This window comes from Actinophytocola gossypii (assembly GCF_025165815.1).
GTDB classification, from domain to species: Bacteria; Actinomycetota; Actinomycetes; order Mycobacteriales; family Pseudonocardiaceae; genus Actinophytocola; species Actinophytocola gossypii.
Genome location: NZ_JAFFZE010000019.1, coordinates 56047 through 113717 on the forward strand (window position 1 = coordinate 56047; position 57671 = coordinate 113717).

The 57671-nt window shown below is 71.9% G+C and carries 46 protein-coding genes and 1 pseudogene (2 of these 47 only partly in view); 32 read left to right on the forward strand and 15 right to left on the reverse strand.

Annotated elements, in window-relative coordinates:
* The 4 genes in view from JT362_RS25605 to JT362_RS25620 are tightly spaced (at most 59 nt apart) and all read left to right on the forward strand, a layout consistent with a single transcriptional unit that may run on beyond the window.
* On the forward strand, positions 1–206 hold the end of the coding sequence (locus JT362_RS25605) for a PH domain-containing protein (RefSeq protein ID WP_260194299.1). It extends 283 nt beyond the left edge of the window; the window shows 206 of its 489 coding nt (coding positions 284–489); its start codon lies off the left edge, out of view; it ends in the stop codon at positions 204–206.
* Complete coding sequence (locus JT362_RS25610) at positions 203–1963, forward strand: PH domain-containing protein (RefSeq protein ID WP_260194300.1); 1761 nt, start codon at positions 203–205, stop codon at positions 1961–1963. The genes JT362_RS25605 and JT362_RS25610 overlap by 4 nt, the downstream gene beginning before the upstream one ends.
* A 59-nt stretch (positions 1964–2022) precedes the next feature.
* Positions 2023–3069: a nitric oxide synthase oxygenase gene (locus tag JT362_RS25615; protein WP_260194301.1), complete on the forward strand. Its 1047-nt coding sequence runs from the start codon at positions 2023–2025 to the stop codon at positions 3067–3069.
* Positions 3070–3091: 22 nt separating this feature from the next.
* Positions 3092–4399 (forward strand): amidohydrolase family protein, encoded by a 1308-nt coding sequence (locus JT362_RS25620; RefSeq protein WP_260194302.1) that lies wholly within the window; start codon positions 3092–3094, stop codon positions 4397–4399.
* Between the two features lie 38 nt (positions 4400–4437).
* Here JT362_RS25620 and JT362_RS25625 read toward each other — a convergent pair whose 3' ends face one another.
* The 5 genes from JT362_RS25625 to JT362_RS25645 form a co-directional block, all read right to left on the reverse strand.
* Positions 4438–5112 (reverse strand): SDR family oxidoreductase, encoded by a 675-nt coding sequence (locus JT362_RS25625; protein ID WP_260194303.1) that lies wholly within the window; start codon positions 5110–5112, stop codon positions 4438–4440.
* 19 nt (positions 5113–5131) lie between these two features.
* On the reverse strand, positions 5132–7159 hold the full coding sequence (locus JT362_RS25630; protein ID WP_260194304.1) for a PhoX family protein: 2028 nt from the start codon (positions 7157–7159) through the stop codon (positions 5132–5134).
* 112 nt (positions 7160–7271) lie between these two features.
* Complete coding sequence (locus tag JT362_RS25635; RefSeq protein ID WP_260194305.1) at positions 7272–9350, reverse strand: PhoX family protein; 2079 nt, start codon at positions 9348–9350, stop codon at positions 7272–7274.
* 88 nt (positions 9351–9438) lie between these two features.
* Positions 9439–9666, reverse strand: a complete 228-nt coding sequence (locus tag JT362_RS25640; protein WP_260194306.1) for a hypothetical protein — start codon at positions 9664–9666, stop codon at positions 9439–9441.
* A 98-nt stretch (positions 9667–9764) separates the two neighbouring features.
* Positions 9765–10388: an LUD domain-containing protein gene (locus tag JT362_RS25645; RefSeq protein WP_260194307.1), complete on the reverse strand. Its 624-nt coding sequence runs from the start codon at positions 10386–10388 to the stop codon at positions 9765–9767.
* 109 nt (positions 10389–10497) lie between these two features.
* On the opposite strand from JT362_RS25645, the gene JT362_RS25650 reads away from it, so the two are divergent.
* The gene (locus tag JT362_RS25650) at positions 10498–10869 is read left to right on the forward strand and encodes a winged helix-turn-helix transcriptional regulator (RefSeq protein WP_375546555.1); all 372 of its coding nucleotides are present in this window, start codon (positions 10498–10500) and stop codon (positions 10867–10869) included.
* 1 nt (position 10870) lies between these two features.
* Here JT362_RS25650 and JT362_RS25655 read toward each other — a convergent pair whose 3' ends face one another.
* Both JT362_RS25655 and JT362_RS25660 read right to left on the reverse strand, forming a co-directional pair.
* Complete coding sequence (locus tag JT362_RS25655; protein WP_260194308.1) at positions 10871–11965, reverse strand: inositol-3-phosphate synthase; 1095 nt, start codon at positions 11963–11965, stop codon at positions 10871–10873.
* Between the two features lie 89 nt (positions 11966–12054).
* Complete coding sequence (locus JT362_RS25660) at positions 12055–12606, reverse strand: PadR family transcriptional regulator (RefSeq protein ID WP_260194309.1); 552 nt, start codon at positions 12604–12606, stop codon at positions 12055–12057.
* 243 nt (positions 12607–12849) lie between these two features.
* Here JT362_RS25660 and JT362_RS25665 point away from each other — a divergent pair, with 243 nt between their 5' ends.
* From JT362_RS25665 to JT362_RS25675, 3 genes are all read left to right on the forward strand, one after another.
* On the forward strand, positions 12850–13254 hold the full coding sequence (locus JT362_RS25665; RefSeq protein WP_260194310.1) for a DUF5318 domain-containing protein: 405 nt from the start codon (positions 12850–12852) through the stop codon (positions 13252–13254).
* Between the two features lie 70 nt (positions 13255–13324).
* The gene (locus tag JT362_RS25670) at positions 13325–16183 is read left to right on the forward strand and encodes a transglycosylase domain-containing protein (protein WP_260194311.1); all 2859 of its coding nucleotides are present in this window, start codon (positions 13325–13327) and stop codon (positions 16181–16183) included.
* Positions 16184–16251: 68 nt separating this feature from the next.
* A complete protein-coding gene (locus JT362_RS25675; protein WP_260194455.1) occupies positions 16252–17862 on the forward strand; it encodes a glycosyltransferase family 87 protein in 1611 nt (536 codons plus the stop codon).
* On the opposite strand, the gene JT362_RS25680 is transcribed toward JT362_RS25675, so the two are convergent.
* The gene (locus JT362_RS25680; protein WP_260194312.1) at positions 17766–19235 is read right to left on the reverse strand and encodes a glycosyltransferase family 87 protein; all 1470 of its coding nucleotides are present in this window, start codon (positions 19233–19235) and stop codon (positions 17766–17768) included. The genes JT362_RS25675 and JT362_RS25680 overlap by 97 nt on opposite strands.
* A complete protein-coding gene (locus JT362_RS25685) occupies positions 19232–20002 on the reverse strand; it encodes a deoxyribonuclease IV (RefSeq protein WP_260194313.1) in 771 nt (256 codons plus the stop codon). Before JT362_RS25685 ends, JT362_RS25680 begins: the two co-directional genes overlap by 4 nt.
* A 178-nt stretch (positions 20003–20180) precedes the next feature.
* Between JT362_RS25685 and JT362_RS25690 the strand changes: the two genes are divergently transcribed.
* The 6 genes from JT362_RS25690 to JT362_RS25715 all read left to right on the forward strand — a co-directional run bounded on the left by JT362_RS25690 (position 20181) and on the right by JT362_RS25715 (position 26981).
* Entirely contained in the window at positions 20181–21176 is a 996-nt protein-coding gene (locus tag JT362_RS25690) for a hypothetical protein (RefSeq protein WP_260194314.1), read from the forward strand.
* Positions 21177–21249: 73 nt separating this feature from the next.
* Entirely contained in the window at positions 21250–21546 is a 297-nt protein-coding gene (gene rpsF, locus JT362_RS25695; RefSeq protein ID WP_260194315.1) for a 30S ribosomal protein S6, read from the forward strand.
* 13 nt (positions 21547–21559) lie between these two features.
* Complete coding sequence (locus JT362_RS25700) at positions 21560–22060, forward strand: single-stranded DNA-binding protein (protein WP_260194316.1); 501 nt, start codon at positions 21560–21562, stop codon at positions 22058–22060.
* Positions 22061–22098: 38 nt separating this feature from the next.
* A complete protein-coding gene (gene rpsR, locus JT362_RS25705; RefSeq protein WP_260194317.1) occupies positions 22099–22353 on the forward strand; it encodes a 30S ribosomal protein S18 in 255 nt (84 codons plus the stop codon).
* Positions 22354–22372: 19 nt separating this feature from the next.
* Positions 22373–22828 carry a 50S ribosomal protein L9 gene (gene rplI, locus JT362_RS25710; protein WP_260194318.1) on the forward strand — a complete coding sequence of 152 codons (456 nt, stop codon included), beginning with the start codon at positions 22373–22375 and terminating at the stop codon, positions 22826–22828.
* A gap of 544 nt (positions 22829–23372) precedes the next feature.
* Positions 23373–26981, forward strand: a complete 3609-nt coding sequence (locus JT362_RS25715; protein ID WP_375546563.1) for a replicative DNA helicase — start codon at positions 23373–23375, stop codon at positions 26979–26981.
* Here JT362_RS25715 and JT362_RS25720 read toward each other — a convergent pair.
* Entirely contained in the window at positions 26948–27847 is a 900-nt protein-coding gene (locus tag JT362_RS25720; RefSeq protein ID WP_446014136.1) for an AraC family transcriptional regulator, read from the reverse strand. The genes JT362_RS25715 and JT362_RS25720 overlap by 34 nt on opposite strands.
* A 73-nt stretch (positions 27848–27920) precedes the next feature.
* On the opposite strand from JT362_RS25720, the gene JT362_RS25725 reads away from it, so the two are divergent.
* Entirely contained in the window at positions 27921–28829 is a 909-nt protein-coding gene (locus JT362_RS25725; RefSeq protein ID WP_260194320.1) for an MBL fold metallo-hydrolase, read from the forward strand.
* A 64-nt stretch (positions 28830–28893) separates the two neighbouring features.
* On the opposite strand, the gene JT362_RS25730 is transcribed toward JT362_RS25725, so the two are convergent.
* A complete protein-coding gene (locus JT362_RS25730; protein WP_260194321.1) occupies positions 28894–33243 on the reverse strand; it encodes a hypothetical protein in 4350 nt (1449 codons plus the stop codon).
* 181 nt (positions 33244–33424) lie between these two features.
* A complete protein-coding gene (locus JT362_RS25735; protein WP_260194322.1) occupies positions 33425–34213 on the reverse strand; it encodes a hypothetical protein in 789 nt (262 codons plus the stop codon).
* 302 nt (positions 34214–34515) lie between these two features.
* Between JT362_RS25735 and JT362_RS25740 the strand changes: the two genes are divergently transcribed.
* The 7 genes from JT362_RS25740 to JT362_RS25770 are packed head-to-tail and all read left to right on the forward strand — an operon-like array spanning position 34516 to position 41642.
* Positions 34516–35658: an AI-2E family transporter gene (locus JT362_RS25740; RefSeq protein WP_260194323.1), complete on the forward strand. Its 1143-nt coding sequence runs from the start codon at positions 34516–34518 to the stop codon at positions 35656–35658.
* On the forward strand, positions 35655–36800 hold the full coding sequence (gene macS, locus JT362_RS25745) for a MacS family sensor histidine kinase (RefSeq protein WP_260194324.1): 1146 nt from the start codon (positions 35655–35657) through the stop codon (positions 36798–36800). The genes JT362_RS25740 and macS overlap by 4 nt, the downstream gene beginning before the upstream one ends.
* Positions 36767–37453, forward strand: coding sequence for a response regulator (locus tag JT362_RS25750; RefSeq protein WP_260194325.1), 687 nt, complete (start codon positions 36767–36769; stop codon positions 37451–37453). Before macS ends, JT362_RS25750 begins: the two co-directional genes overlap by 34 nt.
* A gap of 33 nt (positions 37454–37486) precedes the next feature.
* Entirely contained in the window at positions 37487–38776 is a 1290-nt protein-coding gene (gene serS, locus JT362_RS25755; RefSeq protein ID WP_260194326.1) for a serine--tRNA ligase, read from the forward strand.
* 16 nt (positions 38777–38792) lie between these two features.
* On the forward strand, positions 38793–39416 hold the full coding sequence (locus tag JT362_RS25760; protein WP_260194327.1) for a DUF1707 SHOCT-like domain-containing protein: 624 nt from the start codon (positions 38793–38795) through the stop codon (positions 39414–39416).
* A 13-nt stretch (positions 39417–39429) separates the two neighbouring features.
* Positions 39430–40461 (forward strand): L-threonine 3-dehydrogenase, encoded by a 1032-nt coding sequence (gene tdh / locus JT362_RS25765; RefSeq protein WP_260194328.1) that lies wholly within the window; start codon positions 39430–39432, stop codon positions 40459–40461.
* Positions 40461–41642, forward strand: coding sequence for a glycine C-acetyltransferase (locus JT362_RS25770; RefSeq protein WP_260194329.1), 1182 nt, complete (start codon positions 40461–40463; stop codon positions 41640–41642). The genes tdh and JT362_RS25770 overlap by 1 nt, the downstream gene beginning before the upstream one ends.
* 496 nt (positions 41643–42138) lie before the next feature.
* Here the strand turns inward: JT362_RS25770 and leuS are convergent, their stop codons facing one another.
* Positions 42139–44958, reverse strand: a complete 2820-nt coding sequence (gene leuS / locus JT362_RS25775) for a leucine--tRNA ligase (protein ID WP_260194330.1) — start codon at positions 44956–44958, stop codon at positions 42139–42141.
* A gap of 277 nt (positions 44959–45235) precedes the next feature.
* Here leuS and JT362_RS25780 point away from each other — a divergent pair.
* Positions 45236–45694 (forward strand): annotated as a pseudogene (locus JT362_RS25780) (serine hydrolase domain-containing protein); the annotation flags it as partial.
* A 25-nt stretch (positions 45695–45719) separates the two neighbouring features.
* Complete coding sequence (locus JT362_RS25785) at positions 45720–46139, forward strand: SdpI family protein (RefSeq protein WP_260194332.1); 420 nt, start codon at positions 45720–45722, stop codon at positions 46137–46139.
* Here the strand turns inward: JT362_RS25785 and JT362_RS25790 are convergent.
* Positions 46131–46724: a YqgE/AlgH family protein gene (locus JT362_RS25790; protein ID WP_260194333.1), complete on the reverse strand. Its 594-nt coding sequence runs from the start codon at positions 46722–46724 to the stop codon at positions 46131–46133. The two genes, JT362_RS25785 and JT362_RS25790, sit on opposite strands and share 9 nt — an antisense overlap.
* A 287-nt stretch (positions 46725–47011) precedes the next feature.
* Between JT362_RS25790 and JT362_RS25795 the strand changes: the two genes are divergently transcribed.
* The gene (locus JT362_RS25795; protein ID WP_260194334.1) at positions 47012–48319 is read left to right on the forward strand and encodes an MFS transporter; all 1308 of its coding nucleotides are present in this window, start codon (positions 47012–47014) and stop codon (positions 48317–48319) included.
* Here JT362_RS25795 and JT362_RS25800 read toward each other — a convergent pair.
* Positions 48291–49733 (reverse strand): CCA tRNA nucleotidyltransferase, encoded by a 1443-nt coding sequence (locus tag JT362_RS25800; RefSeq protein ID WP_260194335.1) that lies wholly within the window; start codon positions 49731–49733, stop codon positions 48291–48293. The genes JT362_RS25795 and JT362_RS25800 overlap by 29 nt on opposite strands.
* Positions 49734–49813: 80 nt before the next feature.
* Between JT362_RS25800 and JT362_RS25805 the strand changes: the two genes are divergently transcribed.
* The 7 genes from JT362_RS25805 to trxB form a co-directional block, all read left to right on the forward strand.
* Entirely contained in the window at positions 49814–50392 is a 579-nt protein-coding gene (locus tag JT362_RS25805) for an NUDIX hydrolase (protein WP_260194336.1), read from the forward strand.
* 6 nt (positions 50393–50398) lie between these two features.
* The gene (locus JT362_RS25810) at positions 50399–52603 is read left to right on the forward strand and encodes a DUF6049 family protein (protein WP_260194337.1); all 2205 of its coding nucleotides are present in this window, start codon (positions 50399–50401) and stop codon (positions 52601–52603) included.
* Entirely contained in the window at positions 52593–54221 is a 1629-nt protein-coding gene (murJ, locus tag JT362_RS25815) for a murein biosynthesis integral membrane protein MurJ (protein ID WP_375546556.1), read from the forward strand. Before JT362_RS25810 ends, murJ begins: the two co-directional genes overlap by 11 nt.
* 75 nt (positions 54222–54296) lie before the next feature.
* Positions 54297–55865 (forward strand): protein kinase family protein, encoded by a 1569-nt coding sequence (locus JT362_RS25820; protein ID WP_311202755.1) that lies wholly within the window; start codon positions 54297–54299, stop codon positions 55863–55865.
* Positions 55866–55923: 58 nt separating this feature from the next.
* Complete coding sequence (gene sigM / locus JT362_RS25825; RefSeq protein WP_260194338.1) at positions 55924–56550, forward strand: RNA polymerase sigma factor SigM; 627 nt, start codon at positions 55924–55926, stop codon at positions 56548–56550.
* Complete coding sequence (locus JT362_RS25830; protein ID WP_260194339.1) at positions 56547–57347, forward strand: RsmA family anti-sigma factor; 801 nt, start codon at positions 56547–56549, stop codon at positions 57345–57347. The genes sigM and JT362_RS25830 overlap by 4 nt, the downstream gene beginning before the upstream one ends.
* A 154-nt stretch (positions 57348–57501) precedes the next feature.
* Positions 57502–57671 carry the beginning of a thioredoxin-disulfide reductase gene (trxB, locus tag JT362_RS25835; protein ID WP_260194340.1) on the forward strand. The gene runs 841 nt beyond the window's last position, so the window shows 170 of its 1011 coding nt (coding positions 1–170); its start codon is at positions 57502–57504; its stop codon lies off the right edge, out of view.

Sequence of the window (57671 nt, forward strand, 5' to 3'; positions counted from 1 at the left end):
GGCGGATCGCGCCGATCTCCCGGGTGCAGACGGTGGACACGGTGCGCGGCCCGGTGCAGCAGGCACTCGGCCTCGCCACGGTCACGGTGACCACGGCGTCGGCGGCCGGCCCGATCACCCTGGTCGGCCTCGACCACCGCACGGCGGACACGGTCGCCCGCGAGCTGGCGGAGATCACCCAGGCGACCCCGGGAGACGCGACGTGAGCGCCGGGACCGACGAGCACCGCGGGCGCGGCGGCGACGAGCCGGCCACCCCGCCACCCACCTTCCCGAACGGCGACGAAGCCGCCACCGGTCGGAGCGAACAGTCGGCACGGTGGGAGCGGCTCGATGCTCGGGTGATCTGGGTCGATCTGGTGCGGGTGTTGCTGTCGCTGGTGCCGATGGTGGTGACGCCGGTCGTGTTCGGGGGCGTGGTGGACGGGTCGGTGCTGTGGCCGGTCGCCGTCGTCGGGGCGGTGGGGGTGGTCGGGGCGGTCGCGGACGTGCTGCGGTGGCTCAAGACGCGGTACCGGATCACCGGGGAGCGGGTGGAGGTGCGGTCGGGGCTGCTGGTGCGGTCGCACCGGTCGGTTCGGCGGGACCGGATCCGCAGCGTCGACACCACCGCGCGGCTGCGGCACCGACTGGCGGGGTTGCGGGTGGTGGCGGTCCGGGCCGGTGACCGTACCGGCGGGTCGGCCTCGCTGCGGCTGGACGCGGTGTCGGCGGCGACGGCGGCACGGCTGCAGGACGAGTTGCCGACCGGCGCGGGGACCGCGACAGGAACCACGGCGGAGCCGACCGGCGCGGAGGCAGGGGGTGCGGCGAAGCCGGAGCCGGCCGGCGCGGGGACCGCGACAGGAACCACGTCGGGGGCGGGCGGCGCGGAGGCAGGGCTCAGGGCGAAGCCGGAGCCGACCGGCGTGGGGACCACGACAAGGACCGTTCCGGGGGCGGGCGGCGACGGGGTGCTCGCGACGTTCCGGTGGGCGTGGGTGCCGTACAACGCGTTCACCGTGTGGGCGTTCCTGACCGCGGCGGGGCTGGGGTGGGGTGCGTACTGGTTCGGCTCGACGGTGGGGGTCGACCTGGCCGGCGTGGTGGCCGGGCTGGCCGACTGGGGGGCGCTGGGTACCGGGTGGACGGTCGTGGTCGCGGTGCTGGCCGCGGGGGTGGTCGGCGTGATCGGGGTGGGGACGGCGTTCGTGGTGGAGCACTGGGGGTTCCGCCTGGTGCGGGCGGACGGGCCGCGCGGGACCGTGCTGCGCACCAGCCACGGGCTGTTCCGCACCCGCCGGGTGGACCGGGACGACGCGCGGCTGCGCGGGGTGGAGCTGCGGGAGCCGCTGCCCTGGCGGTGGAGCACGGCGACCGAGACCTCGGTGGTGTCGACCGGGCTGACCGCCAACTCGTGGACCACGGGGGCCAGCACGATCCTGCCCAAGGCGCCGATGGCGGACGCTCGACGCGTGGCCGGCGCGGTGCTGCGCGACGACCGGCCGCTCGCCACCCCCTTACGCGCGCACCCGCCGGCCGCGCTGCGCCGGCGGCTCGGGTGGGCGGTGCTGGTCAGCGGCCTGCTCACCGGCGGGCTGTGGTGGTTCGCGCCTGGCTCGTGGTGGCTCGCCGGGGTCGGGGTGGTGCCGGTCGCGCTGGGGCTCGCGGTGCTGGCGTACCGGTCGCTCGGGCACGCGCTGGTCGGCCAGCACCTGGTGACCAGCCACGGGCTGAACCGGACGACGGTGGTGCTGCGGCGCGGAGCGGTGATCGGGGTGGCGTTCCGGCAGTCGGTACTGCAGCGGCGGCTCGGACTGGTCACCCTGCGGACGACCACGGCGGCCGGGGCGGGCGTCTACCCGGCGCCGGACCTGCTCGTGGCGGACGGGGTGGCGCTCGCGGACGCCACCGTGCCGGGCCTGCTCACCCCGTACCGGGGCGAAATGCCGGTTTCGTCGTCGACTGTGGGTAGTGCCGCCTGAGTCGACGCCACACGATGAGGTAATTGAGTCGCACCCCAGCGGGACCGATATCCACAGATGTGACCGCACTGCGCGACGAGGCCACGACGTCCTCCCCACCGCTCGTCACCCCGCCCCCGCATCGTGCGGGCCGGTCGCCGTACGCGGAGGCCGAGGAGTTCCTGCGGGCGTTCCACCGGGCGCGACCCAAGGCCGGCCAGGTGGAGGAGCGGCTGGCCAAGGTCCGGTCGGAGATCGCCGCGACCGGGACCTACCGACACAAGCCGGCCGAGCTGGCGTTCGGCGCGCGGCTGGCGCTGCGGAACAGCGGGTGGTGTCCGGCCGACGTGCCGTGGCGCGGGCTGCTGGTGCGCGACCTGCGCGAGGTCCGGGACAGTGCCGAGGTCGCCGCGCAGTGCGTGCAGCACCTGCGGATGTCCACCAACGACGGCAAGGTCCGGCCGATGGTGAGCGTGTTCGCGCCGGACACGCCGTGGCGGCCCGGTCCGCGCCTGCGCAACGACCAGCTGGTCCGCTACGCCGGGTACGCCGAGCCGAACCGGGTGCTCGGCGACCGGCGCTACGTCGACTTCACCACCGCGGTGTGCCGGCTGGGGTGGCGGCCGCCGACCGGGCGGAGCGCGTTCGACAAGCTGCCGCTGGTGGTGGAGACCGCACACGAGGGCATGTCGCTGCACCCGCTGCCGAGGGACGTGGTGCGCGAGGTGCCGCTGGAGCACCCCGAGCTGCCGTGGTTCGTCGACCTCGGCCTGCGCTGGCACGCGGTGCCGGTGATCAGCAACATGCGCCTGCACATCGGCGGCATCACCTACCCGGCGGCCCCGTACAACGGCGTCTACATCTGCCAGGCGATCGGCGAGGACGTGCTGGCCGACGACGCCGCGTACGGGTTGGGCCGGCACATCGCCGAGCGGCTCGGCCTGGACACGCGCACCGAACGCACACTGTGGCGGGATCGCGCGATCGTGGAACTCAACCGGGCGGTCGTTCACTCGTTCGATGCGGCGGGCGTGACCATCGAGCACTCGGTGGACGGCTTCCTGCCCGCGACCGGCGGTGTCCGGCGCCCCGCGTTCGTGCCGTGGGACGACGAGCCGCTGCGGTAACGCGTTTGGCAGGATCGCCGGCATGCCTTCTCCCGTGCGCTTTCATGCCCCGATCGTGTTGCCCTGTGACCCCGCGTGTTCGGTCCTGCGGGACGCCGTCGTCGACGTGGACGCCGACGGCCGGATCACGCACTGCGGGCCGCGCACGGACGCGCCGGCGAACGCGCTGCCGGTCCGGTCACTGCCCGGGATCCTGCTGCCTGGGCTGGTGAACGCGCACGCGCACAGTCCGATGACGGTGCTGCGCGGGATGGGCGGGGACCTGCCGCTGCTGCGCTGGCTCCAGGAGATCATCTGGCCGGCGGAGGCGCGGCTGACCCCGGCGGACATCGAGGCCGGCATGGTGCTCGGCTCGGTGGAGATGCTGCGCGGCGGGATCACCACGAGCGTGGAGCAGTACTTCCAGGCCGAGCACCTGGTCCGCGCGCTGACCGCGACCGGGCAGCGGGCGGTGGTCGGGCCGGCGGTGGTGGAGCTGCCCGGGCTCAGCTGGCGCGCGCAGCTCGACGAGATCAGCGCCCGGATCGACGTCGACGGCCGGTTCTACGCGGACGGCCGGATCGAGATCGCCTACGCGCCGCACTCGGCGTACATGCTGCCGCCGGAGGCGCTGACGATGGTCGGCGAGGCGGCCCGCGCCCGGGACGCGATGGTGCTGCTCCACGTGGCGGAGTCGGCGAAGGAGGACGCGACCCAGCGGCAGCGGTACGGGTCGGTGCCCCGGCTGCTCGCCGAGGTCGGGCTGTACGGGGGCCGGGTGCTGGCGGCGCACGCGGTGCACCTGTCGGACGAGGACATCGCGGTGTTCGCCGAGCACGGGGTCGGGGTGGCGCACTGCCCGGGGTCGAACGCGAAGCTGGCGTCGGGGATCGCCCGCCTGGCGGACCTGCGGGCGGCGGGGGTGCCGGTCGGCCTCGGCACGGACGGGCCGGCGAGCAACGACGACCTGGACCTGTGGGAGGAGATGCGGCTGGCGGCGATGTTCGCCAGGGTGTCGGCGATGGACTCGGCGGCCTTGGTGGCGTCGGACGTGCTGCTGCTGGCGACCCGGGGCGGGGCCGAGGCGTTGGGCCGGGAGGACATCGGCGCGCTGGAGGTGGGACGGTGGGCTGATGTGGTGCATGTCGAGGTGGACGACCCGGCGTTCGCGGCGGGGTTGGACGTGGCGGACGAGCACCTCCTGGCGAACCTGGTCTGGGCGGCGGGGGCGCGGCTGGTCCGGGATGTTTGGGTGGCGGGCGAGCAGGTCGTCGCCGACCGGGAGCCGACGCGGGTGGAGCGGGCGCGTGCGCAGGCGGCGGCCGGGGCGGTGACCCGGCGGCTGCGCTGAACGTACGACTCGCGCGACGGGAACGTACGACTCGCGGGTCAGGGGCGTTGGCGGATGACGATCTCGTGGACGTGGGCGTCGGGTGGGGTGGTGATGGCGGTGTGGATGACCTTGGCGACCGAGGACGGGGCCATGTACTGGTCGGGTTCGAAGTCGGCCTGTTCGAAGGTGCGGACGGCGCGTTGCATGTCGGTCGCCGTGCGGCCGGGGTGGACCGAGGTGACGCGGAGGCCGGGTTCCTCGGCGCGGAGGACGTCGGCGTAGGCGCGGAGGGCGAACTTGCTCGCCGCGTACGGGCCCCAGCGGGGGTTCGCGCGCAGGCCGGAGCCGGAGTTGACCAGCACCACGTGACCGGACGCGGCGCGGAGCGCGGGCAGGAGCAGGCGGGTCAGCTCCACCACCGCGGTCACGTTGACCTCGAAGGAGTCGCGCCAGTCGGCCGCATCGACGTCCGGCAGCGCGCCGATGCGCAGCACGCCCGCGCTGTGCACCAGGACGTCCAGTTCGGTGATCGACTCGACGGCGGCCGCGACCGCCGCGTGGTCGGTCAGCTCGACCGGCCACGGGCGGGCCGCGGGCAGCCGGGACGCCGCGGCGGTCAGCGCCGCCTCGTCCCGGCCGCCCAGCAGCAGCTCGTGGCTGTCGGCCAGGGACTCGGCCACGGCGGCGCCGATGCCTCGGGACGCTCCGGTGATCAACGCCAAGGGGCTCATGCACTCACCTTACGAGTGCTCACCGCCGCTTCTCGTACACCGCCACCACCGACGGCCTTGGCTGGCTGTCGCCGCCGTCCGGCCAGTGCGACAGCGGGTTGTCCGCACTCGCGCCGTCCAGTTCGCCGGGGTGCTGCACCGACACCAGGACGAAGTCGTCCCGGATGATCGGGCCGCAGGTCTCCGCGCCGGCGGGCACGGTGAGGAACTGCTTGACATGCCCGCGCTCGCGGCCCTCGACCGGCACGGCGAACAGGCCGTCGTTCGAGCCGAGGGCGTTGCCGTCGGTGGACAGCCACAGGTTGCCCCGGTCGTCGAAGGCGATGTTGTCCGGGCACGAGATCGGGCTGACCTGGGACTTGTCGTACCCGCCGAAGTACGTGTCCGGTGACTCCGGGTCCCCGCACACCAGCAGCAGCTGCCAGGAGAACCGCTCCGCCGTGTTGTCCCGGCGGTGCTCCTCGAGCTCCAGCACGTGCCCGTGCCGGTTGTTCACCCTCGGGTTGACCTCCGTCGGGCCCTCCTTGCCGCCGGGGCCTCGGTCGGTGTTGTTGGTCAGCGCCGCGTACATCCGACCGGTCCGCAGGCTCGGCTCGACGTCCTCGGGGCGGTCCATCTTCGTGGCACCGACGGCGTCCGCGGCCTGGCGGGTGAAGACGTACACCTCCTCGGCGGTGAAGCCGTCGACGAACGACCGGTCGCCGCCGGCCAGCGGGATCCACTCGCCGCTGCCGTCGAACTCGCCGTCGGCGGGCAGCTCGCCGGAGCCGTCGATCTCCGAGGTCGGGCTGTCGCCGGTGAACCTGGCGACGTACAGCGTCCCGGAGTCCAGCAGGCGCTTGTTGTGCTCCCGCGCGTACCGGCTGTCGCCGCGCTTGTAGCGGCCGTCGGAGACGAACTTGTACAGGTACTCGAACCGCTCGTCGTCGCCCATGTACGCCACGACCCGGCCGTCGCGGGCGACGATCACGTTCGCGCCCTCGTGCTTGAACCGGCCGAGGTTGGTGTGCTTGACCGGGTTGGACTCCGGCTCCAGCGGGTCGATCTCCACGATCCAGCCGAACCGGTTGGCCTCGTTCGGGTCGCGCGCCAGGTCGAAGCGGCGGTCGAACCGCTCCCACTTGCGGGTGGTCTCCCCGCCGGGGAAGCCGTAGCGGGCCAGCCGCTCGCGCGCCACCGGATCCGTCACGGCGTCGGCGTTGGCGAAGTACTGGTTGACGTTCTCCTCGCCGGACAGGATCGTGCCCCACGGCGTCACCCCGCCGGCGCAGTTGTTCATCGTGCCGAGCACGACCGTGCCGCTCGGGTCGGCCGAGGTCCGCAGGTAATCCGAGCCGGCCGCGGGCCCACGCACGTCGAACGGCGTGGTCATGGTGATCCGCCGGTTGTAGTGCCGGTCCAGCCGCACCTCGAGGCGCCCGCGCCGGTCCTGCTCCAGCAGCACCACCGACAGCCCGTGCGCGGCGAGCGCGATCTCGAACTGCTCGCGGGTCGGGTCGTCGTCGTTCCAGCCGAGGAACATGAACGACTCGCTGGTGTACTCGTGGTTGTTCACCATCAGCCAGCGGTCCCGGTGCCCACGCCGGGGCACCCGGACCAGCCCGCAGTAGTCGTTGTTGAACCCGAACTGCATGGCCTGCGCGGCCGCGGTCTGGTTCGCGAAGTCGAACTCCGGCGCGCCCGGCAGCACCGGGTCGCCCCACCGGATGAGCACGTCCTGCTCGTAGCCGCGCGGCACCACGACCGCGTCCAGCGTGTTCGGCTCCACCGGCTCGAAACGCAGGCCGGACCCGTGCCCGGCCGGGGAGGCGGCGGCGACCCCGACGTCGAGGACGGCGCCGGAGACCGCGAGCACCGCGCCCGCCTTGAGCACCTTCCGCCGGTCGACCGCACCGCGGACGACGTCACCGAAGTACGGGTTGTCCGAGGTGTTCGGTGCCTCGTGCGAGCAGGCGTCGCCGCAGCGGTAGCGGCAGGTGACCGCCGCCCGGCCACCGGGATGGGCGGGCAGTATGGGAAGGAAACGTGACTTTTCGGTGAACGGCACGTGAAGCCTCCAGGTCAGCGGGAACGTGCCGACCGTAGGGAAGCGACCACGCCGAGACAAGACCGAGCCAAGGGACGGAGCCGCCCGACCGGACGGCTCCGTCCGGTGCGAATCAGTCCTTCCAGACAGCGACGACCGCGGGCCGCGGCTGGCTGTCGCCGCCGTCCGGCCAGTGCGACAGCGGGTTGTCCGCGCTCGCGCCGTCCAGCTCACCGGGGTGCTGCACCGACACCAGCACGAAGTCGTCGGTCACCACCGGACCGCAGGTCTCCGCGCCGTGCGGCACGGTGAGGAACTGCTTGACGTGCCCACGCTCACGCCCCTCGACCGGCACCGCGAACAGCCCGTCGTTCTGGCCGAGCGCGTTGCCGTCGGTGGAGATCCACAGGTTGCCGCGCTCGTCGAACGCCACGTTGTCCGGGCACGAGATCGGGCTGACCTGGGACTTGTCGTAGCCGGCGAAGTAGGTGTCCGGCGACTCCGGGTCCCCGCACACCAGCAGCAGCTTCCAGCGGAACCGCCGCGCGGTGTTGTCCCCCCAGAACTCCTCGATCTCCAGCACGTGGCCGTGCCGGTTGGCCGGCCGGGGGTTCATCTCGGTCGGGCCCTCGGTGCCCGGGTTGCCGCGCTGGGAGTTGTTGGTGAGCGCCGCGTAGATCTTGCGGGACCGCAGGCTCGGCTCGACGTCCTCCGGGCGGTCCATCTTGGTCGGACCGACCGTGTCGGCGGCCAGCCGGGTGAAGACGTAGACCTCCTCGGCGGTGAACCCGTCGACGAACGACCGGTCGTTGCGGGCCAGCGGGATCCACTCGCCGAAGCCGTCGAACTCGCCGTCGGAGGGCACCTGGCCGGAGCCGTCGATCTCGTCGGCCGGGCTGTCACCGCGGAACTTCGCCACGTACAGCGTGCCCGAGTCGAGCAGGCGCTTGTTGTACTCCCGGGCGTACCGGCTGTTGCCGCGCTTCATCCGCTTGTCCGACACGAACTTGTAGATGTAGTCGAACCGCTCGTCGTCGCCCATGTAGGCGACCACGTGGCCGTCGCGGGCGACGATCACGTTCGCGCCCTCGTGCTTGAACCGGCCGAGCGCGGTGTGCTTGACCGGGGTGGAGTCCGGGTCGAGCGGGTCGATCTCCACGACCCAGCCGAAGCGGTTGACCTCGTTGGGCTCCTTGGCCAGGTCGAACCGGTCGTCGAACCGCTCCCAGCGGCGGCCGGACGCGCCGCCGCTGATGCCGTAGCGGGCGAGGCGCTGCTTGGTCACCGGGTCGGTGACCTGGTCGGCGTTGGCGAAGTACTGGTTGTAGTTCTCCTCGCCGGACAGGATCGTGCCCCACGGGGTGACCCCGCCCGCGCAGTTGTTCAGCGTGCCGAACACCCGCCGGCCGCTCGGGTCGGCGGAGGTCTTGAGGTAGTCCGAGCCGGCGGCCGGGCCGGTCACCTCGAACTCGCTGTTCACCGTGATCCGCCGGTTGTAGTGCCGGTCCAGCCGGACCTGGAGGCCGCCCCGGCGCTCCTTCTCCACCATGACCACCGACAGCCCGTGCGCGGCCCAGGCGATCTCCACCTGCTCGCGGGTCGGGTTCTCGTCGTCGTAGCCGAGGAACATGAACGACTCGGTGGTGTACTCGTGGTTGCTGACCATCAGCCAGCGGTCCTGGCTGCCCCACCGGCGGGGCAGCGGCACCAGCCCGCAGAAGTCGTTGTTGTAGCCGAACTGCATGGCCTGCGCGGCCGCGGACTGGTTCGCGAAGTCGAACCGGGGCGCGCCCGGCAGCACCGGGTCGCCCCAGCCGATCACGACGCCCTGGTCGTAGCCGCGCGGGGCGACGACGCGGTCCTCGGTGTTGGGCGCGACCGGCTGGAAGTCCAGGTCGTCCCGGCCGCCGTGACCGTGACCGTGGCCGTGGCCGTGGCCGTGCCCGTGACCCCGGCCGGGCGTGGCGGCCGCCGAACCGGCGCCGACGGTCGCCGCGCCGGCGCCGGCCACGGCGAGCACCGCGCCCGCCTTGAGCATCGTCCGCCGCCCAACGACCTCCGCGACGACGTCACCGAAGTAGGCGTTGTCGGAGGTGTTCGGCACGTCGTGGGAGCAGGCGTCGCCGCAACGGTAGCGGCAGGTGACCGCCGAGCGACCAAAGGTGTTGGTGACGGGAAGTAACGGAAGGAGCCGGGGCTTGTCGGCAGACACGCGATCCTCCTGATCAGTGGGAACGCGCCGACGCTAGGAGCCCAACACCATCGGCAGCCGCCGTCCAGGTGAACGGTGGGCGAACAGCTCAGATGGCGCCCTCGGCCACGACGTTCCCGGCCGCGTCGTAACCGGTGTGGCGGGCGCCCTCGATCGAGCCGTCGAGATCGGCGTGGGCGACGGTCCACCCGTCGTACTCGAGAACCAGCACGGCCACCTCGGCGCCGTCGCCCTGGTACACCGACAGGCGCGTCACCTCCGGCGAGGTGAGGAACACCCGCTGGTCGGCCACCTCGTTCCGCAGCCCGGGCGGCATGGGCAGGTCGAGGTCGGCCAGGCTCCGGTACGTCTCGCCGGTGCCGTGTTCACGCCCCTGACGCCCCGACCGGCACCGGCGTTTAGCCGCGCGGCGGCTCAGTAGCCGATCTGCTCGCGGACCAGGACCACCGTGGCCCGGTCGGGGAACGCCTCGCGCTCCATGATGAGCAGCTTGCCGACGAACGACGCCGCGCCCCGCTGCCGCCACCGCTCGTTCTCCAGCGGGTAGCAGTAGGCCCGCACCCGGCGCAGCGCGGTGTCCAGGTCCGGCACGACCTTCTGCGCGCCGACCACCCAGATCACCCGCTCGGCGCCGGCCGCGTACGGGCCGAACTGGCTTCCGCTCGCGGACGCCGCCACCAGCACACCGTCCTCGGTGATCGCCTGCACGCTGCCGACGACCACGTCCGGTGCGGCGCCCATCCGGATCTGCGCCCGCAGGTCGGACTCGTCGGCGAGGGTGGCCCGCACCGACCGGAACTCACCGGAGCGGTCCACGTCGTCGGCGATGCCGGACGTCCGCAGCGTCTCGCTGTTCGCGGTGAAGACGTCCTTGTCCCGGGGCAGCAGCTCGCGAACCAGCTCCCTGGCCCGCGCGACGGTGTCCACGACGTGCGTGTTGTAGCCGCGCTCGGTCAGTCCCCCGACGGCCCTGGCCAGCTGCTCGTCGTCCGCCGGCCGGGCGAAGGACAGGTCGGCCGAGAGCGCCTCGATGGTCATGGGTTCCCCTTCGATGGTGGTTCCTTTTGGTAACTGACCCCATCGTGAGGAACTATGGTTGCCGGCGACAGAAGGCACTTCGGTCTGCCCGAGGCAGGTGGAGGTAACCGTGCAGCTAACCGGCGTGGACGCGGAGCGGATGTGTTTCGCGCGACAGATCATGGACCGGGTCGGCGACAAGTGGTCGATCGCGATCGTGCACACGCTCGGCCGGGACACCCTGCGGTTCACCGAGCTGAAGCGGGCGATCGACGGCATCAGCCAGCGGATGCTCACCGCCACCCTGCGCGGCCTTGAGCGCGACGGCCTGGTCGAGCGCACAGTCCACCCGGTGGTGCCGCCTCGCGTCGACTACCGGCTCACCGAGCTGGGCCTGACCCTGCTCGGCACGGTCTGCGAGCTGGCGAACTGGGCGGTCAATCACGCCGACGAGATAGCCGGGGCGCGCGCCGACTACGACGCGCGCCCCGACACCGCCTGACCTACCGCTCGACCTCGCCGGCGATGAACTTCTCCACCGCCTCGTAGGCGTCGTCGTCGGCGTACTGCTCCGGCGGCGACTTCATGAAGTACGAGGACGCGGACAGGATCGGGCCGCCGGTGCCCCGGTCCAGCGCGATCTTCGCGGCCCGGACCGCGTCGATGATCACGCCGGCCGAGTTCGGCGAGTCCCAGACCTCGAGCTTGTACTCCAGGTTCAGCGGCACGTCGCCGAACGCCTTGCCCTCCAGCCGGATGTAGGCCCACTTCCGGTCGTCCAGCCACGGCACGTGGTCGGACGGGCCGATGTGCACCGACGCCCGCTCCATCTCGTGCGGGATCTGGGAGGTGACCGACTGGGTCTTGGAGATCTTCTTGGACTGGAGGCGCTTGCGCTCCAGCATGTTCATGAAGTCCATGTTGCCGCCGAAGTTGAGCTGGTAGGTGCGCAGCAGCTCCACCCCCCGGTCCTCGAACAGCTTCGCCAGCACCCGGTGCGTGATCGTCGCGCCGACCTGCGACTTGATGTCGTCACCGACGATCGGCAGGCCGGCCTCGGTGAACTTGGCCGCCCACTCCGGGTTGGAGGCGATGAACACCGGCAGCGCGTTGACGAACGCCACGCCCGCGTCGATGGCGCACTGGGCGTAGAAGTGTGCCGCCTCCTCCGAGCCGACCGGCAGGTAGGACACCAGCACGTCGACCTCGGCCTCGCGCAGCGCGGCGACGACGTCGACCGGCGACTCGTCGGACTCGGTGACGATCTCCCGGTAGTACTCGCCGAGCCCGTCGAAGGTGTGGCCGCGCTGCACGGTCACCCCGAGCGGCGGCACGTCGCAGATCTTGATCGTGTTGTTCTCGCTGGCCACGATCGCCTCGGACAGGTCACGGCCGACCTTCTTGGCGTCCACGTCGAACGCGGCGACGAACTCGACGTCGCCGACGTGGTAGTCACCGAACTCGACGTGCATCAGGCCCGGAACGCGGGTGGCCGGGTCGGCGTCGCGGTAGTAGTGCACACCCTGGACCAGTGACGCCGCGCAGTTGCCGACGCCGACGATGGCCACCCGAACACTGTGCCGGCGCTGTTCGCCCATGCCGGTTCTCCTTCTCCCTGTGTGGCCGCGGCCGCTCGTGGGCCGCGGAAGTTCGTTCCCAGGTCCGCGCTGACCTGCCGACGCCGGGGTCACCCCTCGGCGCCGCCCTGCTGTTCTTCCTGCTCCGTCGCGATCAGCTCGTTGAGCCAGCGGACCTCCCGTTCGCTGTGCTCCAGGCCGAGCCGGTGCAGCTCGCGGGTGTAGCGGTCGATCTGCTCACCCGCGCGCGCCATGGACGACCGCAGCCCTTCCCGCCGCTCCTCGACCCGGCGCCGGCGACCCTCCAGGATCCGCATCCGGACGTCGGCCGGAGTGCGGGAGAAGAACGCCATGTGCACGCCGAAGCCCTCGTCGTCGTAGGCCTGCGGGCCGACGTCGGCGACCAGGTCGGCGAACCGTTCCTTGCCCTCGGCGGTGAGCTTGTAGACCCGCTTGGCCCGCTTGCCCCAACTGCTCCGCGGGCCCTCCGCCGGGGTCTCCTCGACGATGAGACCCGCCCGCAGCAGCCGGCGCAGCGTCGGATACAGCGAGCCGTACGAGAACGCGCGCAGCGTGCCCAACGTCTCGGACAGTCGTTTGCGCAGCTCGTAGCCGTGCATCGGGGCCTCGTGCAACAGCCCGAGGATCGCGAACTCGAGCAAATGCCACCCCTTTCCGTCCGCGCTGACCTACTCGTCCACTATATCGCACCGATACATCCGCGCGCTGAACGAGAAGTGGCGTGGTGTTGATCACCAGCGGTCCGACACGCCGGGTGACGATCCGGGAGAACGGTCAAGATCGCTGGTCAGGTCACGGGTATGACGCGGAGTGGCCACCCGCCAGCGCGGCGTAGACCCAAACTGAGTCTCGACGTGATAACGGCGCCGCGTACCCTGTTGGGCGTGCGAACCCAGCGGCAGGTCGTCGACTACGCGCTGCAGCGCCGTGCGCTGCTGGCGCAGGTCTACGCTGGCCGCGTCGGCACCATGGAGGTGTGCGACGCCAACCCGTACCTGCTGCGGGCGGCGAAGTTCCACGGCGAACCGAGCGAGGTGACCTGCCCCGTCTGCCGCAAGGAGCCCGTGACCACGGTCTCCTGGGTCTACGGGGACGAGCTCAAGCACGCCTCCGGCTCGGCACGGGCGCCCGAGGAGCTAGCCAGGATGGCGAACCTCTTCGAGGAGTTCACCGTCTACGTAGTGGAGGTGTGCCGCACCTGTGGATGGAACCACCTGGTGCTGTCATACGTCCTGGGGTCGGGTGGACTCGACACCCCGAAGACGCGAAGAAGGACAGCGGCGGAGTGACCCATCGCTTCGCCGCCGATGACCACCGCACGGCGTGCCCGTCCACCGGGCCGCTCTGGGAGGCCGTTTCGTGAACGACCACAGCAGCCACCGGCGACGTTCCAGCGGGCCGGCGTGGCCGACGGGCGACGACCCCGACTCGTCCGACGTCGGCCGTGAGCCGGAGCGCACCGGGTTCTGGAGCCCGTTGTGGGAGGACGACGAGGACGACTCGCCCCCGCCCCGGTCCAACGGCCGCCAGAACGGCCACCAGAACGGGGGATCACCCCGCCCGGCCGGCCGTGGCTCGCACCGGCTCCCCGAGCCGGGCGGCGCGCACCACCGCGCCGAGCCCCCGCGATCCGAGCCCCCGCGCACCGCACGTCACAGTGCCGGTGGCGCGGCCGCCGGCGGCCCGGCCTGGCCCACCGAGGAGCCACCGGCCCCGCCGCGCCCGAACGGCACCCCGAACGGCAGCCCGCACGCCGTTCCCCCCGGCGGTCGCCCGCCGGCCGATCCGCGTACCCGCGTGGTCCGCCCGCGTCCCGGCGGTCCGCCCCGGCCGGCCGGCCCCCGAGGCCCCGGTGGTCCCGGTGGCCCCGGCGTGCCGCCCGGCGCCGACCCGGACGGCCCCACCGAGCTGCTGCCTCCCGCGCACGGCCGCACCGGCCCGGAGCCGCAACTGCTGACCCACCGCGAGCCAGGCGCCTACGAGGACGACTACGAGAACAACGTCGACGACGAGCAGTTCCTCGACGAGGAGTACGACGACGAGGACGCCCCGCTCAGCGAGGACCAGAAGAAGCTCCGCCGCAAGCGCATCTGGCGGCGGGTCCGCCGCACCGGCTACGTGCTGACCGCGCTGATGATCATCCTGCCGCTGATCGGCTTCTTCGTCGCCTACCAGCTCGTCGACGTGCCGAACCCGCAGCAGATCGCGAGCGAGCAGCAGCAGACCGCCACGCTCCTGTACTCGAACGACAAGGAGCTCGGCAAGGTCGTGCCGCAAGGCAGCATCAACCGCACCATGGTCACCTACGACCAGCTGACCGATCCTGTGCTGCACGCGGTGTTCGCCGCCGAGGACGCCGAGTTCATGACGAACCCCGGCTTCGACATCACCGGTGTGCTGCAGGCCGGCTGGAACCAGGTCACCGGCGGCCAGGGCGGTGGCTCGACGATCACCCAGCAGTACGTCAAGAAGGCGACGGAGAACTCGGAGAAGACGCTCACCCGCAAGGCGCTCGAAGTGGTCCAGGCCTACAAGATGAACAACACCTACTCCAAGGAAGACATCATCACGGCCTATCTCAACACGATCTACTTCGGCCGGGGCGCCTACGGCATCTCCGCGGCCGCACAGGCCTACTTCGGCAAGGACCTCAAGGACATCACCGAGTCCGAGGCCGCCCTGATCGCCGGCATGATCCAGAACCCGAGCCGCTTCGACGAACCCGACTACATGCACCGGCGCTGGAAGTACGTGGTCGGGCAGATGGCCGAGAACGGCTGGTTCCCCGGCGATCCGGAGACCACGAAGATGCCGGAGCCGCAGCCCGTCGAGAAGTCCCGGCCGGACGCTCTCACCGGGCCGGACGCGCACATCCAGCGGGCGGTGTTCGCCGAGCTCGAGGCCGAGCTCGGGCTGACCGAGGAAGAGATCTTCCGCGAGGGCTACACCATCAAGACCACCATCGACCAGCGGGCGCAGAAGATCGCCGTGCAGTCGGTGAACGAGGTGATGAAGGGCCAGCCCAAGGTCAACCGGCCGGCGCTGGTCGCGGTCAACCCGGACAACGGCGGTGTCCTCGCCTACTACGGCGGCAGCAACGGCGTCGGCCTGGACTGGGCCGCCGCCAAGCAGGAACCGGGGTCGTCGTTCAAGCCGTTCGACCTGGTCGCGCTGCTGCAGACCGGCAAGGGCCTCGGCGAGCGGTACGACGGCACCTCCGGCCGGACGTTCGAGGGCCGCGAGGCGCCGGTGCGCAACGCGGGCGACGACTCCTGCGGCACCCAGTGCTCGGTCGCCACGGCGATGGAGCGGTCGATCAACACCGTGTTCTACGACATGGCGCTGCAGCTCGGAACCAAGAAGGTCGCGGAGGCCGCGCACGCCGCCGGCATCACCTCCGACCTGAACGGCGAGCTTCCGCCCGAGCGCGCCCCGGACGGCAACATCGCCATCGGCGGTGGCCAGACCCGGGTCTCCACGGTCGAGATGGCCTCCGCGTACGCCACGTTCGCCGCCGGCGGCGTCTACCACAAGCCGCACCTGGTCGCCGAGGTCCGTTTCCCGGACGGCGAGGTCATGTGGACGCCGCAGCAGGACAGCAGGCTCGCGTTCGACAACGACCAGGAGAAGAACCAGCAGATCGCGCGCAACGTCACCGAGTCGCTGTTCCCGGTGGTGGAAGACACCGACATGGAGTGCGACGACGGCCGGGAGTGCGCCGGCAAGACCGGCACCCACCAGTTCGGCGCCACCGAACAGAACGCCAAGGCCTGGATGGTCGGCTACTCGAAGCAGGTCTCCACCGCGGTGTCGATGGGTGCCCAGGGCGAGGACAACAACCAGATCCCGCTGCAGGACGCGGACGGCAACATCGTCTACGGCAGCGGCCTGCCCGGCGAGATCTGGTCGGAGTTCATGAACCGGTACCACGAGGGCATGGAGCTGGAGTCCTTCATCGAGTTCGAGCCCATCGGCCCGACACCGGCGGAGACCGAGCCGACCCAGGAGGAGACCCGCGAAGAGGACGAGGACGACGACGAGTCGTCCCAGACCTCCGAGCAGTCCGAGACCTCGGAGCAGTCCGAGACCTCGGAGACGGAGACCTCCGAGACCGAGACCTCGGAGACCGAGACCACCGACGACGGCCCGGGGCCGGTCTGCCCGCCGTTCTGCGAGCCGGAGAATCCCGACGGGCCCAACCCGGGGGACGACAACTGACCACCCCGTAGCATCGCGCCGTGCCCGGCGAGAGCGATCACCCCGACCCCAGCACCGACGACGGGGGCATCGAGGGGAAGGTCAGTGACACCGCGACGCTGACCCCGGAACAACGGGTGCTGCCGTCGTGGACCGAGCCGCTGGCGATCGCCGGCAGCGCGTCGCTCGGTGGTCCGCTTGGCCGGCACGCGGCGATCGGCCGGCACTGGTTCTGGACGCCGCTGCGGGTGGCGCTGCTGCTCGCCGTGGTCGCGCTGGCGATCGGGTGGTTCGGCAAGGCGGCGTGCGCGCAGCAGTTCTTCAACGAGGAGTCCGAGCAGCTCGAGCTGGACTGGCGGTCGAACCGCCCGTTCGCCGCGATGTGCTACTCGGACATCATCCCGCTGTACTCCGCCGAACGCCTGGACCAGGGCGGCTTCCCCTACCAGACGAGCTGGGTGGACGACGAGGGCAAGCCGACAGCGCACACCCGGTACATGGAGTACCCGGTGCTGACCGGGCTGTTCCAGTGGGTGAACGCCAAGCTGACCGAGGGCTGGCTGACCATCGCCGACGCCGGCTGGCTGCCCACCGGCCTACCGGTCACGATCTTCTTCGACATCTCGGCGTTCTGGCTCGCCCTGGCGTGGCTGGCGACCATCTGGGCGGTGACCAGAACCGCCGGGCGCAGACCGTGGGACGCGGCGCTGATCGCGGCGTCACCGCTGGTCATGGTGCACGCGTTCACCAACTTCGACACGCTCGCCACCGCGTGCGCGGCGGCGGCGATCCTGGCCTGGTCGCGTCGCAGGCCCGGGATCGCCGGCGTGCTGATCGGCATCGGGGCGGCGGCCAAGCTGTATCCGTTCTTCCTGCTCGGGCCGCTGCTCGTGCTGTGCCTGCGGGCCGGGCGGATGCGCGAGTGGCGCCACACCACGCTGGCCGCGCTCGGCACCTGGGGGCTGGTGAACCTGCCGATCCTGCTGGCGTTCCCGCGCGGCTGGTGGGAGTTCTTCCACCGCAACAGCCTGCGCGGCGCCGACCCGGACTCGCTGTACAACGTGGTCCAGCAGTTCACCGGCTGGGCCGGCTTCGACGGGCAGGTGCCGTTCGGCGAGTCCCCGTTCTGGCTGAACCTGGTGAGCGCCGGGCTGTTCCTGGCCTGCTGCGCGGGGATCGCGTTCGTCGCACTGCACGCGCCCACCCGGCCCCGGCTCGCGCAGCTGGGCTTCCTGGTGGTCGCCGCGTTCCTGCTCACCAACAAGGTGTGGAGCCCGCAGTACTCGCTGTGGCTGGTCCCGCTCGCGGTGCTCGCCGTGCCGCGCTGGCGGCTGCTGCTGGCGTGGATGACCGTCGACGCCCTGGTGTGGTTCCCTCGGATGGCGTTCTACCTCGGCGAGGACAACAAGGGCCTGCCGGACGACTGGTTCCTGTCGTTCGTCGTGCTGCGTGACCTCGCGGTGGTCGCGCTGTGCGCACTGGTGATCTACGAGATCTACCACCCGGCCCGCGACCTGGTCCGCCGCGGCGGGTACGACGATCCGCACGGCGGGGTCCTGGACGGGGCCGAGGACCGGGTGACCATCGGACGTCGACGGGCCGGTCAGCGAGCGGGCAGGAACGACGGCGACGACCGGCCGGCACCGAGCGGAGCCGGATCGTCCTCGGGCAGTGTGGACCTGGACACCAGGAACACGTAGAACAGGCCGACCAGCAACCCGGCCCGGCCCCACACCCCGATCATCAGCGCCTGCGCGGCGAAGCCGTCGAAGATCCCGCCCGCGTTGCCGTAGAAGATCTCGTAGAACCAGCGGAAGATGCCGATGCCCATGGCGATGTCGGCCACCAGGTAGGCGGCGATCCAGCCCCAGCGGATCCGCAGCAGCACGAACATCGGCACCAGCCAGAGCGTGTACTGCGGCGAGTGCACCTTGTGCAGCAGCAGGAACCCGCACAGCATCGCCGCCGACACCGCGATCCAGGGGTAGGTCCCCTCCTTCTGGTACCGCAGCCAGCCGATCCCACAGGCCAACACGAACGAGGCGAGCACCAGCGTCGGCGACAGGACCCCGATCAGCTCATGCATGCCCGTGTCGTCCGGATCGGTGTGCGGCCGCAGGCCCCAGTACCAGATCGAGTTGGTGGTGATGTCCGCCTCGCGCAGCATCTGGAAGGTGAACGACGCCCGCCACCCCTCGAACCCGGCCACCGCGAACGGCAGGTTGACCGCGACCACGGTGCCGAGCGCCACCAGCGCGACCCGCAACGCCCCGACCCAGTCCAGCGCCTTCCCGGTGAGCGCGCGCCCGCCAGCCCCGCCGGTGAGCACGTACAACATCAGCGGCAGCACGAAGATCGCCGGATACACCTTGAGCGCGAAGCCGAGCGCCAGCAGCACGGCGGCCGCGGTGGCGCGGGTCATCAGCGGCCGGTCCGCGCCGCGCCGCCCCCAGCCGAGGTGGACCACGTAGACCGCGGCCACCGCGCAGAGCACCACCGGGAGATCCCAGTTGTGGAACGCGTACAGCACCAGCGGCGGCCCGATCGCCCACAGCAGGGAGCGCCACCGGCTCATCCGCCCCAGCATCCAGGCAATCGCCATCCCGAACGGCGAGAGCACCAGCGCGGACAACAACAGGAAATCGGCGTCGGTGTCGGCGAACAGCGCGGACACCCACATCAGCATGCCCGTCAGCACCGGGTACTCGACGACCCCGCCGGCCGGTTGGTCGTACTCGTTCAGTCCGCCGTTGACGTAGGGGAACACGTGCTTGTCGATGTCCCGACCGATCCACAGGTGCTGGATGTCGGAGTAGCAGACGTCCCGCTTGCTGCGCAGGTCGTAGTTCGGGGTGCTGCGCCCGTCCTCTTCGAACTCCGGGCCGGTGCAGCGGTCCTTGTTGAGGAAGCCCAGCACCAGGGTGATGCCGCACAGCACGACCACCGCGGCCAGGGCGAGGGAGCCGAGCCGGACGGCGGTGCCGGGGCGCCCGCGCACCACCGGTGGTGCGCCGACCTCCTCGGACACGTGCCCGTCCGCCTTCCCTGACTCCTCGGTCGCCCGGCTCCTCACCGGCCCGTCGCCGCGCGCAGGAACGCGATGTCCGCCGCCTGCCCGTCGGCCGGGGTCTCCACCACGACCGGTGCGCCTGCCTCCTTGGCGACGGCCGCGAGCAGCTCCGGTTCGATCATGCCAGTCCCGACGTTCGCGTGACGGTCGCGGGCGGAGTCGAACTCGTCGCGCGAGCTGTTCAGGTGCACCAGGTCGATCCGGCCGGTGATGGCCTTCACCCGGTCGACGATGCCGTCCAGCGACTCGCCCGCGGCGTGTGCGTGGCAGGTGTCCAGGCAGAAGCCGGCACCGAACTCGCCGACCTCGTCCCACAGCCGGGCCAGCATGTCGAACTTCCTGGCCATCGCGTTGTCGCCGCCCGCGGTGTTCTCGATCAGCACCGGCAGCGGGAACCCGCCCGCGTCGGCCTGCCGCTCGAAGAACTTGCGCCAGTTGACGAGCCCCTCCGCCGGGTCCTCGCCCCGGGTGACGTGGCCGCCGTGCACGATCAGGCCCTTCGCGCCGGTCGCCGCCGCCGACTCGGCGTACTGGGTGACCGTCTTGCGGGACGGGATCCGGATGCGGTTGTTCGTGGAGGCGATGTTCACCGGATAGGGCGAGTGCACGAAGACGTCGATGCCGGCCTCGCGCAGCGCGTCGGCCTGCGGGTGCGGCGGCTGGGCCTTCCAGCTCTGCGGGTCGCCGAGGAAGAACTGCACGACGTCCGCATCACGCTCGCGCGCCGCGGCGAGCGGGTCGTCACTGTGGATGTGGGCGCCGATGCTCATGGCCCGCGAGCGTAGTCCGCTCCCCGGACACTTCCGGGAGGCGCCCGCTGGTCCGGACGGGCTACCCCGTGACGGGTCCGGACGGGTTTCCTGCGCCGCTCACCTGGTCTCGCGTCACCTCGACGGGTTACCGTCGTTGAACAGGTAGAGCTACCGGTGAGTAAGCGGGAGGGTCGACATGCAACGGCGCATCCGCGCTGCCGTCGCCGCGACGGCCCTGGTCCTCTCCGTGTGCACGTTCGGCCTGGTCGGCAGCCCCACCGCGGCCGCCGCCGAACCCATCGTCGTCGGCGACTGCAGCACCAGCGTGCGCGGCGAGCCCGGCCAGCCGGTGTCGCTCGCCCCGAAGGCGGTCCTCGGCATCGTGACCGACGCGGTCCGCGCGGTGCCCCTCCTCGGACCGCCGCTGGCCGGCACCGTGAACAAGGTGTTCGGCGCGCTCCCGCCCATCCCGATCGGCGCGCTGCCCACCGGCAGCGGGCACATCACCGGCGGCACCATCGCGAAGGCCGTGATCGCCGAGGTGCGTGAGATCCCCGCCCTCGGCCCGATCCTCGGCACCGTCGTCGGCACCCTGCGGTCCACGCTGTCCTCGGTCTGCGACATCGCGGTCACCGGGGTCAACGCCGTCTCCGCCCCCGTCCAGGACGGCGCCGACGCGGTCGCCGACGCCGCCGAGGAGGCCACCGAGCGGATCGTGCCCGGCGGCGTCACCGGCCCGGGACCGGGCAACCCGGGCGGCGAGACCCCGGGCGGCACGCCGGAGCGCCCCGGCCAGAACCCCGGCACCCCGCCGGCGACCGACCACCCCCCGGTCGGCGGCATGACCCCCGGCGGCTGGTCGCTGTACCCGCCCGGCCTGGGGCACCTCGGCCGGTCGCCGCTGGACCTGTACGGCTCGGTCCCGTTCGCCCGCCCCGGCCTGTACGCGCCGTCGCCCGGCGTCCGCTACGGCGGTGCGGTGCCCGGCTACAGCCCCCAGTTCGGTGTTCTCGGCACCGACGGCCCCGCCGACGACGGCGTGCAGGCCGCCGGCCGCGCCGAGGCGCTCGACCCGCCGGCGGGGCAGCACATCGAGCTGCCCGTGCTGCTCGCGGTGCTGGCGCTGTCGGTGGTGACCGCCGCGCTGGTGCGTACCTGGGTGCTGCGTCGCGCGCCGTCGGCGACCCTGTAGCCTGTTCGTCGCAAGACCCCTCCTGCCACGGAGAGTCCGTGGCCGCCGAGTCCACAGGAGGTGAGTGGTCTTCATGCGTCATTACGAGGTAATGATCATCCTCGATCCCACCCTCGACGAGCGCACCGTCGCTCCGTCGCTCGAGAACTTCCTCAACGTCATCCGCACGTCGGGCGGCAACGTCGAGAAGGTCGACGTGTGGGGCAAGCGCCGGTTGTCGTTCGAGATCAAGAAGCACACCGAGGGCATCTACGCGGTGCTCGACGTGAACGCGGACCCGGACGCGGTGAAGGAGCTGGACCGCCAGCTCGGCCTGCAGGAGACCGTGCTGCGCACCAAGGTGCTGCGGCGCGACCCGGCCGGGGCCTGAGGGAGGTATCGCCATGGCTGGCGACACGATCATCACCGTGATCGGCAACCTCACGGCCGACCCGGAGCTGCGGTTCACGCAGTCCGGTGCCGCGGTGGCCAACTTCACCGTCGCGTCGACGCCCAGGACCTTCGACCGCCAGAGCGGCGAGTGGAAGGACGGCGAGGCGCTGTTCCTGCGGTGCAACATCTGGCGGCAGTCCGCCGAGAACGTGGCCGAGTCGCTCACCCGAGGCGCCCGCGTGATCGTCAGCGGACGGCTCAAGCAGCGGTCGTTCGAGACCCGTGAGGGCGAGAAGCGGACCGTCGTCGAGCTCGAGGTCGACGAGGTCGGCCCGTCGCTGCGGTACGCCACCGCGAAGGTCAACAAGGTCAGCCGCGGCGGCGGCGGAGGCGGCTTCGGCGGGGGCTCCGGCTCCGGCGGTGGCGGTTCCGCGCCGGCCGACGACCCGTGGGGCTCCGCGCCGCCCGCCGGCTCCGGCGGTGGCGGCTTCTCCGACGAGCCCCCCTTCTGACCAACCCGCACGCGTTATAGAGAAGACCAGGAGTAACCGTGGCCAAGCCACCCATTCGCAAGCCCAAGAAGAAGGTCTGCGTCTTCTGCAAGGCCCGCAAGAAGGCCGGCGCCGAGGTCCAGAACATCGACTACAAGGACACGACGCTGCTGCGGAAGTACATCTCCGACCGCGGCAAGATCCGTGCCCGCCGGGTCACCGGCAACTGCAGCCAGCACCAGCGCGACGTCGCCATCGCGGTGAAGAACGCGCGGGAGATGGCGCTGCTGCCCTACACCTCGACCGCGCGCTGATCACCCGGGAGTCCGAGCGATGAAACTCATTCTCACCGCCGACGTGACCGGGCTCGGTGGGCCCGGCGACATCGTCGAGGTCAAGGACGGCTACGGGCGCAACTACCTGCTGCCCCGCAGCCTCGCGATCGTGGCGACCAAGGGCGCCGAGCGCCAGGTGCAGACGATCCGCCGGGCGCAGAACGCGCGAGCGATCCGCGGCCTGGACCACGCGCAGGAGGTCAAGGCGGCGCTGCAGGCGATCGACCCGGTGCCGATGACCGCCAAGGCGGCCGGCGGCTCCGGCAAGCTGTTCGGCTCGGTCACCACCGCCGACATCGTCAACGCGGTCAAGGCCGCCGGCGGGCCGGTGCTGGACAAGCGCACGGTCGAGCTGGACGGTCACATCAAGAAGGTCGGCAAGCACTCGGTCAGCGTGCGCCTGCACCCGGAGGTCACCGCCTCGTTCCGGGTCCAGGTCTCCGCTGCCGGCTGAGTTCGACCACGTTCCGTAGTTAATTCGCGGTCAGCCCCGTGTCGGATTACGCTCCGACACGGGGCTGATGCTGTGCCCATGAGTTGTCCACACCCGTGGGGGGACCCGGCCGGGGCACGGCGTCCGCGACACGCCGACGGACCGGTTTCACACGACACGCCGACCTTTCGGCGGTTGTTTCTTCCACACCCTGTACACAGGGATTGACCTGCGTGTTTCTCGCGTTCCGGCGTGCCTGTCCACAGGTTGTCAACACCTGTTCCGGGTGCTGTGGTTCGTTGCCCGGCGACGTCCACAGGTTGTCCACAGCTTCGTCCCCAGCGGTGTTTGATTTCGCCCGCGGCCGCGCTCTACCGTCCCGCGTACACCTTCGCTCTGCGTACTCGCGACGCCGGCTATACTCGAACACGTGTTCGAGACCTAGGAGGGGTTCCCCGTGGCGATGACCGACGACCGCCCGCCCGCGGCAGCACCCGGGGACGGCGGGCTCGACCGGCAGCCGCCGCAGGACATGACCGCCGAGCAGAGCGTGCTCGGCGGCATGATGCTGTCCAAGGACGCCATCGCCGACGTGGTCGAGGTGCTCCGCCCCGGCGACTTCTACCGCCCGGCGCACCAGGTCGTCTACGACACCATCCTCGACCTGTACGGCCGAGGCGAGCCGGCCGACGCCGTCACCGTGGCCGCCGAGCTGGAACGCCGAGGCGAGATCCGCCGCATGGGCGGCGCCCCGTACCTGCACACCCTCATCGCGACCGTGCCAACCGCGGCGAACGCCGGCTACTACGCCGAGATCGTGGCCGAGAAGGCGATCCTGCGCCGCCTGGTCGAGGCCGGGACACGCATCGTGCAGCTCGGCTACGCGGGTGCCGAAGGCGCCGACGTCAACGAGGTGGTCGACCGCGCGCAGTCGTCGATCTACGAGGTCACCGAGCGCCGAATGAGCGAGGACTACGTCTCGCTCGAGGAACTCCTGCAACCCACCATGGACGAGATCGACGCCATCGCCTCCCGAGGCGGCTCGTCGCTGGGCGTCCCCACCGGCTTCGAAGACCTCGACGCGGTCACCAACGGCCTGCACGCCGGCCAGATGGTCATCGTCGCGGCCCGCCCGGGTATCGGGAAGGCCCTCGCCCTCGACACCCCACTCCCCACCCCGGACGGCTGGACCACGATGGGCACCGTCGAGGTGGGCGACCGGTTGCTCGACGCGAACGGCCGCCCCACCCGCGTCGTGGCCGCGACCGAGGTCATGCACGACCGCCCGTGCTACGAAGTCGAGTTCTCCGACGGCTCCGTCCTCGTGGCCGACGCCGAGCACCAGTGGCTGACCGAGACGAGGGCGTCCCGGCGTTCCGCCCAACAGGCCGAGACCGGCTACAACCGGTACAAGAACCAGCGCACGTTCGCCGAAGTGCGCACGACCGAACAGATCGCCGCCACCGTCCGTTGCGCCACCGCCGACCGGCGGCTCAATCACTCCGTCGTCAACACCCAGCCGCTCGACCTACCGGAACAGGACCTGCTGCTCCCCCCGTACACCCTGGGCGTCTGGCTCGGCGACGGCCACTCCGCGAGTTCTCGCTTCACCACCGCGGACCCGGAGATCACCTGGCACATCGAGGCGGAGGGCCTCGAGGTCGTACCGCGCGGCAACCTCCGCTACAGCCTGCGCCTACCAGCGAGCCCTCCCACCGATCACGACGGCGGTGTCCAGGCGATCCTGCGGACCATCGGAGTGCTGAACGACAAGCGGATCCCGAGCCGGTATCTGCGGGCATCGGTCGATCAACGGCGTGCGCTGCTCGCCGGGCTCCTGGACACCGACGGCACGGTCAACGCAACCGGTTCCGTGCAGTTCTCGGTGACCAACAGGACGCTTGCCCTGGACACCTATGAACTCGTCGTCAGCCTCGGTTACCGGTGTTCGATCTCGACGAAGTGTGTTCGCGGTCGCGGTGCGCGGTCGACCATCGCCTACACCCTCGACTTCACCACCGAGGACGACGTCTTCCGGCTCGAGCGCAAGCGCTTGACACACAAGGAGCGCCGCCGGAGCAGCAACCGGAAGCGGACCGGATCCCGATTCATCGTCGACGTGCGCCCGCTACCGAGCGTCCCGGTCCGCTGTGTGGAAGTGGACAACGCGGACCACCTCTACCTGGCCGGCCGGTCGATGATCCCCACGCACAACTCGACCCTCGGCCTGGATTTCACCCGTTCGTGCAGTGTGAAGCACGGGATGACCAGCGTCATCTTCTCGCTGGAGATGAGCCGTACCGAGATCGTGATGCGCATGCTCTCGGCGGAGGCCAAGATCCGCCTCGCCGACATGCGCGGCGGCCGCATGACCGACGACGACTGGACCAGGCTGGCGCGCCGGATGAGCGAGGTCAGCGAGGCGCCGCTGTTCGTCGACGACTCCCCGAACATGACGATGATGGAGATCCGCGCGAAGGCCAGGCGGCTCAAGCAGCGCAACGACCTCAAGCTGATCGTCGTCGACTACATGCAGCTGATGACCTCGGGCAAGCGCGTCGAGTCACGGCAGCAGGAGGTCTCGGAGTTCTCCCGGCAACTCAAGCTCCTCGCCAAGGAGCTCGAGGTCCCGGTGGTCGCGATCAGCCAGCTCAACCGAGGCCCCGAACAACGCAACGACAAGCGCCCCATGCTCTCCGACCTCCGCGAGTCGGGCTGCATGACGAGCGGCACCAGGATCCTGCGCGCCGACACCGGCGCGGAGACCACCTTCGGCGAGCTGCTGAGCTCCGGTGAACGGCCGATCGTGTGGTCGCTGGACGAACGGCTCCGACTCGTCCCTCGGGCGATGACGAAGGTCTTCCCCAGCGGCGTCAAGGAGGTCTTCCGGCTGCGGATGACCTCCGGCCGGGTCGTCGAGGCGACCGCCAACCACCCGTTCCTGACCGTCGACGGCTGGGTGCCGCTCGGCGAGCTGGGGGCCGGGGACCGGCTGGCGGTTCCCCGCCGGGTGCCCGCACCGCTCGACCAGAAGCCGCTCCCCGAGGCCGAGGTGGTCATGTTGAGCCACCTGATCGGCGACGGCTCGTTCGTGCGACACCAGCCGATCCGCTACGCCAGCACCGACGAGGCCAACCTGCGCGCGGTCACCGAGGCGGCCGAGCACTTCGGCATCACCGCCGTTCGGGACGAGCACGCCGCCGCGCGATGCACCTCCCTGCGACTTCCCGCGCCGTACCGGCTGACCCACGGCAAGCGGAACCCGATCGCCGCGTGGCTGGACGAGCTGGGCCTGTACGGGCTGCGAAGCCATGAAAAGTTCGTTCCGAAAGCGGTCTTCCAAGCCCCGAACGAGCAGGTCGCGCTGTTCCTCCGGCACCTGTGGGCTACCGACGGCTCGGTCAGGTGGGACGGCACGGCTCGTCAGGCGAGGATCTACTACGCCTCCACCAGTCGTCGCCTGATCGACGACATCGGACAGCTCCTGCTCAGGGTCGGCGTGCTCGGCAGGGTCAAGCGTGTCCGGAAGTCTGGCTATCGGGACAGCTGGCACCTCTACGTGTACGGCGCGGAGAACCAGCTGCGCTTCGTCGACGAGGTCGGTGTGCACGGTCTCCGTGGGCTGGCCGCCGAGCACGTCGGGCAGCGGTTGCGCGGCGTCCTCGGCAACACGAACGTCGACACCGTGCCCGCCGAGGTGTGGAACCGGGTTCGTTCCCTACTGGCGACGAAGGACATGACCCACCGGGAGTTCGCCGCCGCGATGGGCTCCCGGTCCTGCGGGTCGACCATGTGGAAGCACGCGCCGAGCAGGTCGCGGCTGGCGAAGGTCGCGGCGGTGCTGGACGACGCGGAGCTGGACCTGCTGGCCACGAACGACGTGCTCTGGGACGAGATCGCCGAGATCGAGAGTCTGGGCGAGCAGGCCGTCTACGACGCGACGGTCCCCGGCACGCACAGCTTCGTCGCCAACGGCATCAACAGCCACAACAGCCTGGAACAGGACGCCGACATGGTGATCCTCATCCACCGGCCCGATGCGTGGGAGCGCGACGACCCTCGGGCCGGCGAGGCCGATCTGATCCTGGCCAAGCACCGGGCCGGCCCCACCGCGACGGTGACGGTCGCGCACCAGCTGCACTACTCCCGCTTCGCCGACCTCGCGCAGGGCTGAGCTGAGCGGTACCGGCCGGGGGTGTGGCCGTAGTGGCGTTTGAAGGTGTGCGAGAACGCGAAGGGTGAGCCGTAGCCGACCTGTCGGGCGATGGCGGACAGCGGCTGGTCGGTGGTGTGGAGCAGGTGCGCCGCGGTGGTCATTCGCCACCAGGTCAGGTAGGTCATGGGCGGTTGGCCGATGAGGGCGGTGAACCGCCGGGCCAGGGTGGCGCGGGACAGGCCGACGTGGGCGGCGAGGTCGGCCGTTCGCCACGGTGCGGCCGGGTCGGCGTGCAGTGCCGCCAGTGCGGCGGCGATCTCGCGGTCGCGCAGGGCGCGGGGCCATCCGGTCCGGGCGTTCTCGTCGAGCCAGGCTCGGACCAGGTAGGTGAGCAGGAGATCGAGCAGGCCGCTGATCACGGCGTCCCGGCCGGGCCGTTCGCCGGTCACTTCGGCGGCGAGCAGGTCGATGGCGGTACGCAGCTCCGGGTGGCGGCCGAGTTGGGCCGGGAGGTGGACGACCTCGGGCAGTTCCGCCAGCACCGGATGCGTCCGCGTGTGGTCGAGCCGGTACTTGCCGCAGAGGAACTCGGTCCGGCCGTCCGGGTCGGCGGCCACGGCGTCGAACGGGACCGCGCCCTCGGCGTGCGGTGAGTCGGACAGGACGTGCGCGCTGCCGTGCGGCACCAGCACGACGTCGCCGGTGGCGAGCCGGGTGGGTGCTCCGTGTTCCTGGATCAGCCAGCCGGTGCCGCGCAGCAGTACGTGGAAACCGGCTCCGTCGTAGCGGTCGAACCGGCAGCACCACGGCGAGTTCACCCGCAGTCGGCTCGAGGTGGGCCGTCCGGTGCGCATGGCGGCGATGACGTCACTCAACACATCCACGGTGAGACGGTCGCGCATCATTTCGAGTCGAGCAAGCATTGGAACGCTCGCATGTGCGACCTAGCGTGGCGGCGTGCAGCGTTTTCAACTCGGCGAGGTCGAGGTCACGAAGGTGGTCGAGTGGGAGGGCGAGTTCGCCCCGGCGCGGGTCATCGTTCCGGAGAGTCCGCCGGAGCTGTGGCAGGACAACGCCTCCTGGCTCGCCCCGGATCACTGGCGCCCGGACACCGACGCCTACCACGGCGCCGTTCAGACCTGGGTGCTGCGCAGCGAAGGCAGGACGATCCTGGTCGACACCGGGGTCGGCAACGACCGGAACCGGCCGCAGGTCCCCCTGTTCGACCACCTGAGCTCGGACTTCCTGGGTCGGCTCGCGGAAGCCGGGGTCCGGGCGGAGGACGTGGACGTCGTCGTCAACACGCACATCCACTACGACCACGTCGGCTGGAACACCGAACTGCGCGACGGGGAGTGGGTGCTGACGTTCCCCCGCGCCACCTACCTGATCCCGCGCGCGGACCAGGTGTACTTCGATCCGCGCAACGCCCACCGCCGGCCCGCACCCCGCGATCAGCAGGAGCAACACCGCCGCGAGGGCAGCCTGATCGTCTACGCCGACAGCATCGCGCCCGTACTCGACCGGGCCGTGCTCTGGACGGGCACCCACCGCATCGACGGCAACCTCGTTCTGGAGTCCGCCCCAGGGCACACGCCCGGATCGTCGATCGTCCGCCTGTCGTCCGGCTCGGACCGGGCCGTGTTCGTCGGGGACCTGCTGCACAGCCCGGTGCAGATCCTCGAACCGCGCTACAACAGCTGCTTCTGCGAGGATCCTCGGCAGGCCGCGGCCACCCGTCGCGAGGTGCTCGAACGCGCTGCCGACATCGGGGAACTCGTCGTACCCGCTCACTTCGGCGGCGCGGGCGCGGCCGAGATCCGGCGCGACGGCAGCCGCCTCGCCGTCGGCCGATGGGTGCCATGACCGGACTGACGACGAAGGGCCCGGGAGCGTGGTGCTCCCGGGCCCTTCGTTTGGGGGGGTTCCGTCAGCCGATCGGGTGGTAGGTGAACAGGTTGGCGAGCGCTGCCCGGGTGTCGGTCAGCGTGCCGCTGTTCACGGCCGGGTCGACCGCCGGAACCTGGACCGGCCGGTGTCCCATCGAGGGGACCCGGACGACCGGGACGTCACCGAAGGCCGGGACCGCCGGCAGCGGCCGGGTCAGCTCGACGTCGGTGAGGTTCGGCAGTACCGCGGTCGGGGCGTCGACCTGCGGGATGACCGCGGTGGTTTCGGTGGCGTTCGACGTGAACGCCGGCAGGTCGCGGCCGCGTGCCGGCAGTCCGCCGCCGAGATCGACGGGCAGGTCGGGCACCCCGGCGAACGGCAGCTCGGCCAGCCCGTCGGCGACACCGAGCGGCAGGTTGGTCGTGCCGTTGCCGACCGGCAGCCCGAGCTCACCCACGAGCGGCAGGTCGCTCCGGCCACCACCGACGGGCAGCCCCAACCCGCCGGCGACGGGCACGTCGCCCAGACCGTCGACGACCGGCGGGACGGGCAGACCGTCCACGGCCGGCAGGTCGGTCCGGCCATCGGCCAGCGGCAGACCGTCGCGCCCGCGGACCGGAAGGTCCGAACGCCCGAGGCCACCCACGGCCGGCAGACCGTCCAGACCATCGGCGACCGGGAGGCCATTAAGCCCGTCGACCGGCAGACCCGAACGACCCAGATCCCCGACGACCGGCAAGCCGGCCAGACCATCGGCCACCGGGAGGCCATTGAGCCCCTCGACCGGCAGACCCGAACGACCCAGACCACCCACGGCCGGCAAGCCGGCCAGACCATCGGCCACCGGGAGGCCGTCGAGCCCCTCGACCGGCAGACCCGAACGACCCAGATCCCCGACGACCGGCAAGCCGGCCAGACCATCGGCCACCGGGAGGCCGTCGAGCCCCTCGACCGGCAGACCCGAACGACCCAGACCACCCACGGCCGGCAAGCCGGCCAGACCATCGGCCAGCGGGAGGCCGTCGAGGCCGATCGGCAGGTTGGTGCGGCCGGCGATCGGGGCGGTCAGGTCACCGAGGCCACCGGGGGCCACGTTGCTCAGGCCGCCGACCACCGGGAGGTCGCCGATGCCTCCGTCGACCGGGAGGTCGCGGCCGCCGCCGAGAGGCAGGCCGAGGCCGCCGACGATCGGGGCGTTGGCCAGGCCGTCGGCGACCGGGAGGTTGGCGTCGACCAGGTCGGCGTTGGTCAGGTCGCCGTCGACCTGGCTGTACGCCGGGCCGCCGCCCGTCAGGTAGTCGCCCATGCGGTGGTCGCCGGCGCGTTGGCCGCCCAGCAGGCCGTTGCCGAGCAGGTCGCCCGGGACCAGGTTGGCGGGCAGGAGGGTGTCCAGCGGCAGGGTGTCGAACAGGTCGCCCCGCAGGGGAGTGAACGGGTGCGCCACGCGACCGATCGGGCGTGGCCGGCCGGGCACCTGCACGGTGACCGCGTCCGACACCTCCGTCACCATGCCGCTGACGGCCGACACCTCGTCGTGGCCGGGCAGACCGGGAACGTCGGCCATCATCTCGGCCACGGCGTCCAGCACGCCGGTGAACGAACCGGCCAGCTCGTCGTCCGGCAGGGTCGTCCGCGTCGGCTCCGCCCGCCGGGGCTCCGGCACCGACGGGAGCGACTCGACCGACGGCAGCAGCGACGGCAGGCTGGTCGGGCTGAGGTCGGGGGCGTGCTTCGGGAGGGTCAGCCGGCCCTCGGCCTTCTCGGCATCGCCCTCGTCGCTCGCGAACGTCATCGCCTTGGCCAGCACGTCCAGCGGCACGTCGTACACCAGCAGCTGCGAGGCCACCGGCACCGTGCGGTCGATGCCGGACAACGAACCCCAGTCGCCGCTGGTGCCGGTCGTGCCGCCGATGGTGCTCGCCGACTCGTTGTCGCCCGTGGCGACCGACCGGCTGCCGAGTGCCGCGGCCGCGTCGCCGAACGGCTGGACGACGGCGCGCGCCGGCACGTCCGCGACGTTCCCGGACAGCACACCACCCGCGCCCGCGGTGTCGATGTCGCCGCCGGCGGTGTTCCGGTTCTCGTTCCGCACGCCGGCGGAGTTGGCCCCGCCGACCCCCGACACCGCGTGTGCGAAGCCCTGCACGACCGGCATCGCCTGCGGAGCGACCACGTTGCCCGAGCCGAGCGCCGACGCACCGGTGGTGTCGGTGTCGCCCCCGGTCTCGGTCTCGGTGTCCGACGCGGCGAGCGCGTGGTTGCGGCCGAGGACCGCGGCCGAGTCGCCGAACGCCTGCGCCGCAGTGCCGACCGGGGTGTTGGCCACGTTGCCGGACAGCAGGCCGCCGGTTCCGTCGCTCGTCGAGTCGCCGCCCGCGGTCAGGTCGTTGGCGGCGAGCGCGGTCTGGTCGCCTCGGCCGAGCGCGCTCGCGCCGGTGCCGAACAGCTGCACCGGCGCGGTCACCGGCAGCTGGCCGATGTTGGCCGAGCCGATGCCCTCGACGCCCGTCGCGCCGCTGTCGCCGCCCGCGGTGACCTCGTTGTCGGTGGACGCCTTCGTGTCGGTGGCGCCCGACAGGCCAGCGCCGTTGCCGAACGTCTGCACCGCGCCGGCGACCGGAGAACTGACCACGTTGGAGGCGAACAGGCCGTAGTCGTCGCGGCTGTCGGTGTAGCCGCCGGACGTGCTCACCTTCTGCTCCGTGCCGACGGACTCCGCGGCGCCGGACACGCCGGCCACGGTGCCGAAGCCCTCGACCGGGAGCGCGACCGGAGCGGCGACCATGTTGCCGCCGGCGGCCGAGTTGTCCCCGGTCGTGCCGCTGGCGCCGCCCGCGGTGGCGCGGGAGTCGTTGTACGCCAGCGCGTCGGCCACGCCGCTCGCGGTGACCGCGTTGGCGAACAGATCGACCGGGCCGCTCGGGCCGCCGCTGACCGCCGTGCCGGAGAGCACGCCGTCGTGGCCGCGGGTGTAGGAGGCGCCGCCCGCGGTCGAGTCGACGTGGTCGGCGACGGCCGTCTGGGCGACGCCCCCGCCGGACACCGCGTTGCCGAAGCCGCGGACGGGCAGCGCCACCGCGGGGTGGGCCACCGCGCCGGACCCGACCGAGCCCCGGCCGCTGGTGCGGTTGTCGCCGCCCGCGACGGTCTCGCTGTCGGACGCGCACTCCGCGTCGGCGATCCCGGACACCACGCCCGCGTTGCCGCAGAACATCGCCGGGCCGCTGACCGCCGGCTGCACGACGTTGCCGGCGGCGAACGCCGGATCGCCGTTGGTGGCGAGGTAGGTGGGCCTGCCGTACATGACGTACTCCTCGTCGCCGGCCAGCGCGTCGGCGGTGGCGGCGGACTCGGCCTCCGCCGCGCCGAAGCCGGCGATCCCGTTGCCGTTGACCTTGACCGGGGTGGCGACCGGCACGCCGGCCACGTTCCCGGAGCCGGCGCCGTCCGCCCCGGAGCCGCGCACCCAGCCGCCGGCGGTGGCCGCGCTCTGCGCGTCGGACTCCGCGTCGGCGACGCCGCCGCCCGCGATCGCGTTGCCGCTCAGCTGCACCGGGGTGGCGCCGTGCACGGCGCCGACGTTGCCGGCCAGCACGCCGTGGCGGCCGTTGCTGAACACGTCGCTGGTGCTGGTCGCCCGCAGGGACGACTCGTTGTCGGCGCCCGCCCGGCCGAACACGGCGGCGGCGTTGCCGTTGACCTGCACCGGCGCGGCCCAGTCGAGGTCGACCGCGTTGCCGGCCAGGAAGCCGGCCCGGCCGTCGGCGACGACGAGCTCGCCGGTGTCGTAGCGGTGGTGCGACTCGTTCCGCACGTGCGCCCGGCCGGCGGCCGCGAACGCGTTGCCGGAGACGTCGACCGGGACGACCAGGTCGGCGTCGACGGAGTTCTGGCGCGGGCCGTCGTTCGTCTCGGGGATCCGCGGCACCGTCGGCCGGGGCAGCGCTGGCACGCCGGCGACCTCGTTGACCGGCGTGGTCGTGTCGGCGAACCAGTCGACGGCCTCGTCGTTGACCGGCTCGACGGTCGCGGCCGCCTCGCGGACGGCGGGTGCGGCGCGGCCGACCAGGTGGTCGCTGATCCGCTCCGCGGCGCCGTGGGTCCTGGCGACGGCGTTCGGGACCACGCGGTCGACCGCCGGCACCCGGTTCACGACGTCGTCGGGGCTGACCGAGACGGTCCGGTCGACGCCGGGGAGGTTCTGCTGGCCGACCGGGGTGCCCAGCGCGTTGTTGTCGAGGTGGATCGGTACGTGCACCCCGACGTCGAGCGGTGACGCCGGACGGTCGGGGTTCACGTCCTCGTCAGCGGAAGCGATGCCGGTTCCCAGCATCAGCAAACCACCGGTGACCAGCGCGGTCCGCAGACCTCGCTTCGCCCAGGTTTGCATCGGGTGATGCTCCTTTCGTCGTTCTCTCTGGCGGGGGGGTTGGCGGGTGGCCGGGCGCGTTCAGACGTGGGGAACGAGCCGGGGCATCGACCACCCGGGTCGGAGGGCGGGACGGACCCGCGGGGTGGTTCGCGCGCGGCGGCGCGCCGAGCGCACGGGCTCGGGCGCTGGCGCGGGGTGCTCAGTCGGGAGCGACGCCGGGCTGGGCGCCGACGCGACCGGTGGTGGTCGCCTCGACGGCGGGCACGGTGAGCCCGCGGACCAGTCCGGGCGTGCGGTCCTGCCACGACAGCGCGGCGGACGGCACGGAGTCGGCCGGGTGGCCGCCCGCGTGGCCGGAGTGACCGGGGGCGGGGGCGCTCGGCGGGACCGGCGCGAACGGCGCCGGCCAGGTCGGGGAGTCGGGGAAGGACGGGGAGTCCGGCGAGCCGCGGCTGGGCACGCCGTCGTGGTGGACGCGGCCGGTCGCGGTGCGCTCGGCGGTCCGTCCGGGGTCGACGCCGGTGTCGGCGGCGGTGTCGCCGGCCGCGGCCGGGGCCTGGACTGGCGCGGCGGCGGGGGTGTCGGGGAGAAGGTCGGCGCCGAGGTCGAGGGGGAGCTCGGCGGTGTCACCCAGGTCGTCGACGGGCTCGGGGAGCACGTCGGCGCGGTCGCCGAGACGTTCGGCCGTCGACTTCAGCTTGTCGCCGACCTGCTTGATCGGCTGCTCGAGGGGGTTCTCCGACGGGGGCGGCGTGGCGAGGCGGTCGACGAGCCGGTCGAGCGTGTGCGTGACCGGGGTGATCACCTCCGCGACGACCGGGTTCTGGTCGCCGGGCGGGGTGGGGTCGGTCTCGGCCGACGCGGCCCCGGTGGACAGGCACCAGGCGATGGCGGTGCCGGCGGCGGCGCCGCCGATGACCGTCAACGTACGGCGGACGACGCGCCGCGCGATGGCGGCCGTGTCCCGAACGTTGCTGGTCTGATCCACCGGGGGAACCTCGTCTTGGGTCGATGGGTGACAGCGGTGAGGTAATCATCGAGGAGGCCTCGAAAGCACGTCGGAAGCACGTAGTCCCCCTGATCGTGTGACGAACACAGAGTGTTTCCACATCTCACGGTCGGTAGTCGTCGCTGGCGACCGCACAGTCGCGGGGAAAACTGTCCACAGGCAGGCGGATCCGCTCCCGAATGTCCGATCCACTCGATAACGTTTCGAACGTGACGAACTCCCCCGCCGATCCCCGGCCGGCACAGAAGAGGGCTCGCAAGGTCAGGCGGCCCCCAGCGGACGTGACCCAGTTCGTGCCCACCGGGCTGCGGGTCAGCGCCGCGCTGGCGTGGCGCTTCCTGTTCGTGATCGCCGCGCTGTACGTGCTGGTGTGGCTCGCGGGCTACTTCTCGCACATCATGGTGCCGCTGGCGATCGCGCTGCTGCTGGCCGCGTTGATGGCGCCCGGGGTCGACCGGCTGGTGCAGTTGCGGGTGCCGCGCGGCCTGGCCGCGTTGATCGTGATGGTCGCCGGCCTCGCCGTGGTCGGCGGGCTGATCACGTTCGTGATCATCACGTTCAGCCAGGGCCTGCCGAAGCTGCAGCAACAGGTCTCCGACTCGCTGGAGCAGATCCGCGACTGGCTGGTCCAGGGCCCGCTGCACCTGCGTCAGGAGCAGATCCAGGGCTTCATCGACGACACGATCGACGCCATCCAGGACAACCAGTCCGCGCTCACCGAAGGCGCGATCACCACCGCCACCACGATCGGCGAGATCCTCACCGGGTTCGTGCTGACCGTGTTCATCCTGATCTTCTTCCTCTACGACGGCGCCGGCATCTGGCGGTTCATCACCCGCGGTGTGCCGTCCCGGGTGCGCGAGCGGGTGGACGTCGCCGGGCGGCGCGGGTTCGCCGCGCTGGTCAGCTACGTGCGGGCGACCGCGGCGGTGGCGCTGGTCGACGCGGTCGGCATCGGCATCGGGCTCGCGATCGTCGGCGTGCCGCTGGTGGTCCCGCTGGCAGCGCTGGTGTTCCTGGCCGCGTTCGTGCCGATCATCGGTGCGGTGCTGGCCGGCACGGTCGCGGTGCTGGTGGCCCTGGTGGCCAACGGGTTCGTCCCGGCGCTGATCGTGCTGGCGATCGTGGTCGGGGTGATGCAGCTGGAGAGCCACGTGCTGCAGCCGTGGCTGCTCGGCCGGGCGGTGCGGCTGCACCCGCTGGCCGTGGTGCTGGCCATCGCCGCCGGCCTGGTCGCCGCCGGGATCGCCGGCGCGCTGCTGTCGGTGCCGCTGCTGGCGGTGCTCAACGCCGGCATCAAGTCGCTGGTCAACGAGCGCGGCACGGACCCGGACGAGGTCGACGTGCTGCACGAACAGGAGTCCGAGGCACCGGAGACCGACGCGAAGCCCGACGACACGAAGGCGACCTGGGAACGCCCGTGACGGCTCAGGTGCGCGTACCGAAGGACCCGACCGTTCCGCTCTGGCGGGCGGCGGTCCTGCTGCGCGTGCTCACGTTGCTGTTCGCGGCCGTGGTCGTGGTCACCTACCTCGACGAGTACGCCCGGCCGTGGCTCGCGCTGGTCACGATCGGCGTGATGGCCGGGTGGACGGGGGTGGTCTCGGCCCGCTACCTGCGGCCGACCGACCGGCTGCTCGGCTTCACCGTGGCCGACCTCGCGGTCAGCTGCGCGGCGATGTCCGCGTCGCGGCTGGTGCTCACGCCCGAGCAGCTGGCCGGCGGCTCGACGCCGCTGGTGACCACGGTCTGGGTCACCGGGGTGGTGGCGGCCGGCGCGGTGGGTGGCGGGCCGACCGTCGGCGCGGTGTTCGGCGGGGTGGTGAGCGCGTTCAACTACGGGGTACGGGGTTACGTCGACATCGACCTGACCCGGGACCTGTTCCTGCTGGTGGGGGTCGGGTTCGTGCTCGGCCTGGCGGCGGCCTCGTCCCGCCGGTCGGCGGAGCGGCTGGCGCGGGCGCTGCGGGTGGAGGCGGCGACGGCCGAGCGGGAGCGGCTGGCCCGGTCGATCCACGACAGCGTGCTGCAGGTGTTGGCGCGGGTGCGGCGACGGGGTGCGGAGCTGGGCGCCGGCGGGGAGGCGGTCGAGCTGGCCCGGCTCGCCGGGGAGCAGGAGATCGCGCTGCGCACGCTGGTGTCGACCGCGCCGGGGACGACCGGGGAGGACGACACCGCCGATCTGGCGGCGCGGCTGCGGCTGCTGGCCACCGGGCGGGCGGAGGTGTCGGTGCCGGCCACCGAGGTGCGGTTGCCGGCGACGGTGGCGGCCGAGCTGGAGTCGGTGGTGGCCGAGGCGCTGGCGAACGTCGTGCGGCACGCCGGCCCGGACGCGCGGGCGTGGGTGTTGCTGGAGGATCTGGGCACCGAGGTCGTGGTCAGCGTGCGGGACGACGGGGTCGGGATCGCGCCGGGCCGGCTGGCCGAGGCGGAACGGGAGGGACGGCTGGGGATCGCGTCCTCGATGCGGGGTCGGATCGCCGACCTCGGGGGAACGATCGCGGTGGAGACCGAGCCGGGAGCGGGGGTGGAATGGGAGCTGAAGGTACCGAGGGCATCTCGGTGATGGTGGTCGACGACCACCCGATGTGGCGCGACGGCGTGGCGCGCGACCTGGTCGAACGCGGGTTCGAGGTGCGGGCCACGGCCGGGGACGAGGCGGCGGCCGTGCGGATCGCGGGGACCGTGCGACCCGATGTGGTGCTGATGGACCTGAACCTGGGCACCGGGTCGGGGGTGACCGCGATCGGGGAGATCACCGGCGCGCTGCCGGCGACCCGGGTGTTGGTGCTGTCGGCGAGCGGGGAGCACGCGGACGTGCTGGAGGCGGTGAAGGCCGGCGCGTCCGGGTACCTGGTCAAGTCGGCGTCGGTCGAGGAGCTGGTGGACGCGGTGCGCCGGACCGCGGCGGGCGACGCGGTGTTCACGCCGGGGCTGGCCGGGTTGGTGCTCGGCGAGTACCGGCGGATGGCCGCCGCGCCGCCGGGGGACGGGCTGCCGAGCGTGACCCAGCGGGAGACCGAGGTGCTGCGCCTGGTCGCGAAGGGGCTGACCGCGCGGCAGATCGCGAGCCGGCTGCGGCTGTCGCACCGGACGGTGGAGAACCACGTGCAGTCGACCCTGCGCAAGCTCCAGCTGCACAACCGGGTGGAGCTGGCCAGGTACGCGATCGAGCACGGCCTGGACACCGACCCGGAAAGCGATGGCGGCCCGCAATAGGCTGGGGACACCGACGTCCTCTGGAGCTTTCTGATGCACGACCCACGGGTGCTGCTCGACCCGGCCACCGACGCGGTGCGCAAGCTCGCGCGCCGCGGCTACGACCTCGACCTGGACGCGCTGGAGAAGCTGTTCTCCCGGCGCACCGCCACGGTGTCCGCCACCGACGACGCGCGGGCCGAGTCCAACCGGGCGGCCAAGGAGGTCGGCGCGGCGGCCAAGCGCGGCGAGGACGTCACCGCCGCACGCGAGCGCGCCCGGGAGTTGAAGGCCCGCATCGGCGAGCTGGAGGAGCAGCAGCGCGCGCTGGCCGCCGAGTTGGACGAGTTCCTCATCGGCATCCCGAACCTGCCAAGCGACGAGCTCCCGGACGGCAGCACCGACGACGACGCCCGGCTGGTCGACACCTGGGGCGAGCCGCCCGCGTTCGACTTCGAGCCGGCCGACCACGTCGACCTCGGCGAGCGCATGGGCATCCTCGACCTGGCCCGCGGCACGAAGCTGTCCGGTCCCCGGTTCGCCGTGCTGCGCGGCGCCGGTGCCCGGCTGGAGCGGGGCCTGGCCCAGTACCTGCTGGAGACGCACACCGAGCGGCACGGCTACACGGAGTTCTCGGTCCCGGCGATCGTGAACCGTCCGACGATGACCGGCACCGGGCAGCTGCCGAAGTTCGAGGCCGACCTGTTCCGCACCGGCGTCGCCGACCGGGAGCTGTTCCTGATCCCGACCGCCGAGGTGCCGATCACGAACCTGCACGCGGGCGAGACGCTGCGCGCCGAGGACCTGCCGTTCGCGTACACCGGGCACACCCAGTGCTTCCGGTCGGAGGCCGGCTCGTACGGCAAGGACACCCGGGGGCTGATCCGCCAGCACCAGTTCGCGAAGGTGGAGCTGGTGCGGTTCTGCCTGCCGGAGCAGGCGGCCGAGGAGCTCGAGGTGCTGCGCGGGCACGCGGAGACGGTGCTGCGCGAGCTGGAGCTGGCCTACCGGGTGGTGACGCTGGCCGCGGGCGACACCGGGTTCTCCGCGCGCTACACCTATGACCTGGAGGTGTGGCTGCCCGGTCAGGGCCGGTACCGGGAGATCTCCAGCGTGTCGGACTTCGGCACGTTCCAGGCCCGCCGGGCCGGCATCCGGACCAAGGCCAAGGACGGCACGAAGGGCTTCGCCAACACCCTGAACGGGTCGGGCCTGCCGATCGGCCGCACCCTGGTCGCGATCCTGGAGCAGCACCAGCGCGCCGACGGCTCGGTCCGCGTCCCGGAGGCGCTGGTCCCGTACGTGCGGTTCGAGCGGATCAACCCGGACGGCACCACTTCCTGAGGGCTACCGTGGTGGCGTGACCGCCAACTTCGATCCACGTGAGCTGCGCGTGTCCGACGCGGAGCGAACGCACGTGGTCAGCGTGCTGCAGAAGGCCATCGGGCACGGGATGCTCAACCTCGACGAGTTCACCGCGCGCACCGACCGGGCACTGGCCGCCAAGACCCGCGCCGAGCTGAACGTGCTGCTGGTCGACCTGCCCGGGGTGACCCACCGCGACTCCGACTCGCCGCTGCGGCCGCGCCCGGAGCGGATAAACGCCGTCATGGCCTCGATCCACCGCGACGGGCAGTGGCGGGTGCCGAGGGACCTGCTGATCACCAACCGGCTCGGCTCGACCGACCTGGACTTCTCCGAGGCGATCATCGAGCACGCCGAGGTGAACATCGAGCTTCGGGTGTCCGGCGGCTCGGTGACCATCCTGCTGCCCGAGCGGGGCTCGGTGGACGCCCAGCAGGTGACGATCGCCGCGGGTGGGCTCAAGGACAAGGTCGGGGTGCGCGGCGGCGGCCGTCCGCACTTCGTGCTGTCGGGTACGGTCACCGCCGGCTCGCTGCACCTGCGCCGGGCCAGCTACAACCGGATCGGCCGGCTGGTGATCCGGTCGCCGTGGAAGCTGTCGTGGGACAACTCGGACTAGTACGGAGGATCGTGTGAAGGCTCTGGTCAAGACGGCCCAGGGCCCTGGGCTGGAACTCACCGACGTGCCGGAGCCCCGGCCGGGGCCCGGCGAGGTGAAGCTGCGCGTGCTGCGGACCGGGATCTGCGGCACCGACCTGCACATCGAGTCGTGGGACGAGTGGGCGGCCGCGACGATCACGCCGCCGCTGGTGGTTGGCCACGAGTTCGTCGGCGAGGTGGTCGAGGTCGGCGACGCGGTGACCAGGGTGAAGGCCGGTGACCTGGTGTCCGGCGAGGGCCACCTGGTGTGCGGAACGTGCCGCAACTGCAAGGCGGGCCGCCGGCACCTGTGCATCAACACGATCGGGCTCGGCGTGCACACCGCGGGGGCGTTCGCCGAGTACGCCGTGCTGCCGGAGCAGAACGCGTGGGTGCACACCCACCCGGTCGACCTGGACGTGGCCGCGATCTTCGACCCGTTCGGCAACGCGGTGCACACCGCACTGTCGTTCCCGGTACTCGGCGAGGACGTGCTGATCACCGGCGCCGGCCCGATCGGGCTGATGGCCGCGGCGGTCGCCAAGCACGCGGGCGCCCGGCACGTGGCGATCACCGACGTGAGCGAGCCCAGGCTGGACCTGGCCCGCAAGATCGGCGTCGACCTGGCGCTGGACGTGAGCCGGCACCGGATCGGCGAGGTGTACCCGGAGCTGGACATGTCCGAGGGCTTCGACGTCGGGATGGAGATGTCCGGCCAGCCGTCGGCGCTGCGCGAGATGATCGCGAACATGACCCACGGCGGCCGGATCGCGATGCTGGGGCTGCCGTCGAACGAGATCGCGGTCGACTGGAGCCGTGTGGTGCTCAAGATGCTGACGATCAAGGGCATCTACGGCCGGGAGATGTTCGAGACCTGGTACGCGATGTCGGTGCTGCTGCAGGCCGGCCTGGACATCTCCCCGGTGATCACGCACCGGTTCGCGTACACCGACCACGCGGCGGCGTTCACGACCGCGCGGGACGGCATGTGCGGCAAGGTCATCCTCGACTGGACGGAGAGCTGATGTACGGCGCGATGCGCGAGAACCTGCTGGCCGAGCTGGAGGAGATCCGCGCGGCCGGGCTGTTCAAGGCGGAGCGGGTGATCAGCACGCCGCAGAACGCCGCCGTGCGGGTCGGCGCCGAGGAGCCGGTGCTGAACTTCTGCGCCAACAACTACCTGGGCCTCGCCGACCACCCCGCGCTGGTCGCCGCCGCGAAGGACGCCCTCGACCGCTGGGGCTTCGGCATGGCGTCGGTGCGGTTCATCTGCGGCACCCAGGAGCCGCACAAGGAACTGGAGCACGCACTGTCGCGGTTCCTCGGCACCGACGACACCATCCTCTACAGCTCGTGCTTCGACGCGAACGCCGGCCTGTTCGAGACCCTGCTCGGCCCCGACGACGCCGTGATCTCCGACGAGCTGAACCACGCGTCCGTGATCGACGGCATCCGCCTGTGCAAGTCCCGCCGCCTGCGGTACAAGAACCGGGACATGGCCGACCTGGAACGCCAGCTCAAGGAGGCGGCCGACGCCAGGTACCGACTGATCGCCACCGACGGCGTGTTCTCCATGGACGGCTACCTGGCGCCGCTGGACGAGATCTGCGACCTGGCCGAGGCGCACGACGCCCTGGTGATGGTCGACGACTCGCACGCCGTCGGCTTCGTCGGCGACACCGGCCGAGGAACGCCCGAGCTGTTCGGCGTCACCGACCGCGTGGACATCGTGACCGGCACCCTCGGCAAGGCCCTCGGCGGTGCCAGCGGCGGCTACACGTCCGGTAGGGCCGAGATCGTGGCGATGCTGCGTCAGCGGTCGCGCCCGTACCTGTTCTCGAACAGCCTGGCCCCGTCGATCACCGCCACCGCGCTGGCGGCACTGGAGCTGCTGTCCTCCTCCGGCGACCTGCTGGCCCGCCTGCGGGAGAACACGCACCTGTTCCGCACCCTGATGACCGAGGCTGGCTTCGACCTGCTGCCCGGCGAGCACCCGATCATCCCGGTGATGATCGGCGACGCCGCCGAGGCGGGTCGGATGGCGGACCTGCTGCTGGCGCGCGGGATCTACGTGATCGGCTTCTCGTACCCGGTGGTGCCGCACGGCAAGGCCAGGATTCGGACGCAGATGTCGGCCGCGCACTCGGAGGCGGACGTCCGGCGCGCTGTCGAGGCGTTCGTGGCCGCACGTGCGGACCTGGGCTGAACTGTGCGGTTCGCTGCGCATGAATGTCCTTGATCAAGCAACGGGAGCCACGCAGCGGAGCGAACCGAACACGGCAGTGGGAATTTCGTGCGCAAGTGCTAACGATTGGCCAGACCGCGCGTCCCGTAGTGCCACAATGTTCGTCAACTCTGACAGGTGACGTCACCGGAAGCCCGGCGGCGTCACACCAGAGCCCCCACGCCGGCGAACGCCGAGCGTCGGGGCCCGGCCCCAGCCCCAGGGCAAAGGCCGGGCTTCGCGCCGCCGGCACCGGTCGCGTAGCCCCCCGAGCGATCGGTGCCGGCGGCGCGGTCCGTCAGAACCACCCGATGGTCGTGCTGTCACGGGCGCGGAAACGTCCCAAGACGCCGCGTTCCCGGCCAGGCCGGTTCGTGGCACCGCCGCGATCACACGGTGGCCGGTCCCGCGAGCCGGACCTCGACCCGTGCTCGGCATCGGCGCCACCGCCGAGCGCCACCTCGACGGTGGCGCCACCTCACAGGACGACGTTGACCAGGCGGCCCGGTACCACGATCACCTTGCGGGGCTCGTCGCCGCCGGTCAGGGCGGTGATCTTCTCCTCGGCCAGGGCCGCGGCGCGTACCTCGTTCTGGGTGGCGGTGGCGGACACGGTCACCCGCGCACGAACCTTGCCGTTGACCTGGATCGGGTACTCGACGGTGTCCTCGACCAGGTAACGCTCGTCGGCGCGCGGGAACGGGCCGTGGGCCAGGGACTCCTCGTTCCCCAGCGCGCGCCACAGCTCCTCCGCCACGTGCGGGCACAGCGGGGCCAGCATCAGGACCATCGGCTCCAGGACCGAGCGGGGCACCGGCTTTCCCGCGTACGTCTTGGTGACGTGGTTGTTCAGCTCGATCAGCTTGGCGCCGGCCGTGTTGAAGCGCATGGCCGCGTAGTCGGCGTGGACGCCGTCGATGGCCTTGTGCAGGGCGCGCAGCGTGGACTCGTCGGGGACCTCTTCGGAGAACCGTGCCTCGCCGGTCGTCTCGTCGATGACGTTGCGCCACATGCGTTGCAGGAACCGTTGCGCGCCGACGACATCCTTGGTCGCCCAGGGGCGGGAGACCTCCATCGGGCCCATGGCCATCTCGTAGAACCGGAACGTGTCGGCGCCGTACCGCTCGCACATCTCGTCCGGCGTGACCACGTTCTTCAGGCTCTTGCCCATCTTGCCGTACTCCTGGCGGACCTCCTTGCCCTGCCAGAAGAACTTGCCGTCCTCTTCGGACACTTCCTCGGCCGGGACGTACACGCCGCGCTCGTCGGTGTACGCGTACGCCTGGATGTAGCCCTGGTTGAACAGCTTGCGGTACGGCTCCGGCCCGGACAGGTGACCCAGGTCGTACAGCACCTTCTGCCAGAACCTCGAGTACAGCAGGTGCAGCACGGCGTGCTCGATGCCGCCGATGTACAGGTCAACCCCGCCCGGGTCGTTCGGGCCGTGCTCCTCGGGCCGCGGGCCAAGCCAGTAGCGCTCGTTCTCCGGCTCGCAGAAGCGTTCGGTGTCCGTCGGATCCACGTAGCGCAGCTGGTACCAGCACGAACCCGCCCACTGGGGCATCACGTTCGCGTCCCGCCGGTACCGCTTCATGCCGTCGCCCAGGTCCAGGTCGACCTCGATCCAGTCCGCCGCGCGGGACAGCGGCGGGGACGGCTCGGTGTCGGCGTCGTCCGGGTCGAACGTGCGGGGGGAGTAGTCGTCGACCTCGGGCAGCTCGACCGGCAGCATGCTGTCCGGCAGCGGGTGCGGCAGGCCGTCCTCGTCGTACACGATCGGGAACGGCTCACCCCAGTACCGCTGGCGGGCGAACAGCCAGTCGCGCAGCTTGTACTGCAGGCGGCCCTCGCCGTGGCCGTGCCGTTCCAGCCACTCGATGATCGTCTTCTTGGCCTCGGCGACGTCCATGCCGTCCAGGAACTCCGAGTTGATCGCCGGCCCCTCGCCGGTGAACGCCTCGCCGTCGAAGCCCTCGGTCGGCGCCACGGTGCGGACGATCGGCAGGCCGAACTCGCGGGCGAAGTCCCAGTCGCGCTGGTCCTGGCCGGGCACCGCCATGATCGCGCCGGTGCCGTAGCCCATCAGCACGTAGTCGGCGATGAAGACCGGGATCTCCTTGTCGTTCGCGGGGTTCAGCGCGAACGTGCCGACGAACACGCCGGTCTTGTCCTTGTTCTCCTGCCGGTCCAGCTCCGACTTCCTGGACGCGGCCAGCCGGTAGGCGGCGATCGCCTCGGCCGGGGTGGCTGCGCCGCCGGTCCAGCGCTCGTCGACGCCCGCCGGCCACTCGGCGGCGGTGATCCGGTCGACCAGCGGGTGCTCGGGGGCCAGCACCATGTACGTCGCGCCGAACACGGTGTCCGGGCGGGTGGTGAAGACCTCGATGGCGTCGTCACCCACCGGGAACCGGATGTGCGCGCCGGCGGACCGGCCGATCCAGTTCCGCTGCATGGTCTTGACCTTCTCCGGCCAGTCCAGCGTGTCCAGGTCGTCGACCAGGCGGTCGGCGTACGCGGTGATCCGCATCATCCACTGGCGCAGGTTCTTGCGGAACACCGGGAAGTTGCCGCGGTCGCTGCGGCCGTCCGGGGTGACCTCCTCGTTGGCCACCACTGTGCCCAGGCCGGGACACCAGTTGACCGGCGCGTCGGACTGGTACACCAGCCGGTGGGAGTCGATCACCTTCCGCTGCTCGACCCGGGACAGCGCCGACCACGCCCGGCCGTCCGGGGTGGCGCGCTCGCCGCCCGCGTACTCGGCCTCCAGGTCGGCGATCGGCCGGGCCTTGTTCACCCGCTCGTCGAACCAGGCGTTGTAGATCTGCAGGAAGATCCACTGCGTCCAGCGGTAGTACGTCAGGTCGGTGGTGGCGATCCGGCGGCGCTCGTCGTGGCCGAGGCCCAGCTTGCGGATCTGGCTCAGGTACCGCTGGATGTTGTCCTCGGTCGTCTTGCGCGGGTGCTGGCCGGTCTGCACGGCGTACTGCTCGGCGGGCAGCCCGAACGCGTCGAACCCCATGGTGTGCAGCACGTTCCGCCCGGTCATCCGGTGGTAGCGGGCGAACACGTCGGTGCCGATGAAGCCCAGCGGATGCCCGACGTGCAGACCCGCCCCGGACGGGTACGGGAACATGTCCTGCACGAACAGCTTGTCCTCCGGCACGTCGCCGGCGAGCGGGCCGACCGGGTTCGGCGCGTGGAACGTGCCGTTCTCCTCCCAGTACCGCTGCCAGCGGGACTCGATCGAGTTGGCCACCTCGGCCGTGTACCGGTGGGCCGGCGTGGACTCGTCGCTCATCGGGGGTCCTTCCCTGCTGCACTCGCTCGCGGACACAAAAAACCCCTCTGCCACGAGGGCATGAGGGGTTTGCCGCGCCGACACCTCGGGGTCAGCGCGGCCACCTAAGGAGCAGGCGTCCGCTCATGCCATCAGAATAGCGCGGGCGCGACCACCAGCCATCCGGGTTCCGCACGAATGCGGTTTTCCGCAGGTCAACCGTGCGGTGAACCGCAGTGTTCGATGATCACGTCCCGCATAGCGTCGCGGCCATGTTGCTCAACACGATCTCGAGCACACCAGCGTGCCCGGCAACCGCGCGGCCCTGCCCCACCCGCACGCCCACGGCTACGAACCGCTCCCGACGGACCCGCCTCGGGTCGTGGACGCCACGTACATGGACCCGTCACTGGACTGGGCGGCGGGCGAGATGATCTCCACCACCCGGGACCTGACGCGCTTCGTCACCGCGTTACTCGACGGCCGGCTGACGAGCCGGGAGAGCCTGGCCGAGATGCGGCGGACGACGGACGCCGGCCCCCTGTTCCGCTACGGGCTGGGACTGCAGGAGTTCACGGTCCCGTGCGCCGACGGCCCGCAGCCGGTGTGGGGCCACACCGGCCAGCTGATCGGTTACCTCACCGTCGCCCTCGCGGACGGGGAGGACACGTCGATGGTCCTGTCCCTGAACCCGTACGAACAGGACCCGCCCGTCGAGGCGGTGCTGGCCATGGCGGTATCGGTGTTCTGCCGCTGACCCGGGCACGCTTACCATCGAGGGCGTGCAACTCCTCGCGTTCGTGCCCCTGGTGATCGGGCTGGTCATTGCCGTTGTCGGGGTTCTCGGGGTCCGGGAGCGGCTGCCGCGCAACCGGTTCGGCGGGGTGCGGACGGCGGCCACGATGCGCGACGACCGGACCTTCCGGGTCGCGAACAGGGTCGCCGGGCTACCGGTCGCCGTCGCCGGGACGGTCGGGGTGGTCGCCGGAGTCCTGGGACTCGCGGCGGACAGCCTGGTCCTCGCGATCGTCGGGTTCGTCGGGATGACCGGGATCGCGCTCGCCGGCGGGGTGCTCGGACACCGGGCCGCGGAGGCGATGCCTGAGCCGGTGCCGGAGGAGAAGCCGGAGCTGCCGGCGGGCTGTCGCGGGTGCGCGTGCGGCGGGTGCGACCTCGCCGCGGCGGTGCAGCGGTCAGTTTGAGCGAACGTCACCCGGATGGGTGGCGAGCAGGGCCAGGGGCATGCCCTGGCGTCTCAGCACCCGGCCCCACAGGTCCTGGTCGGCCGGGGCGAGCACGTCGCTCGGCAGGGCCGGAACCACGATCCAGTCACCGCGCTCGATCTCGCCGGCGACCTGGCCGACGTCCCAGCCCGCGTAGCCGGCGAACACCCGCAGGCCCCGGAACTTCGGCACCAGGGAGTCCGGGTCGGCGTCCAGGTCGACCAGCGCGACCGGGCCGCGCACGCCGATCAGGCCCTTGACGCCGCTGGCCTCCTCGCCGGTGCGCATCGCGGCCAGGCACAACGCCGTCTTCTGCTCCACCGGGCCGCCGACGAACACCGAACCGGGGTTGGTCACGTGCGGGCCCCAGCTGGGCAGCACGTCGTCGACCGGGACCTCGCTGGGCCGGTTGAGCACCACTCCCAGGGTGCCCTCGCCGCGGTGGTCGATCACGAACACCACCGTGCGGCGGAAGTTGGAGTCGGTGAGGCTGGGAGCCGCCACGAGCAGCGTGCCCGGCTCCACAGCTGCGTCGGGGGCTGCGTCGGACGACTCGGATCGCACGGGGACATGATCCCACCCGTCCAGTCGGAATCCAGCGGCCGGATGGACTTTCGGGAACAATGGGTGGGGCCGGCTCGTTGGAGTCGGTGGCAGGAGCACCACCGTGTCCCCCGGGCTCAACCTAGAAGAGCCTTTGTGGAATACCGTCCGGCTGGAGCCACACTGCGCCAACCGCCGAGAGGCGACCGGGTGCTCCACCACCGAACGGCGTGCGCCCGCTTCGGCGGGTCGCACGCCGTTCGGACTTCTAACGACCTCCTGACGGTCGCCGCATAGGGTGAGTAGTCGTGAACACCGCCGCGCCCGTCGACTCGGCCCATCACTCGCGGATCGGGCCGCGGCGCCTGCTCGCGATCGCCGGGTTCCGCCGTCTGCTGCTGTCCCGGTTCGCCTCCCAGTGGGGCGACGGGTTGTTCCAGACCGGGCTCGCCGGCGCCGTCGTGTTCAACCCGGAGCGTGCGGTCAGCCCGCAGGAGATCGCCGCCGGGTTCGTCGTGCTGCTGTTGCCGTACTCGCTGGTCGGACCGTTCGCCGGTGCTCTGCTGGACCGCTGGGACCGGCGCCGGGTACTGGTCGGGGCGAACCTGCTGCGCGGCACGCTCGTCGTGGTCTCCGCCGTGTGCGTGGCGACCGGGGTGGAGGGGCTGCCGCTGCTGATGCTGGCCCTGGTCGTGGTCGGCATCAGCCGGTTCGTCGGGGCCGGGTTGTCGGCCGCGCTGCCGCACGTGGTGCCGGTCCGCAACCTGGTCGAGGCGAACGCGCTCGCGGTCACCCTCGGCGCGGTCGTGTCCGTCATCGGCGCGGGCTGCGCGGTCGGGCTGCGCTCGCTGTTCGGGGAGGACAACGCCGGCTCCGGGATCACCACCGCGGTGGCCGTGATCGGCTCGGTGCTGGCCGCCGGGATCGCCGTGCGGTTCGCCCGCGGCGCGCTCGGGCCGGACGAGGTCGACGAGCCCGACACGGCGATGGCGGCGGTGGCCAACGGGCTGTTCGACGGCGGCCGGGTCGCGCTGCGCACGCCGAGCGTGGCCGCCGGGTTCTGCGCGCTGCTCGCGCACCGCGCGTCGTTCGGCATCTCGCTGCTGCTCACCGTGCTGCTGATGCGCTTCAGCTTCGACGACTTCGGGCCGATCGAGGCCGGGCTGCCCGGGCTCGGCGTGCTGCTCGGCTTCGGCGCGGCCGGGATCTTCGTCGCCGGGGTCACCACCGCCCGGCTGGTGACCAGGATCGGGCGGAAGCGGGCGGTGCTGGCCAGCCTCGCCACCGCCGCGGTCGCGCAGCTCGGGCTGGGGCTGCCGATGGTCATGCCGACCGTGCTGATCGCCGCGTTCGTGATCGCCTACGCCGGGCAGGTGGTCAAGCTGTGCGTGGACGCCGCCGTGCAGCGCGACATCGGCGACGAGACCAGGGGCCGGGTGTTCGCCCTCTACGACATGCTGTTCAACATCACCCAGGTGCTCGCGGTCGGCGTCGCCGCGGCGGTCATCCCGGCCGACGGCCGGTCACCGGCGCTGATCGTGGCCGCGACCGCGGTCTACCTGGTCGGGATGGTCGGGTTCGAGCTGGTCACCCGTCGGCGGACTCGTCCGGCGTGATGCCCTGCTCGGCCGCCCAGCGGCGCAGCTCGGCGACCGCGTCGTCGTACTCCAGCGGGCCGCGGTCCAGGCGCAGGTCCTTGAGGAACCGCCACGCCTTGCCCACCAGCGGGCCCGGCGGCAGGCCGAGCAGCCGCATGATCTCGTTGCCGTCCAGGTCCGGCCGCACCCTGGCCAGGTCCTCCTCGGCGGCGATCCGCGCGATCCGCTCCTCGAGGCCGTCGTAGGTGCGCTGCAGCGCGGCGGCCTTGCGCTTGTTCCTGGTCGTGCAGTCGGCCCGCACCAGCTTGTGCAGCCGGGGCAGCAGCTCGCCGGCGTCGGTGACGTAGCGGCGCACCGCCGAGTCGGTCCACTCGCCCTTGCCGTACCCGTGGAACCGCAGGTGCAGGTACACGAGCTGGGCGACGTCCTCGATCACGTCCTTCGGGTACCGCAACGCGCGCAAACGCTTGCGGGCCATCTTGGCGCCGACCACCTCGTGGTGGTGGAAGCTCACCCCGCCACCGGGGATGTGCCGGCGGGTCGGCGGCTTGCCGATGTCGTGCAGCAGCGCGGCCAGACGCAGCACCAGGTCCGGCGAGTTCTCCGGCTCCTCCAGGTCGATCGCCTGGTCGAGCACCACCAGCGAGTGCTGGTAGACGTCCTTGTGCTGGTGGTGCTCGTCGATCTCCAGCCGCATCGCCGGCACCTCGGGCAGCACGTGCTCGGCCAGGCCGGTGTCGACCATCAGCTCCACGCCCCGGCGCGGGAACCGGCCGCACAGCAGCTTCGACAGCTCCGCCTGGATCCGCTCGGCGGTGATCCTGGTCAGCTCGTCGCGCATCTCCCGGATCGCGTCCAGCACCCGGGGCTCCGGCACGAACCCGAGCTGGCTGACGAACCGGACCGCGCGCATCATCCGCAGCGGGTCGTCGGCGAACGACTCCTGCGGGGTGGCCGGGGTGTCCAACCGCCGCCTGGCCAGGGCTGCCATCCCGTCGTGCGGGTCGACGAACCTCCGGCGCAGCAGGTCCACGGCCATCGCGTTGACCGTGAAGTCCCGCCGCACCAGGTCGGCCTCGATCGAGTCGCCGAAGCGGACCTCCGGGTTGCGGCTCTGCCGGTCGTAGGTGTCCGCGCGGAACGTGGTGATCTCGAGGTCGGTGCCCCGGCGGCGGGCGCCGATCGTGCCGAACGCGATCCCGGTCTCCCAGACCGCGTCCGCCCAGCCGTCGACCAGCTCGCGCACCCGCTCCGGGCGGGCGTCGGTGGCGAAGTCCAGATCGCTGCCCAGCCGGCCGAGCAGCGCGTCCCGGACACTGCCGCCGACCAGGTACAGCTGGTGCCCGGCCTCGGCGAACCGCTCGGCGAGCTCGTCCGCCGCCGGGAAACTCAGACGTTCGAGCGCCGCGCCGGGTTGGGTCAGGTTGGACACGGGGTGCGAGGGTAACTGGCGGCGCCGCGACCAGGCCAACCACCGACCCGGCCGACCTGCGGCGCACTACGATCGCGTGCATGCCCTCGTCGTCCGGCCGGCCTCGGGGCGCCCGTGCTGGGCGCCGCGGCCGTCGGCGTGGCCAGCGCCAGAAGCAGCGGATGACCTCGGTGGACGAGACCTCGGCGGGCGGCGTGGTGGTCAACACCGAGCGGGACCGGGTGGTGCTGATCGGGCGCCTCGACCGGCGCGGCCGGCTGCTGTGGTCGCTGCCGAAGGGGCACATCGAGGAGGGCGAGACGCCGGAGCAGACCGCGGTGCGGGAGGTCACCGAGGAGACCGGCATCCTGGGCGAGATAATTCGCCCGCTCGGCACCATCGACTACTGGTTCGTCGCCGACCGCCGCCGGATCCACAAGACCGTGCACCACTTCGTGATGACGGAGCGCGGCGGCGAGCTCAGCGACGAGGACATCGAGGTGACCGAGGTCGCCTGGGTACCCCTGGACGAGCTGGAGGAGCGGCTTGCCTACGCCGACGAGCGCCGGCTGGTGCTGCGCGCGCTCGAGTTGCTGGAGCTGCGCCCGACTGGAGACGACAGCGGCGGTACGAGCGACGGCGCACCGCGCGACCTGCCGGCCGGTGCGGACGGAGGCTGATCCGGCATGACGTTCCCGCGTACCGCGGGCGGGCTGCTGGCCACCGCGCTGCTCCTGCTGGCCCCGGTGGCACCCGCTGCCGCCAACCCGATCGGCGACCAGGTGCCCCCGAGCGGCGGCGAGAAGCTGCTGCGGCTCGAGGTCACGACGATGTCCCCCCGGGTGATCACCGCCGACACCACCCGGCTCACCGTCACCGGCCGCGTCACCAACGTCGGCGACCGCGCGGTCGACGACGTGGAGGCCAAGGTCCAGCGGGGCGAGCCGCTGGAGCGCGACGCCGACCTGCAAGAGCTCGCCGACCACGCCACCGACTCGGCCACCTCCCCGTTCGTCGAGGTCGCCGACACGCTCGAGCCGGGCGACTCCGCCGAGCTGACCGTCACCGCGAACGTGCGCGGCACCGAGCAGTCGCTCGCGCTGAACTCGCCCGGCGTCTACCCGCTGCTGGTCAACGTGAACGGCAGGCCGGACTACGGCGGACAGGCCAGGCTCGCGGCCGTGTCGATCCCGCTGCCGGTGCTGTCCATCCCCGGCGGCGGCACCGCGTCCCCGGAGGCTGAGCTGCCCGGCGTGTCGATCGTCTGGCCGATCCTCGGCACCCAGCCCCGCCGGCTGCCCACCACCGACGGCTCCACCGTGCTCACCGACGACGCGCTCGCCGACGCGCTGGCCCCGGACGGGCGGCTGTTCGGCCTGGTCAACTCGGTCGCCGAGGCCACGGCCGGCAACGGCACGCTGCTCAACTCGCTGTGCTTCGCCATCGACCCGGACCTGCTGCGCACGGTGTCCGACATGACCGGCGGCTACCAGGTGCGGACCGAGACCGGGCGGCTCGTGCCCGGCGAGGGCGCGAACGCCGCGTCCGACTGGCTGACCAGGCTGTCCGACCTGACCCGCGGCCGGTGCGTGTTCGCCGTGCCCTACGCCGACGCCGACCTGGCCGCGCTGTCCCGCTCCGGTGCCGTCGAGCTCGCCCAGCTCTCCGCCGGCTCGTCGGTCGTGGCCGACGTGCTGGCCCCGGTGCAGCCGGTGTCCGAGCTGTTCTGGCCGGCCGGGGGCTCGTTCGACCAGCGCACCCTGGTCGACCTCGCCACCGTCGGCCCCACCACCGTGCTGGCCGACCCGGCGCACCTGCAGGGGGTCACCGGGCGGGCGCCGTACGCGGTCACCGGCACCACGACCACCCACCCGGTGCGCGCGCTGCCGGTCGACCCGCTGGTGTCGAACGCGCTGGACGTCGGCCGGGGCGGACCCGGCGTCGACCGGTCGCTGCAGAACGGGCTCGCCGCGCTCGCGTTCCGCACGCTGTTCGACGGGCGGCCGGGCGGCGAGGTGCTGGTCACGCCACCCCGCAGGTGGATGGCGTCGGCCACCGAGCTGCGCGGGTACCTCGACTTCGCGCAGCGGCTGTTCGACGGCGGCTACGCGGAGCCCCGCTCGCTGGCCGGCACGGTGTCCGGGCCGAACCGGGGGACCGTCGGCGGGCTCGCCTACACCCCCCGGGACAGCGCCCAGGAGATCCCGGCCTCGATCACCGCCGACGTGGCGCGCATCAACCAGGTCAAACGCGACCTGCTGGACGCCATGAACGACGACAACACCAACGACGTCGACCCGAACACGCTGCTCTCGCCGCTGCAGTACGGCCTGCTGCGCGGCACGTCGACCGCGTGGCGCGGCTCGCACCGCAAGGCCGCGGCCCTGGTGGCGGAGGTCGACGAGCAGCTGGAGGCGCTGTGCGACCAGGTCGTCATCAACGACCCGCAGCAGCCGCTGACGCTCGCCTCCGGGGACAGCCCGATCCCGGTCACCCTGTCCAACGGGCTGCCGGTGAGCATCGAGGTGCGGGTCCGGCTCGCGGCTCAGCCGGGACTCACCCCGCAGCCGTTCCAGGACGTGCTGCTGCCGCCGCAGTCCGCGCGCACCGTGCTCCCGCAGGCCGAGGCGAGCCGCGCCGGCCGGTTCAAGGTCGACGTGTCGCTGTCCACCCCGGGCGGCACCCAGCTCGGCAGCACCGAGCAGCTCGAGGTGAGCTCCAGCTCCTACGGCGTCATCACGATCGCGCTCACCGGTACGGCGGGCGGGATCCTGATCGTGCTGGTGGCGTTCCGGATCTTCCGGCGGGTGCGCGCGGCGCGGGCGGGCGAGGCCGTCGACCCGACCGGGCCGGAGCCGATCGTGGAGGACGGGGACCGCGTTGACCCGTAGCAAGGGCACCGAGACGGCCCAACCGTCGCTGGCCAAGGCCAGCGGGTCGATGGCGATCGCCACCCTGGTCAGCCGGATCACCGGGTTCGCCTGGAAGGTCATGCTGGCCTGGGCGGCCAGCATCGGCGTGGTCAACGACTCGTTCACCGTCGCCAACACACTGCCCAACATCGTCTACGAGCTGCTGTTCGGCGGCGTGCTCGCCAGCGTGGTGATCCCGCTGCTGGTCCGCGCCCAGGACGACCGGGACGGCGGCCTGGCCTACACCCAGCGCCTGATCACCATGGCGATGACGCTGCTGGCGATCGGCACGGCGGTCGCGGTGGCGCTGGCCCCGCTGTTCACCCGGCTCTACATGGACGGCTCGACCGGCAACGCCAATCCGGAGCTGGCGACCGCGTTCGCCTACCTGCTGCTGCCGGAGATCCTGTTCTACGGGCTGTTCGCGATCCTGTCCGCGGTGCTGCAGGCCAAGCACGTGTTCGGGCCGCCGGCGTGGGCGCCGGTGATGAACAACCTGATCGTGATGGCCACCATCGGGGTGTACGCGCTGCTGCCGGGCGAGATCTCGCTCAACCCGGTCCGGATGGGCGACGCGAAGCTGCTCACCCTCGGCATCGGGGTCACCCTCGGCATCGCGGTGCAGGCGCTGGTGCTGGTGCCGGCGCTGCGCCGGATCGGCTTCCGGTTCCGCTGGAACTGGGGGCTCGACGAGCGGTTCCGCGAGTTCGGCGGGCTCGCGCTGTGGATCGTCGGCTACGTGGCGATCAGCCAGGTCGGCATGGTGTTCACCACCCGGGTGCTGACCTCGGAGGCCCCCGGCGGCGCGGCGATCTACGCCAACGCCTGGCTGCTGTTCCAGCTGCCCTACGGGGTGATCGGGGTGTCGCTGCTGACCGCGATCATGCCCCGGCTCTCCCGCGCGGCGGCCGACGGCGACACCGACCGGCTGATCGGCGACCTGTCGCTGGCCAGCCGGCTGTCCACGGTGCTGCTGGTGCCGCTGTCGGCGATCCTCACCGTCGCCGGCTCGGCCATCGGCGTCGCGTTGTTCGGCTACGGCAACGCCGACGTCGAGGACGCCCGGCGGCTCGGCGACGCGCTGGCGTTCTCCGCGTTCGGGATCCTCCCGTACGCGCTGGTCATGCTCCAGCTGCGGGTGTTCTACGCGATGAAGGACGCGCGCACCCCCACGCTGATCATGGTCGTGATGACCGTGGTGAAGATCCCGATGCTGTACCTGTGCGCGGGCTACCTGCGCCCGAACGACGTGGTGATCGGCGTGCTGCTGGTCAACTCGCTGACGTTCGTGGTCGGCGCGGTGCTCGGCCAGATGTGGCTGTGGGTGCGGCTCGGCCGGCTGCAGAGCATGCGGGTGGTGCGGGTGATCGCGCAGACCGTGGCCGCCGGCGCCGGGGGCGCGTTGGTGGCGTTCGGCGTGAGCCTGCTGATCGACCTGGTGCTCGGCTCGGCCGGCCCGACGCTGGTCGCCTGGATCGAGGTCGTGGTCCTGTCGCTGGTCACCGGGGTGGTGGCGTTCGCCCTACTGGTCGCGTTCAAGGTGCCCGAACTCGAGCCGGCCAGGCAACGAATCACCCGGTTGGTACGTCGAGGGTAGGGAAGAACGGCGAGAAGAACCCCCCGGGTTCACGTACGCTCGTTCTGATCGGCCGAACAAGCGTCAGAGAGTGCTGTGACCACGAGGCGAACCGAGTCCCTGACGGGCGAACTGGAACCCGGCGGCGGCTCCGGGGAACAGTTCCTGCTGCCCGGAGCCGTGATCGGGGACGGCCGCTACCGCCTGTTGGCCCAGTTCGGCGTGGACGAGCGGGCCCGCGCCCACCTGTGGCGTGCCCGCGACGGACAGCTGCGCCGCGACGTCGCGCTCACCGTCCTGGTCGGCCGGCCGGAGGACACCCGGCGGGCGCAGGACGCGCGCCGCACGCTGGAACGGGCCGCGCACGCCGCCCGGTTCACCCATCCGGGGATGGCCCGGGTACTCGACGTGCTCAGCCTGGGCAACGGCGTCACCGCCGGTGAGGGCCTGCTCGGCATCGTGGTCGCCGACTGGTCGGCCGGCACCGACCTGGTCGACCTGATCGCCGAGCACCCGCTGCCGGCCGCGACCGCCGCCCGGCTGCTCGAGCCGCTGGCCGCCGCGGTCGAGCGCGCGCACGTCGCCGGGATCGTGCTCGGCGTCGACCACCCGCTGCGGATCCGGGTCACCCCGGAGGGCACGCTGCGGCTCGCGTTCCCCGGTCCGCTGCCCGAGGCCGTGCCGCGCGACGACGTCAAGGGGCTCGGCGCGATCCTCTACCTGCTGCTCACCGGCCGCTGGCCGCTGCCAGGCGGGCCGGCCGCGGTGCCGGCCGCGCCGATCGCCCCGGACGGCACCATCGTGCCGCCGGAGTCGCTGCACACCCACGTGCCGCACGAGCTGTCCGCGGTGGCGCTGCGCAGCCTGGAGGACACCTCCATCGGCGGCATCCGGACCAGCGCGACCCTGCTGACCGTGCTCGACCAGGCGGTGGAGTCCGCCGAACAGACCGAGTTCCTGCGTCCCGTGGTGCCCGGCACCGAGGACGACGACGGACCGGTGTGGACCACGAGACCGCCGGTGCGGGACAAGGCCCGCCGGCGCAAGCTCGCGGTCGGCGTGACCGCGCTGGCCGTCGCCACGGTCGGGGTGCTCGCCTGGCTGGGCATGATGCTGATCGACTTCTTCGGCGACGACACCGGCAGCGACCGGGTGGTCCAGATCACGCCGACGCCGACCGAGCAGAACTCGGGTCAGAGCCAGGTCCAGCCGCCGTCACCGCCGCCCGCCGAGCCGGTGGCGCCGGCCGAGGTGGCCGAGTACAACCCCGAGGGCGCCGAGGACGACGAGGCCGACGCCGGCAACGTCACCGACGGCGATCCGGCCACGCTGTGGGAGACCGACAAGTACGAGCAGCCGTTCCCCGCGCTCAAGCCCGGCGTCGGGATCATCGCGACCTTCGACGAGGCGATCCGCTTCGCCTCGGTCGCCGTCGAGTCGCCCAGCCCCGGCACCGTCGTGGAGATCCGCTCGGCGTCCTCACCCGAACCCGAGCTGGAGGAGACCACGGTGATCGCCTCCCAGGAGCTCGGCGAGGGCCGCACCGAGATCGAGCTGCCCGACGCCGAGCCGACCGAGTACCTGATCGTGTGGATCACCACACTGGGCGAGGGCAACGAGTCGGCGCTCGCCGAGCTGGAGTTCGTGCGGGCGGCACAGCAGTAGTGGACGTGTCAAGGCCCACACCTCCGATCGTGTCCCGGCCGCCCGATATCCTCTTCCGGTGACCACCGCCGCCAGCTCGGACGCCGATCTCATCGCGGCGCACGCAGCCGGTGACCCGCGTGCCTTCGCCGAGTTGGTGCGCCGTCACCGGGACCGGATGTGGGCCGTCGCCCTGCGCACGCTGCGCGATCCGGAGGAGGCCTCCGACGCGCTGCAGGAGGCGTTCATCTCCGCGTTCCGCGCGGCCGCCTCGTTCCGGGCCGAGTCGCAGGTCACCACGTGGCTGCACCGGATCGTGGTGAACGCCTGCCTCGACCGGGTGCGCCGCCGCCAGTCCCGGCCGACCGTGCCCCTACCGGAGACCGGACCGGGTGAGCCGGCGACCACCCGCGACTCGATGGCTGAGCGGGAGACCAGCCTCGTCGTGCGGAACGCGCTGAGCTCCCTGTCCGAGGACCAGCGGGTGCCGATCGTGCTGGTGGACGTGGAGGGCTACTCGGTCGCCGAGACCGCGAAGATGCTCGGCATCGCGGAGGGCACCGTGAAGAGCCGGTGCGCGCGCGGCCGGGCCAAGCTGGCCAAAGTTCTGGGTCATCTCCGGAACCCGGATGCAGATGCGAACGTCCCAGATGGCGCAGTTGAAGGGCGAGGTGTGCCGGTGAGGCGCCGCGGGGAGGGACGATGACAGACAGCACAAGGGGCCCGTCGGGGCCGCCCTGGTCTGTCGACCTGCTGGCGGACCTGCACGCCGGGGTCCTCGACGAGGCGGAGTCCGCGCGGCTGTGGCCGCAGGTGAACGCCGACCCGGAGGCCCGCGCGATCCTCGACGCCCTCGACTCGGTCACGGCCGACCTCGGTGACTTCGCGAACGCCCCGGTCGAGCCGATGCCGGCCCAGTTCGCCGCCCGGCTGGACCAGGCGCTGGCCGCCGAGGCACGGGCCAGGGGACCGGTGACCACCGCACCGCCGCCCCGACCCGTAGCTCCGGCACCGCCGTCTCCACCACCACCGGTCGCACCGGTCGTCGACCTGGCCGCCGCACGCAAGCGGCGGAACCGGATCGCCGCCTGGAGCACCGGAGTGCTGACCGCGGCCGCCGCGGCGGCGGCGATCGCGTTCGTCGCCATCCCCGACAACACCACCGACGGCACCGCCGCGCCGGGGGACACGGCCGAGAACGAGCAGCCGAGCGAGGGTGCGGCCCAGCCGCCCGTCGCGCTGTCCCGGGACAACCTGTCCCCGGCCATCGGGGAAGTGTCCGGCGAGAACGACTACGGCGCGTTGGAGGACGAGGACGGCCTCCAGCAGTGCCTGGACAGCCAGGGCATCGACGCTCCCGGCGACACCATCGGCGTGCGCCCGGTGACCCTCGACGGCACGGAGGGCGTCGCGGCCCTGCTCGGCGCGGGGCGGGGCCAGTTCCTCCTCGTCGTCGTGACGCCGGACTGCGACGAGACGCTCGCCGAGACCGAGCTGCCCTGACGCGAACACCTGAGGGGCCGCGTGGACACCCGTCCGTGCGGCCTCTTCTCGCATCGTGGGGTACCCGATGGTCACCCGAGTGGGGCGGAACAAGCGGACCCTACGATCGGTTGTGCACAGTGCGACCGCATTCGCACCCGCTCTCGGAGGTCAGATGCCCGTCACCGACAACGCGCAGGTCCGCAACGTGATCGTCGTCGGATCCGGCCCGGCCGGCTACACCGCGGCCGTGTACGCCGCCCGCGCCCAGCTCGAGCCGCTGGTGTTCGAGGGCACCCAGTTCGGCGGCGCGCTGATGACCACCACCGACGTGGAGAACTACCC

Bases quoted from the DNA above. Each gene is read 5' to 3' on its own strand.
- JT362_RS25620 (WP_260194302.1), top strand. From the start codon at position 3,092: ATGCCTTCTCCCGTGCGCTTTCATGCCCCGATCGTGTTGCCCTGTGAC.
- JT362_RS25625 (WP_260194303.1), bottom strand. From the start codon at position 5,112: ATGAGCCCCTTGGCGTTGATCACCGGAGCGTCCCGAGGCATCGGCGCC.
- JT362_RS25640 (WP_260194306.1), bottom strand. From the start codon at position 9,666: ATGCCGCCCGGGCTGCGGAACGAGGTGGCCGACCAGCGGGTGTTCCTC.
- JT362_RS25645 (WP_260194307.1), bottom strand. From the start codon at position 10,388: ATGACCATCGAGGCGCTCTCGGCCGACCTGTCCTTCGCCCGGCCGGCG.
- JT362_RS25655 (WP_260194308.1), bottom strand. From the start codon at position 11,965: ATGGGCGAACAGCGCCGGCACAGTGTTCGGGTGGCCATCGTCGGCGTC.
- JT362_RS25685 (WP_260194313.1), bottom strand. From the start codon at position 20,002: ATGAGCATCGGCGCCCACATCCACAGTGACGACCCGCTCGCCGCGGCG.
- JT362_RS25690 (WP_260194314.1), top strand. From the start codon at position 20,181: ATGCAACGGCGCATCCGCGCTGCCGTCGCCGCGACGGCCCTGGTCCTC.
- rpsF (WP_260194315.1), top strand. From the start codon at position 21,250: ATGCGTCATTACGAGGTAATGATCATCCTCGATCCCACCCTCGACGAG.
- JT362_RS25700 (WP_260194316.1), top strand. From the start codon at position 21,560: ATGGCTGGCGACACGATCATCACCGTGATCGGCAACCTCACGGCCGAC.
- rplI (WP_260194318.1), top strand. From the start codon at position 22,373: ATGAAACTCATTCTCACCGCCGACGTGACCGGGCTCGGTGGGCCCGGC.
- JT362_RS25715 (WP_375546563.1), top strand. From the start codon at position 23,373: ATGCTGTCCAAGGACGCCATCGCCGACGTGGTCGAGGTGCTCCGCCCC.
- JT362_RS25730 (WP_260194321.1), bottom strand. From the start codon at position 33,243: ATGCAAACCTGGGCGAAGCGAGGTCTGCGGACCGCGCTGGTCACCGGT.
- JT362_RS25750 (WP_260194325.1), top strand. From the start codon at position 36,767: ATGGGAGCTGAAGGTACCGAGGGCATCTCGGTGATGGTGGTCGACGAC.
- serS (WP_260194326.1), top strand. From the start codon at position 37,487: ATGCACGACCCACGGGTGCTGCTCGACCCGGCCACCGACGCGGTGCGC.
- JT362_RS25770 (WP_260194329.1), top strand. From the start codon at position 40,461: ATGTACGGCGCGATGCGCGAGAACCTGCTGGCCGAGCTGGAGGAGATC.
- leuS (WP_260194330.1), bottom strand. From the start codon at position 44,958: ATGAGCGACGAGTCCACGCCGGCCCACCGGTACACGGCCGAGGTGGCC.
- JT362_RS25805 (WP_260194336.1), top strand. From the start codon at position 49,814: ATGCCCTCGTCGTCCGGCCGGCCTCGGGGCGCCCGTGCTGGGCGCCGC.
- JT362_RS25810 (WP_260194337.1), top strand. From the start codon at position 50,399: ATGACGTTCCCGCGTACCGCGGGCGGGCTGCTGGCCACCGCGCTGCTC.
- JT362_RS25830 (WP_260194339.1), top strand. From the start codon at position 56,547: ATGACAGACAGCACAAGGGGCCCGTCGGGGCCGCCCTGGTCTGTCGAC.